We start from the raw sequence: 49,606 nt of genomic DNA on the forward strand, positions 1-49,606 counted from the left end.
ATGCGGGGTGAAGACCACGCGGTCCGGGATGCCGAGGATCTGCTCGATCTCGGGCGTGTGGCGGTGCCGGCAGACGCCGTAGGCCTCGACGTTTCCCGCCACGCCGCAGAAATGCGTGCGCGCGCTCGGCGTCTTGCCCGCCCCGGTCACGCCGGAGATGGCGTCGACGACGATGGGCCCGCGTTCCGCTGCCCAGCCGGCCCGGATCGCGGGCGCCGCGGCGAGCGACGTGGCGGTGGGGAAGCAGCCGGCGCAGGCGACAAGCGCCGGGCGTCCCGCCGCGCGCTCGGCGCGGGCGCGCAGGAGGTCCTCGGCGAAGAGCTCCGGCAGGCCGAAGGCGCGCGTGGCGAGGAGCTCCGGCGAGGTGTGGGGAACGTCGTACCACCGCTCGTAGGCGCGCGCGTCCGCGAGCCGGTAGTCGGCGGAGAGATCGATGACGGTGACGCCCTGCGCGAGCAGCGCGGGCGCGATCTCGAGCGCCTTGGTGTGCGGCACGGCGAGAAACACCGCGTCGCAGGCGGCGAGGGCCGGGTCGTCGTGGTCGGTGAAGGAGAGGCCGCACGCTCCGGCGAGCGCCGGGTACGCCTCGGCGACCGGTACGCCCGCATCGGTCGAGGAGGTCGCGACGGCGAGCGAGAAATCGGGATGGGCGATGAGCAGGCGCACGAGCTCGATGCCCGCGTACCCCGCAGCGCCCACGACCCCTACGCGGTAACCCATGCCGTCCTCCCTATCAACATGAATAAACAGAGCTTCGATATCAGTTGATATGGAAGAATAGCACGGAATATGAGCGATAACGTATTTGTAACAAACTACGCCGCGAACGCCCGGATCCGCTCGATGAGCCGCGCTGCCTCCTGGCGCCCCTGGATGTAGAGGTCGAGCAGCTTGGCGGGGTCGCGCTCCACGTGGCCCACCTCGACGGGGCGCGGCGGGGCGATGACGAGCGCGCGACCGGCGTCCTCATACGCCCAGATGCGCTCGCGCTGCTCGTTATAGCGCTCATGGCGCGTCTCGAGCGCCTCGAGCAGGTAGGGGAACTCCGCATAGCGCGCGCGTGCCGGCGCCATGAGGTCGTAGGGCGCCTTCACGTAGGAGCGGTGCTGCGTGAGCACGACGATGGCGCGGGAGTAGCCCTCGTCCTCGAGCACGTGCTCGACGGGCACGGAGTCGGCCACACCGCCGTCGAGGTAGAGGTGGCCGTCGAGCTCGACCGACTGCGTCATGAGGGGCAGCGAGGTGGTCGCCCGCACGATATCGATGTCCAGCACGGCGTTTCTCACCTCGAGGTAGGCGGCGGTGCCGAAGAGGATGTCGGTCGCCGTCGCGTAAAGGCGCATCGGGTTGGCGAGGAAGGTCTCGTTATCGAAGGGGTCGAGGCGGTCCTGCACGTCGTTCAGCATGAAGTCGTAGCCGATGAGGCTGCCCGTGGCGGTGAGCGACTTGGCGCCGATGTAGCGCCGGTCGTTGCAGAAGGCGAGGTTCACGCGGTTGGCGCGGCCGATCTGGCGGGACTTGTAGTTCAGGCCGATGAGGGCGCCGGCCGAGACACCGTAGCAGGCGGGCACCTCGATGCCGCGCTCGAGCATCACGTCGATGACGCCGGCGGTGAACTGGCTGCGGAAGCTCCCGCCTTCGAGGACGAGGGCGCACTTCCCGGTATGCTCGGCTTTGGTGTGCATGGGTGCCTCCTCATCGCATGCCGCGCGCGGCGCGATATCCGTTTCCATTCGCTTCTTCTACCACAAACGGCCCCCGTTCATACCGCGCGCTCGCCACCGGCGAGTGGCCTGCAGGCGGAGCGGGGGGAGCGCGGGCTCTCGGGCCTCCCGCGCGGTAAACGACAGACGCCCGGAAGCCGGGGTGACCGGCACCGGGCGCCTGCGTGCTCGCTCTGGTGGGCGATGAGGGATTCGAACCCCCAGCCTTGTGCGTGTAAAGCACCTGCGCTAACCGTTGCGCCAATCGCCCGTGCGTACAGAGTATAGCCTAAGTCGCCCTGCCGCGGGCTTGCGCGGGCGCTCCCTACGGAAATGCGGTGGCGCTTCGCGCGCGAGCGTGTCCGCAGGCGGCTTCGCTCGGTATGATAGGGGCGATGGGGCGGAAGCGGCCGCCCCGCGGGTTCCCAGCGGAGGATACATGCCTGAGAATATCGCCTTTCTGCCGGAGGTGGCGACCGGTGAGCTGCGCGAGCGCCTGGCGAACGTGCGCTACGTCTTCAGCGACCTGGACGGCACGATGTACGGCCCGGGCTCCTGCGTGCTGTCGAACGCGGCGGGCGAGCACAGCCTGTCCTTCGTCTCGGCGCTGCTCGACCTCAAGCGCCTCGGCATCGAGGTGATCCCCTGCTCGGGGCGCAACCGCTCGATGCTGCACGAGGACACGCGCCTTCTGGGCCTCAACTCCTATATCGGCGAGATGGGCGGCATCCTCATGCTCGACCGCTCCAAGAACGACTGGGAGTACTACACCGCCGATATGGCCTTTGACCCCGCCTCAGGGCTCACGCCCCACGAGGTGATCGAGCGCACCGGCGTGTGCGACGAGTTCTCGGGCCGCTGGCCGGGGCTTCTCGAGTACCACAACGACATGTCGACGGGCTACAAGTACCGCGAGGTGACCGTCGGCCTGCGCGGCGAGATCCCCGACGAGGAGGCGCGCGCCCTGCTCGACGCCTGCGGCGTGGCCCTCGACTGGGCGGACAACGGCTACCTGAACTACATCTCGGCGCCCACGACGCTGAGGCTTCCCGAGGGCGTGCCCGGCCGTGCCTTCAACATCATGCCCAAGGGCCTCAACAAGGGCCGCGCCATCAAGCGGTTCTGCGAGCTTCGGGGTATCGACCCGGCCGAGACCCTCGCGATCGGCGACGCGACCTCGGACTACCTCATGGCGGACTACACGGGCATGTTCCTGCTGGTAGAGAACGCGCTCGGCAACAGCGACGTCGAGGGGTTCCTGGCGAGCCATCCCGACGCGCGGGTCGTGCGCGGGCGCATCGTCGACGGCTGGGTGCGCGCGATGCGCACGCTGGTCGAGGCACAGGGCTAGGGTCGGCCGAGGAGCGCGAAGGAGGCTGACATGCCGCTTCATACGACTTCTCCCGCCGACGTGGCGGGGGAGCGGGTCACGGCGCCGGCGGGCGACACGCGCCCTATCGGCGTCTTCGATTCCGGTCTGGGCGGGCTCACCGTGGCGCGCTCGATCGCGATGGCGCTGCCGCATGAGTCAATCTACTACGCGGGCGACACCAAGCGCTGTCCGTACGGCCCGCGCGCCGAGCACGAGGTGCGCACCTTCGCCATGCAGGCGGCGCGCTGGCTCGAGCAGCACGACGTCAAGATCATCGTCATCGCGTGCAACACGGCCACGGCCGCGGCGCTGCGCATCGCGCAGCAGACGCTCGCGGTGCCGGTCATCGGCGTGATCGCGCCGGGAGCGCGCGCGGCCATCAACACCACGCGCACGCGCAAGGTCGGCGTGCTCGCCACTGAGCTCACCGTGAGGTCGGGCGCCTACACGCGCGCCATCCAGGATCTGGATGCCGGCGTCGACGTGTACGGCTGCCCCGCGCCGAGCTTCGTCGAGATCGTCGAGCGCGAGCTCGCGACCGGGGCGCACCTGCAGGAGCGCTGGCTCGAGAACGGCGACATCTTCGACACGCCCGAGATCCGCGCCGAGGTGGCTCGCACGCTCGAGCCCATCACCGAGAGCGAGGTCGACACGGTGGTCTTGGGCTGCACGCACTTCCCGCTGCTCGCCGGCCCCATCAGGGCGGCGCTCGGCGAGGGCGTGCGCGTGGTCTCGTCGGCCGAGGAGACCACGCGCGAGCTCACCGACATCCTGCGTCGCCGCGACCAGCTCGCCGGCGAGGGCAACCGGCCGCTGCACCGCTTCGCGACGACGTCCGACAACATCGCCGAGTTCGCCGCCGCGGGCAGCTTCATCTTCGGCCAGCCGCTCAAGAGCATCGAGCACGTGAGCAACGCCGAGCTCGAGCACGTGTACCGCTAGGCCGATCGGCGCGCCTCGAGGCACGCCGCCTGCGGCGGTCCCGTGCCGCCGCTGTCAACACCGTGAAAGGGGATTCCCATGGACTACATCGAGATCGACCGCGCCGGCGGCCGCGCCCTAGACGAGATGCGCCCCGTGGCGCTCACACGCGACGTGCTCAAGCACGCGCTGGGCTCCTGCCTGGTCGAGTTCGGCGACACGCGCGTGCTGTGCGCCGCGACCATCGAGGAGGGCGTCCCCGGGTGGCGCAAGGCGAGCCGCGCCGGTTGGGTGACGGCCGAGTACGCCATGCTCCCCGCCTCGACGGGCCGCCGCACCGCCCGCGAGCGCGGCAACCGCAAGGGCCGCTCGATGGAGATCGAGCGCCTCATCGGCCGGAGCCTCCGCACCGTGACCAACATGCGCATGCTCGGCGAGTACACGGTCACCGTCGACTGCGACGTGCTCCAGGCCGACGGCGGCACGCGCACGGCATCCGTGACGGGCGCCTGGGTTGCCCTCCACGACGCGCTCATGGCCTGGGTCGAAGCGGGCAAGATCGCGCGCCTGCCGCTCACCGGCCAGGTGGCGGCCGTGTCCATGGGCGTGGTCGACGGGTGCGAGCTGCTCGACCTCGACTATCGCGAGGACTCGCGCGCCGAGGTGGACATGAACCTCGTGGCGACCGACACCGCCGAGATCGTCGAGATCCAGGGCACCGGCGAGCGCATGCCGTTCGACCGCGCGCGGCTGGCCCGCCTGCTCGATTTGGGCGACAAGGGCATAGCCAAGCTGATCGAGCTCCAGAACGAGGTCACGGCGTTCCGTGACGACGACTAAAGGAGGCCCCCATGGCGCTCGATAGGATCGATTCGGCGGAACTCGACCCGGCGCGCACCGTCGTGGTCGCGACCGGCAACGCCCACAAGCTCGTGGAGATCGAGACGATGCTCTCGGCGGCGCTCCCGGGCATGAGGTTCGTCGCCCTGGGGCAGCTCGGGGACTTCGAGGACCCCGAGGAGACCGGGACGACGTTCGCCGAGAACGCCGTCATCAAGGCGCGGGCCGCCGTCGATGCGACCGGGCTCGCCGCGGTGGCGGACGACTCGGGCCTCATGGTCGACGCGCTCGACGGGGCGCCGGGCGTGTACTCGGCGCGCTACGCGGGCGTCCACGGCGACGACGAGGCGAACAACGCCAAGCTGCTCGCCGCCCTCGAGGGCGTCGCCGCCCCCGCCCGCACGGCGCGGTTCGTGAGCTCCATCGCCTTCATCGAGCCCGACGGAGCGGTGACGATGGGCGAGGGGACCTGCGAGGGGACGGTCGGCACGGTGGGCCGCGGCGAGCACGGGTTCGGCTACGACCCGTTGTTCCTGCCCGCCGACACGCCGGGCAGGACCATGGCCGAGCTCGAACCGGACGAGAAGAACGCCATCAGCCACCGGTTCCATGCGCTGCAGGACCTCTGCGCCAAGCTCGCCGAACGGGGCGAGCGCGCATGAGGGCGGTGGTCCAGCGCGTGACCCGCGCGAGCGTGACGATCGACGGCGCGGTGACGGGCAGCATCGGGCAAGGCTACCTCATCCTCTTGGGCGTTGGCGCCGCCGACACGGCCGCGGAGGCCGAGCGCCTCTGGAAGAAGGTCTTCGCGCTGCGCCTCATGGAGGACGAGGACGGTAAGACCAACCGCTCGCTCGCCGACGTGGACGGCGACGTGCTCGTGGTCTCGCAGTTCACGCTCTATGCCGACTGCCGGCGCGGCCGGCGTCCCTCGTTCACGGCGGCGGGCGACCCGGCCCACGCGAAGGAGCTCTACGAGCGCTTCGTGGAGCTGGCGCGGCAGGACGTGACGCACGTGGCGACGGGGACCTTCGCGGCCGACATGAAGGTCGAGCTCGTGAACGACGGCCCGTTCACCATCGTGCTCGACACCGACGAGCTGTAGGCTGTCGCCGGCCGCCTGCCTGCTGCCGCACGCTGGCCGGGGCTGGCGCCGCGGAGAGATTCCTGCTACAATTCATCTGTTTTGTCTACCGTGGGGGTACTATGCCCCTTGATCGCGTCACGCCTGCAGGAGGTCTTATAGATGGAAGAGCTCGCAGTCAACCACGTCGAGGAGATCCACGAGAAGCTGACCCAGATGGTCGGCGATCGGGTTAAGGTCAAGGCCAATATGGGCCGCACGCGCGTGGTTGAACGCATGGGTACCATCAAGACCGTCCATCCCGCCGTCTTCATCGTGGAGGTCACCGAGCGCCGCGGCCGCACCTCCCGCCAGAGCTACCAGTACGTCGACGTGCTCACCGGCACGGTCGAGCTGTTCGACCCCGAGACCGGCGAGCACATCTTCACGCCGCTCGGCAACCAGCTCGATGAGCACTAGGGGCATCGCGGTCTCGGCTCCCGCCAAGATCAACCTCTACCTGGGTGTCCACACCCTCAAGGACGAGCGCGGCTACCATCGCGTCGACTCGGTGATGGCGGCCCTCGATTTGGTGGACACCCTCACGTTCGATCCTGCCGACGGGCTCTCCGTCGAGCTCGTTCCCGCGATCGACCTGCCGCAGGAGAAGAACTCCGTGTACCGCGCCGCGCGTATGCTCGGCGACGCGTTCGGGCGCGAGCCGTCCTTCCGCATCACGGTCAAGAAGCGCATCCCGCTGCGCGCCGGTCTGGGCGGTCCTTCCGCGGACGCCGCGGCGGCGCTCGTGGGACTCTGCCGCCTGTGGGGCATCGAGCGGACCGACGCCCAGGTGCTCGAGATCGCCCGCTCGCTCGGCGCGGACGTCCCGTTCTTCCTGCACGGGCCCCTCGCGTACTGCGCGGGCGCCGGCGACGAGCTCGCCGAGCTCATGGAGCCGCTCGCGGGGCTGCCCGTCGTGCTCGTCCAGCCCGCGGGCGCGGGCGTCACGGCGGCCGAGGCCTATGCCCGCTTCGACGCGGATCCTGTTCCCGTCCCGCCGCTTGAGGAGCTGCTCGAGGTTCTGCGCGCGGGAGACGCCGACGCGGTCCCCGCGCTCATCGCGAACAACCTCGCCCCCGCCGCCTGCGCCGCCGAGCCGGCGATCGAGGACGTCGTCTCGTGGCTCCGCATGCAACCCGGCGTGCGCGCCGCCCAGGTGACCGGGTCCGGCTCGTGCTCGTTCGCGATCTGCGCCGCCGCCGCGGACGCGCGCTCCATCGCGGCCGCCGCCCGCACGCACGGCTGGTGGGCTTGCGCAGCAACGATGGAGAAGTCGGGACCGACCGTCACGGAGTGCTAGCATCTGCGTCCGTGTTCTGCTACTATAGCTTTCGCTTCGGGTTGTGGCTCAGTTTGGTAGAGCACCGCGTTCGGGACGCGGGGGTCGCTGGTTCAAATCCAGTCAACCCGACCATCGTATCTGAACAGGCCAGAGTGGGTGTCCGCTCTGGCCCGTTTGCGTTTCAGGTCCTTTCATATGGCGAGGTTGCCAAGAAAACTTTGCATGTCTATCATGAGTGGTGACAACAAAACTTGGCATAGGGAGGAGACGGCATGGATAGGGAAGAGATCCTCGCCCAAAGCCGTAGGGACAACCGCTTCCAAGACGAGCGCGACTGCCGTATCGCGGATCAAGCGAGCGTATGGGGCGCCATCGGCATGGCCTCCATCCTCATCGCGGTCTTCCTCATCCGCTTCTTCCTACGGGGCGAGGACCCCTATGACCTGCTCGCGATAGGGTTCGCCTACCTTGCCGCGGCAAACGCCTACAAGTGGGGCACCACCAGGGCCAAAGGGGCGCTCGCGGTGGCGGTCCTGTGCGCGGCTATCTCCCTTGGATGGCTGTGGTTCTACGCGATCGAGGGCTGACGTCCATGAGAGAGTCGCTCGTCCTCAAGAACCGCTTGCGGGAGGCGCGCTCCGCGCGGGGCCTCTCGCAGGCGCAGCTCGCCGCGCTGGTGGGCGTGTCCCGCAACACGATCAGCTCCATCGAGACGGGGCAGTTCAGCCCGACCGCCAAACTCGCGCTCGTTATCTGCATTGCCCTGGACAAGAAGTTCGAAGACCTGTTCTACTTCTGAGACCTATGCGACCTATGGACGCGGTGGTATCAATATGTCATCCCGAACATCCAAAGCGGAATGACGTTGCCGTAGCCGTATTCGATATCGTCTTTGACCACGTAGCCCTTTTCGGCGTCGCGAATTTGACGTTGGCCTTTGCTCCTTCCGCCGACTTCAAAAGTCATGCCGTCAATCAGGAAGTCTGCAAGGGACGAGGTGGTGACCAAGTTTTTGACGCGGGTCTGGTTGAAGAAAAACGTCTCGCGGACGTTTCCGATGTCCTCCGAACCGTCGCTCAGGCAATACAGGATATTGGTATTATCGAGGTAGACTTTGTCGGGCTTCCCGAGGGCGCCAAGACAGTGCGCGCCCGTTTTCGGCTGTGCGATCATTCCCGCTTTCTCAAGATACAACAGATAGTCTTCAACGTTGTTCCGACTGATGCCGAGTTTGCTACCCAGCTGCGCCATATTGGGTTTGAATGGGGCGAGAGTGCTTACTGTTGCCATCAGTCGCTTGAGCTTTCTACCTGTAGCGGTGGTCATGCCTGCATATTGGGGGATGTCCACCTCTAGCGTGCGCGTGATGACCTGGTTTAGCTCGATCGAGAAGTCCTCGTCTGCGCCGAAGGGATAATATCCACGGCGCAGATAGTCTCGGAACAGGGGGAGGGGATGTTCGATGCCCGAGACGCGTATCTGATGGGTAAGGATTTCCTCGAGCGTCTGAGGCTTTATTTCAATGCCGTGGCGGATAGCGAGGTACTCTCGAAACGAGAGACCCTGCATCACGTATTTCGGTGCTCGACGGCTGAGGTCTGCCTCGCCTTTCTCGATATCAAGCACCGATGATCCGGTGAAATAAACATGCAGGTTGGGCAGAGCGTCATACATCATCTTGAGCTCGCGCGACCAGTTGGGGTACTTATGTACCTCGTCGATGAATAGGAAGCTGCCGCCGTTTTTCACGAAAGCGTCGGCTGTATCAAAGAGCGTATGGTCGGAGAAATACATATGGTCTGCTGACACGTACAGGGTATCGTCGAGGGAATGGGATGAGCGAATGCGCTGGAGGAAGAGCGTTGTCTTGCCAACGCCACGAGGTCCCACAAGGCCGAGCATATGGTTGTCCCATGCGATTGTGTCGTAGATATAGCGGCGATATCCCAACTCAACGTTATCGAGCTGACGCTGCATGAATTCGAAGAGGCGCTCCATCTCTGTTCCAATCAATAATGCACTATTACAGTGCATTATACCGACTAAAATGCACTGTAATAGTGCAATTCAGCACAATCGTGAGAAGATGTACGGACTTGGGCATCTGGTTGACGATCTTGGAAGCCTTCGTGGGTGCAAGCAGGCGCTAACCGGGGCTATCGGCTCCGCGCCAGGCGCTCCACGAGATCGATGAGCTCCTGCTGGCTGTGCACGTCGAGCTTCTTGTAGATGTGGCGCGTGTGCGTCTTCACGGTGTTGTTCGAGATGACGAGCCGCTCCTCGATGGCGCGGCCGCTGTGCCCGCGTGCAAGCAGCCCCGCGATCTCGCGCTCGCGGGTGGTGAGACCGTGGCTCTCGGCGAGGCCGTCGAGGAGGGCGTCGAGGTCGACGGCCTCATCTGCGCGGCCATCATGGCGCGCGGGTGCCTCGGCGGGGACGATCTCGCTGAAGAACTTGACGAACCTGAAGTCCCCGAGGCCGATCCACACGAAGCTGACGAGCACGAGCACCGCGGCGGCGCTCATGATGAGCAGCGCGTCGGAGGCGCCGCCTTCCTGCAGGCCTATTCCCAGCTGGGCGATCTCGAACCCGACCACCGAGCAGCATGAGGACACCGCGAAGCCGAGGGGGATGGTGGCGAGCGCGCCCGCGGGGTTGCGGGCGGCGATGCTGGCGAGGATCGAGAACATGAGCGCGTAGAAGCACTGGGACCCGCACTCGATGACGGTCGACGTGACGTCCTGCGAGATCGAGGTCGCCGGCGTGAGGAGGAACCCCGTGACCACCACGAGCGTGCTCAGGCGAAACGCCGCATCCTCGTCGAGCACGTAGCGCCGCGCCCGGCTCCACAGGACGAGCAGCGTACCGAAGATGACGGCGACGAGTGCGTACTGCCAGCTCGCGATGGATCCGAAGCGCACCGATGTGGCGTAGCCGAACGTCGTCTCGAAGAGGGCGATGCAGACGAAGAGCTTGCTCGCGATAGGCACGAAGGAGTAGGGGTTGGTCGTGGCGAGCTCGCGTGGGCTCTCGGAGCTGCGGATGAGCGCGAAGAGGTCACGCTGCTCAAGGCTGCCCACACCGATGAGCAGGCTCATGAAGAGGATCCCGAAGACGACAGGCGCCGCTGCGGCCGCCGTCTCGAGAAGCGGCCACAGGGCATAGGAGACGGCGATGCCGGCAAGCGCGGCGATCATGGAGCGCGCGCTGGCGGGGATGCGCGAGAGCGCGAGCGCCGCGAGGAGCGTCCCCCAGGCGCGCCCGACGTTGAAGAGCGTGTCCGCGATAAGGAAGAGCGCGCCGTCGAAGGGGCGCGCGAGCACGATGTCCCAAAGAAGCGTGCCGAGCACGCCGCAGAAGAGCGCGGCGGCCGAGCAGGCGGCGAGCGAGAGCAGGCGCGGCCGCCGGTGGGCGATGATGGCGACGGGGACATAGATGAGCCCTGAGATGAAGACGCTTATGTTGACGTCCGAGGTGGGCGCGACGGGAAGCATCACGCTGTTGTGCATGAGCATGATGAGCGAGACGAGTGCGATCTGCATGACGGCAGAGGACCAAGGTACTATACGCTTTACCTGCTCGTTCTCCATCTAACCCCTCCTATCACCCCAACGGGGTGAGAACCGTTCGCAGGCTGTGCCCGACCGTTCGCCCTCGCATGCGGCGGGTGAAATCGAGGCACTTCTTCCGCGCCGCCCCCGCAGGCGGGCAATGCGCATACTATCGTTTCATGGTGAAACCCGCCACGTCAAGCAGGCGGATCGACGATAGGAGTCGGTATGAAGCAGGTAGTGGAAGAGGCGCGCTCGCTCCAGGAGCGGATCGTCGCCGACCGCAGGTGGCTGCACCAGCACCCGGAGCTCGGGTTCGACCTCATCGAGACGTGCGCCTACGTGCGCGGACGGCTCGAGGAGATGGGCTACGAGGTGACGGTGCCCTGCGAGGGCGCCCTGCTCACCCAGATCGGCGACCCGGCCGCCGGCCCCTGCGTGATGCTCCGTGCCGACATGGACGCCCTGCCGGTCGACGAAATCACCGGCCTGCCCTTCGCCTCCACCAACGGCAACATGCACGCGTGCGGCCACGATACGCACACCGCCATGCTCCTGGGTGCCGCCCAGGTGCTCAAGGCCCACGAGGCCGAGCTCAAGGGCTGCGTGAAGCTGCTCTTCCAACCCGACGAGGAGGGCTGCGCCCCGGTCGAGTACTGCGGCGGCGACGCCGTGCTCGAGGCCGGCGTGCTCGAGAACCCGCACGTCGACGCCGTGACCGCCCTGCACGTCCAGGCGCTCGAGTTCGACGCCGGCGCGATCTACACGCGCCCGGGCACCATCTTCTCGTCGATCGACGACATCGAGGTCAAGATCAAGGGCCGCGGCGCCCACGGCTCGACGCCCAACCAGGGCATCGACCCCATCAACATCGCCTGCCATATCTATCAGGGCTTCCAGAACCTGATCTCGCGCGAGGTCGACCCCACCCAGACCTGCGTGGCCACGTTCGGCAAGATCGAGAGCGGGCGCGCCGCCAACGTCATCCCCGAGGACGCGCACATGCTCGGCACCCTGCGCACGCAGGACGCCGCCGTGCGCGATGGCTTCAAGGAGCATGCCGACCGCATGGTGCGCGGTATCGCCGAGGCCTTCGGCGGCGAGGCGGAGGTCGCCTTCCTGCGCGGCGTCCCCAACACCTACAACGACCCCGAGCTCACCTCGGAGCTCGTGGGGTACGCCGACGAGCTCTTCGACGAGCCGGTGCGCGAGCTCGAGGCCCCGTTCTCCGGCACCGATGACCTCGCCATCCTCTCGCAGGTCGCGCCGACGACCTACTTCATCCTGGGTACGGGCACGCTGCCCGGCCACGAGGGCTGCGGCATGCACCATCCCAACGTGGACTTCGACGAGTCCGTGTTCTGGAAGGGCAGCGCGCTCCTCGCGAATAGCGCCCTCGAGTTCCTCGCGCGCCGCGCCGGCTAGCCCCGGATCCCCCAGCGGCACCATCCATTAGGGGCGGTCGCGGCGGAGGTGCCGCGCGTGGTGGCTGACGGCCTCCGCCCGCTCCCCGTCCCGTCATAGGAGGGCCCCATAGGGTCGCCTCCATCCTCAGGTCAAGGCGGTGCGCCCGCGCGCACCGTGTAGGTACATCTGTCTCTAAAGAGGAGGAATCTATGGCAGAGGCTACCAAGCAAAAGAAGAAGCGGGGCATGCCGACCTCGTTCACCATCCTTCTGGGGTGCCTGATCTTCGTGGCGGTCTGCACGTGGATCGTCTCGGCGTTCACCCCCGATGTGACCGGGGCCACCCTGGCCCAGGTCATGCAGGCACCGTTCGGCGGCTTCAAGAACGCCATCGACGTCTGCCTGTTCGTGATCGTGCTGGGCGGTTTTCTGGCGATGGTCAACAAGACCGGCGCGCTCGACACCGGCATCGCCACGCTCGTGCGCGCCCTCGGTGACCGCGACACGCTGCTCATCCCCGTCCTCATGATCGCCTTCGGCATCTGCGGGTCGACCTACGGCATGATGGAGGAGACCATTCCCTTCTACATCCTGCTCGCCTCGGTGACCTTCGCCATGGGCTTCGACTCCATGGTGGGCGCCCTCATCGTGCTGATGGGCGCCGGTCTGGGCACCCTCGGCTCCACGGTGAACCCCTTCTCGATCGCGATTGCCTCGTCGGCGCTCACCGATATGGGGATCTCCGTCAACCAGGGCACGCTCATCGGTGTCGGCTTCTTGCTGTTCATCATCTCCGAGGCCATGGGCATCGTCTTCGTGATGCGCTACGCCAAGCGCGTCAAGGCCGACCGCGCCGCCTCCGCCATGACGCCCGAGGAGCTCGCCCGCATGGACGCCGCGTACGCGGATGAGACCAAGATGCTCGAGGACGACCAGGCGGCGAACCTCAAGAACGCCGTCCTCACCGGCAAGCAGAAGCTCGTGCTCGTGCTCTTCGCCCTCTCCTTCCTCGTCATGATCGTGTCGTTCATCCCCTGGGAGAGCTTCGGCATCACCTTCTTCGCCATCGGCGGCACGGCAGAGGACCCCTCCACCGCCTGGAGCGCCATCCTGACCGGCCTGCCGCTCGGCCAGTGGTACTTCACCGAGTGCGGCATCTGGTTCTTCGTCATCTCGATCGTGATCGGTCTCGTGGGCGGCCTCTCCGAGAAGGAGATCGTGAACACCTTCATCGACGGCTGCTCCACCATGATCTCTACGGCGCTCGTCATCGCCGTCGCGCGCGCCATCTCGGTCCTCATGTCCGAGACCGGCCTCGACGTCTTCGTGCTGAACGCCGCCGCCGACGCGCTGCGCGGCGTCTCCGCGGTGGTCTTCGCCCCGGCGAGCTACGCGCTCTACTTCGTGCTGTCCTTCCTCATCCCGTCCAGCTCCGGTATGGCGACGGTCTCCATGCCCATCATGGGCCCGCTCGCCGACAACCTGGGCTTCTCGGCCGACATCATGATCATGATCTACGTCGCCGCGCACGGCGTGGTGGCCATGATCACGCCCACCAACGGCGTCATCGTGTCCGGTCTGGAGCTCGCGCACACGAGCTACACCTCGTTCCTCAAGCTCACGCTCAAGTTCTTCGTGGCGCTCACGCTGGTGACCGCCGCCGTGCTCACGGTGCTCATGCTCGTGATGTAGCGAAAGGCACCCGAGCGGCACCGTCCGGTACGGTGCCGCTCGGGCATCGATTCTGCCGCGACCCGCGCGCCCGGGCATGCCGCCCGGGTTCGGCGCGGGTTCCCCTAAGGAGGCGCACCGTCCGATGGACGTGCTCTACATCGCTTCGCAGATGGTGATGCTCTCGCTTCCCATCGCGCTCGGCTACGCGGTGCACAAGGCGGGCATCATGAACGACGAGGTCGACCACAACCTCTCGCGCATCGTCCTCGAGGTCGCGCTGCCCTGTCTTATCGTCGCGTCCATCGGCACGGTGGACGAGCTTCCCGGTGCGGGGACCATCGTGGTCGTGCTCGCCGCCTCGGCGTTTGCCAACGCGCTCGCGCTCGCCGTGGGCTTCGCGGCGACGGCGGCCATGCGGGCGCCCGCCGATGCGGCCGGCGCCTATCGCTATATGATCGCGTTCGGCAACTGCAGCTTCATGGGGTTTCCCGTGGTGTCGGCCGTGCTTGGCGGCAAGGCGGTCCTCCTGCTCGCGATCGTGAGCATCCCGGCGAACCTGCTCATGTTCTCGGTGGGGGTGTCGCTCTTCAGCGCGCGCGGGGGATGGAGGCGCTACCTCAGGTCGTGCGCGGGAAGCCTCAAGTCGCCGACGCTCGTCGCGAGCCTCCTCACGCTCGCGCTCGTGCTCGCCGGCGTGAACGATTTGGGCATCGTGGGCGGGGCGCTCGATATCGTGGGCCAGCTCACGACACCTGCCGCCCTGCTCATTATCGGCTCATCGCTTGCGCGCTACGACCTCGGCGCCATGTTCGGCAGCCCGCGCGCCTACATCGCCGCCGCCTGCCGCCTGCTCGTCGTCCCGCTGCTCGCGGCCGCGGCACTCGGTGCCGCCGGCGTCGACGCGACGGTCGCGGCGGTCGTGGTCATCGGCGTCGGCATGCCGGTGGCGACCAACGGGACGCTCTACTGCCTGCAGTACGGCGTCGACATGAAGCCCATGATCCAGGCGACGTTCCTCTCGGTGGTGGGGTCGATCGCGACGATCCCGCTCTTGGTCGCGGTGCTGTAGAAGCTACTTCGCAACGGGGCGCCCGTGCAGGGCGTCGGCGAGCAACGTGTCCGAGATGATGCGGATGATCTGGTCGACCAGAAGCTCGCGGTCGAGCGCCGGGTCGCCGCAACGGTCGAGCAGCAGCCCCACGATGCCATGGGAGTAGAGGATGAGCGCCGCGTCGAGGTCCGCGACCGAGAGGCTCAGCTGCGGGAAGCGCACGCGCAGGAGCTCGGTCAGGTAGGTGTGCACCCCGCGCACCATGGTCGCCTCGACCTCGTTGTGCCAGCGCGAGGCGAGGAGCCGCTCGATGAAGGGGTGGTGCTCGGCCACAACCGCGATGAAGTAGCGCAGCGCGTCGTGCACGCGGTCCATCGCGAGGCCGCGCATGAGCACGTCGTCGAAGATTTGGTCGAGCGTCCAGCTCACGAGGCCGGGGATGTTCTTGAAATGGTAATAGAACGTCTGTCGCGAGATACCGCAGCGGTCGATGAGCGCCTTGACGCTCACCCCCTCGACGCCTGCCGTCTCGCTGAGGTCGATGAAGGCGTCCGCTATCAGCCGTTTCCTATCCTGGGCCATCGCCGCACCCGCTCCTGTCCTGGCGTCCGCTCGCGTGCCCCCGGCCGCGGGGGATCCGCTCCGCCGCGCGAGGGACTTTACCGAATGATAACGAACCGGTAACGCCCCGCGTCGGCATCTTCTGTAGTTTATGCCGCATCATGTGCGGTTATGCCATCTTAGCGGGGCGATGTGTAAAATATACCGAGGTTTACCGGGCCTTGCGGGCGCGGTATACTCATTCGAGCTCGTTTTGGCATATATCTGGGAGGAACCGTATGATCCCCAAAGGTTTTGAATGGGTCGTTATCCTGATCGCCGTCCTGGTCATCTTCGGGCCCAAGCAGCTTCCCAAGCTCGGCAAGTCGCTCGGCGCCACGGTGAAGAACCTGCGCGAGGGCATGCAGGGCGACGACGCCCCGGCCGAGGAGGTCGTGGAGGAGAGCGAGGAGGATCGCGAGATCCGCGAGCTCGAGGAGAAGCTTGCCGAGGCCAAGAAGAAGAAAGAGGCCTCCGAGGACGAGGGTCCCATCTCCGAGTAGGAATCCCGGTCCCGCGCGAGCGCGGGCGACGGCCGGCTTCCCGATCGGATGCCGGTCGTTTCTGTTACGTACGTTGAAGCAGCTTATGGGCAAGGAGTCTTCTGCATGGATACGAGCGATATCGTATTGACCGCCAAGGGCCGCCAGGACCTCATCGAGGAGCTCGAGTGGCGTGAGGGCGAGCTTTCGAAGCAGATCGTCGAGCGCATCAAGACCGCGCGCGACTTCGGCGACCTCTCGGAGAACTCCGAGTACGACGACGCCAAGGAAGAGCAGGCCAAGAACGCCGCCCGCATCACCGAGATCCAGTCCATCCTCGCGAACGCGAAGGATGCCGAGTCCGTCGACCACGTGCGCACCGTCTCCATCGGCTGCATCGTGACGCTCGTCGACGCCGATGGCGTGGCCACCGAGGTGACGCTCGTCGGCACCACCGAGACCGACTCGCTCGCGCACAAGATCTCCAACGAGTCCCCCGTGGGCAAGGCCATCATCGGCCACAGCGAGGGCGAGACCGTGGAGGTCGTGACCCCGTCCGGCAAGTCGCGCGTCTACACCATCACCAAGATCACGCGCTAGGCCCCGGGTCGAGCGCTTCCAAGACCGTTCGCTCCCTGGGGCCGCATGGCCCGAGGGAGCGTTTTCGTTTCACTGGGGGATCCCAGAGCAAGGAGCACCAATGTCGCAGCAAGAGACCGAGACCGCAACCTCCGCGGGCGTCTCCGTCACGCCCGAGACCTTGAACGACGAGCGCGCCCACCGCCTGGCGAAGCGCGAGGCCATCATCGCCGCGGGCGGCGATCCGTACCCCGAGCATTCCGACGTGCGCGACCACGTCGCCGATATCGAGGGGCGCTACGCCGACCTCGAGGCGGGCGAGGACACCGAGGACACGGTGACCATCGGCGGCCGCATCATGGCGAAGCGCGGCCAGGGCAAGATCGCGTTCGTGGTCGTGCGCGACCCGACGGGCGAGATCCAGCTGTTCTGCCGCATCAACGACATGCGCGACGAGGACTGGGCCCTGCTCCAGGAGCTCGACCTCGGCGACATCGTCGAGGCCGAGGGCGTCGTCGTGCGCACCAAGCGCGGCCAGCTCTCCATCGCGCCTAAGCGCCTCGCCCTCCTCACGAAGAGCGTGCGCCCGCTGCCCGAGAAGTTCCACGGCCTCTCCGACAAGGAGACCCGCTACCGCCAGCGCTATGTCGACCTCATTATGAACGACGACGTACGCGCCACCTTCGCCAAGCGCTCTGCTATCATCTCGGCCTTCCGCCGCTACATGGAGGCCAACGCCTACATGGAGGTCGAGACCCCGATCCTGCAGACCATCCAGGGCGGCGCCACCGCGAAGCCCTTCATCACGCACTTCAACGCGCTCAACCAGGAGAACTACCTGCGCATCGCGACCGAGCTGCACCTGAAGCGCCTGCTCGTGGGCGGCTACGAGCGCGTCTTCGAGATCGGCCGCATCTTCCGCAACGAGGGCATGGACCAGACCCACAACCCCGAGTTCACCACCATGGAGGCGTACCGCGCCTACAGCGACCTCGAGGGCATGAAGGAGCTCGCCGAGGGCGTCATCAAGGCGGCCAACGCCGCCATCGGCAACGGCGAGCAGATCGAGTACCAGGGCCAGACGATCGACCTCTCCGGCACCTGGCCGTCCCGCCCGATGACCGAGATCGTCTCCGAGGTCATGGGCCGTGACCTCAACCTCGACACGCCGATCGAGGAGCTCCGCGCCGCGGCCGTCGAGTGCGGCATCGAGGTCAAGCCCGAGTGGGGCGCCGACAAGCTCATCGCCGAGATCTACGACGAGCGCGGCGAGGACTCCATCGTGAACCCCACGTTCGTTGTCGACTACCCCGTCGAGGTGTCGCCGCTCGCCAAGCGCTTCGAGGACGACCCGCGCCTCACGCACCGCTTCGAGCTCGTCATCGCCGGGCATGAGTACGCCAACGCCTTCTCCGAGCTCAACGACCCGGTCGATCAGGCCGAGCGCTTCCGCAAGCAGGTCGAGGAGAAGTTCGCCGGCGACGAGGAGGCCATGGAGTACGACGAGGACTACGTCCGCGCGCTCGAGTACGGCATGCCGCCGGCGGGCGGTATCGGCATCGGCATCGACCGCGTGGTCATGCTGCTCACCGACTCCGCGAGCATCCGCGACGTGCTGCTGTTCCCGCACATGCGCCCGGAGAAGGGCGCCGCCCGCGCCAAGCAGGAGGCTGCCGCCGAGGATGCTGATACCGTCGCTGTCGCGCCCAACAAGATCCCGACGATCGACTACGCGAAGGTGAAGATCGAGCCGCTCTTCGAGGCGGACGTCGACTTCGACACCTTCAGCCGCTCGGATTTCCGCGCCGTCAAGGTCAAGGACTGCTTCGCGGTCCCCAAGAGCAAGAAGCTCCTGCAGTTCACGCTCGACGACGGCTCGGGCACCGACCGCACCATCCTCTCCGGCATCAGCATGTACTACGACCCCGAGGACCTCATCGGCAAGACGTGCATCGCCATCACGAACCTCCCGCCCCGCAAGATGATGGGCGTGGACTCCTGCGGCATGCTCATCAGCGCCGTGCACGACGAGGACGGCGAGGAGCGCTTGAACCTGCTCATGGTCGACGACCGCATCCCCGCCGGCGCGAAGCTCTACTGAGGAAGCGTTCTCGAGAGCGCCTCTACATCGGCGTGATGAAGGCCCCGATACCCCCGAGGTATCGGGGCCATTTTGCGCGCGCCCATCGGTTCCGATGACCTTGAAGCGCGCCGTGCCCGTAGCGGGTTACGTCCGCTAGTCCGTGAACCCAGCACGGCGAAATAAGTGAAACAATCGAATATCTGTGAAACACAGAATAGATGTTGAAAACAAAGAACATTCGCGTATGATGAGGTCGGTGGTCCGGAAGAGGAGAACGACCGGAGGGATGGTTCCTCACATGAATATGGTCAAGCTCGGAGATACCGGTATCGAGATCTCGAAGATCGGGCTCGGTACGTGGGCTATCGGAGGCGGTCCCGCATGGAACGGGGATCTGGATACACAGGTCTGCATCGATACGATTCACAAGGCCCAAGAGGTCGGTATCAACCTGATTGATACGGCACCCGGATATAACTTCGGGAACAGCGAGGTCATCGTCGGCAAGGCGCTTAAGGGGCTTAATCGCGAGGAGGTCGTGCTCGAGACAAAGTGCGGCATCGTGTGGGATCGCAAGGGGAGTCTGTTCAACAAGGTTGGCGACCGTCAGCTCTATAAGAATCTTTCCCCCGAATCGGTGCGGGAAGAGATCGAGGCGAGCCTCGAGCGCCTAGGGACAGACTATGTCGATATTTTCATGACGCACTGGCAGGCAGTGGAGCCGTTCTTCACGCCAATCGAGGAGACGATGGAGGTGCTGCTCGACCTCAAGCGCCAGGGCAAGATCCGTGCGATCGGCGCCGCGAACGTCACGACGGATCATATCAAGGAGTACCTGCGCTGCGGCGAGCTCGATATCGTCCAAGCGAAGTACAGCCTGATGGACCGTGCCGTCGAGGACGAGCTGTTCGACCTCTGCCGCGAGAACGACATCGTGCTCCAGGCATATTCTCCGCTCGAGCAGGGGCTTCTGACCGGGACTATCGAGAAGGGCTATGTGCCCACCGGCGCCCGCGCGAACAAGAAGTGGTGGCAGCCCGGCAACCTCGAGCGCGTAATCGACATGCTCGACTCATGGAAGCCGCTATGCGAGAAGTACGACTGCGGTATCCCGACGCTCGCGCTTGCGTGGGTGCTCGCGCAGGGCGACTTCATCTCGATTCTCAGCGGTTCCACCACACCCGAGCAGGTGGTTGAGAACATCCGCGCGGTCGAGATCGGGCTCACAAAGGAAGACGCGGACTGGATGCGCGCTCAGGCCGAGAAGCTCGACGCCTAACCAGGCGGAGAGCCTTTGATGCGGGCCGTCATGCGCGGGGGAAGCGTGCATGACGGCCCTACTTGTTAAGCACGGCGTACGGGCAGCGGTGCCGCTCGGTTCGGAAGGAAGGGTTCGCGTGCAGGATAACGATCGAAGGCAAGAGACGGGGGAAGCGAACGAGCCGATGTGCGACGCCAGGCTCGACCGACTACCGGCAACGAGGTGGCGCTGGAAGATCTTCTTGATGTCCGGTCTGGCGGTTCTGTTTGCATGGAGCAACTACATCAGCGGCCTTGTGCTCGCGCAGCTCAGCGAGCTTGGGTGGGTCGACACCGACAGCAGCGCCGTGTTCACGTCTGCATATATGGCTGGGATGTTCTTAGGGTCACTTGTGGGCGGAATGATAGGGGACGCCATCGGCCGTAGGAAGAGCTACCTGCTCTTCGTCGGTTTGCATACGCTTACGATGTATCTCGCGGCAGTCTCCCCCAATATTGCGATATTGACCTTGGTTAGGGCGGTCATGGGGTTCGGGCTCGGAGCCCTTCTCGTGACGTTATTCGCGGGATTCTCCGAATATGTACCTGCATCGACGCGGGGGACGTGGATGGGTAGGAACTCGTTTTTGGGAAACTGCAGCAACCCCATCTCCTCGCTTCTCGCCACGATGATCACGCCGTTCGTTACCGCCGATATGAACTGGCGTCTTATGTTTGTCATTCCGGCGGTCCTCTCGACTGCGGTATGGATTTGGGCTTGGTCCCGCTATCCAGAGTCCCCGCGATGGCTGGAGTCGAAAGGCAAGTACAAGGATGCTGAAACCGTGATGCGACGCATCGAATCCGAAGTGGAGCGGGAATACGGCAGGCAGCTTCCCCCGGTCAAGGAGCATAGGGGCACCCATCAGCATGCCCAACATGCAGATGTGCCCTATAGCGAGTTGTTCCATGGCGTGCTATTTCGCCGCGTGATCTTGGGTGCATTCGTGCTGATCGCGATGAACGTGACCGCCTACACGCTTATGACCTGGCTGCCGACCATCCTGCTTCTCAAAGGTATCGATATCAATCAATCATTTGTTCTGTACACGGTCATGGCGGCGGGTGCTCCTACGGGTGCTTTTTTGGCGATGGAGTTGATGGATAGGTGCTCACGTAAGGCCATGGGTATCGGTTTGCTTCTGATCATGGCGATTGTCGGACCCGTGTTCGCATTCCAGGAGAGCTACCTGACCATCTGCGTCCTCGGCTTTCTGCTTCAGGTCATCGTTGAGATGTATGTGGTGTTCTCATCGGGGGTGTACGTTCCGGAGATCTGGCCGACCGAAGTGCGGATGCGTGGATCGGGGCTCGCCAATTCGGTTGGGCGCATTAGCGGTATTCTCACGCCGTTTGCGGTGTCCTATCTGCTTTCTTGCGCGGGGGCACCACCAGTGTTCGCGATGATGTCGATCGTCGCTATCGTCGCGGCGGCCATCATCGCGTTTCTCGGCATCGATACGCGGGGGATGACCGCCGAGGAGATCGAAGACTCGACAGTTTGAGTGAGCTGGGAGAAAAGATGCAGCTTATGGATATAATGGCAAAGGGGATTGTGCGACGGGGCTAACCTGCGCATCCGTTGCATCCCGGTAGTATAGGCAGAAGAGGTGTATGGAATATGGCCGCCCAGGACAGGCGTCGATACATTCAAGAGGAACTCTCCCAGATGGGAAAAGTCGTCGTTTCGGAATTGAGTTCCAAGCTCGGCGTCACCGAGGAAACTATTCGGCGGGATCTCGAGCGGCTGGAGGTCGATGGCGTCCTCAAGCGCACGTACGGCGGTGCTATACCGAATCCCGTGAAACGGCAGACTCCTGATGTCCAGTTTTACAAGCGTGCCGTTCAACGTGTCGCGGAAAAGCGTACGATTGCACGGAACGCGCTGCCACTGATCGAGGGGATGCGCACCATCGCTGCGGACTCGAGTACCACAACGGCGGAGGCCGTGAAGATGGTAAAAGATCGTTCTGACCTCACGCTTCTGACCAATTCTACTGTTGCGTTTCAGGAACTCGAGGACTCGAAAATATCTGTCGTGTCTACGGGCGGCGAGTTTCATCGTGGCACGCTTTCTCTGAGAGGGGAGGCGGCAAAATCCGCGATTAAGCGGTACCGTGTGGATGCCCTCCTGTTCAGCTGCATGGGAATCGACGAGAATGCCGTATTTGACAGCCGCCCCGAAGAGTCCGAGATTAAGCGTGCGCTTATCGAGCAGGCTGCCAAAGTCATCCTTCTCGCCGATCATACGAAGTTCAGCCAAGTTGCATTTGTAAGGGTGACCACACTCGACCGTATCGACTACTTGGTTACCGATGAGGAGCCTGATCAGCGCTGGAAAGATATCTGCGCCGATCATGGCGTCACGATCGTGTATTAAGGGAATCCTTAGCAACAAACCTGCTTGATGAAAAGATGGCCCGGCGGTAAGTCGGGCCAGCTCTATCTTTCAATATCTGTGAAACAAAGAATGAAACTACCGTTTAACGGACAAAAATGTCCGTTTACAGAACAAAATCTGCGAATACCAATAAAATAGGTCTGAAACACAGAATTGAATCTATACTTGCAACAAGTTGAGTACGCGGAACAAAGGACCACCACCGAGTGCTCGGCGTTGCAGTAATCCTAGAGAGAGGATAGGAGTTCGCATGCTGTATCAGGAAACCAGGGAAGAAGTTCTTAAGTATGCCGTGAAGTGCCTCGAGCACGGTCTCATCCATGGCACGGCGGGTAACGTCTCAATGCGCGTCCCCGGTGAGGAGGCTGTCGTTATCACGCCGAGTGGCATCCCGTACGACACGCTCGATCCCGAGGACCTGCCGGTCGTCTCCCTGTGGGGCGAAGTCATCGACGGCAACCTCAAACCCTCCTCGGAGACTCCGATGCATACCGCAATTTTCCGTGCCCGCGAGAACGTGAACGGTGTCGTGCATACGCACTCCATGTACGCGACGGTAATGTCGATCATGCAGAAGGAGATTCCTGCTATGGTTCCTCCTTCGAGCGCGTTCGCTCCCGTCCCGTGCGCCCCGTTCCAGCTTCCCGGCTCCAAGGAGCTTGCCGAGACCGTTGTCGCGACCCTTGGTGAGGATCACCTTGCCTGCACCATGCAGAACCATGGTCAGATCACTTGCGCTCCGACGCTCGCCATGGCATATAAGGGCGCCGAGACCGTCGAGGAGTGCGCGGAGATTGCTTACCTCACCTACCAGGCCGGTGCCATGATTGGCCTGCCTGAGGACGCTCGTCTCGAGCTCCGTCGTCGTGCCCTGAAGGGTCAGGCAGTTTAGACTTCGTTGTTGGCTATTGAGTAGGCACTCGTATCGGAAAGGATGTGCACTCATGAAGGAATTCCGAATCCTAGGTGTTTGTGGAGCGGGTCTCTCAACCTCGACGACGGTAGCGCGCACCCTGCAGGTGGGTATGCAGGAGCGCAACATGCCTGCGCAGATCCGCACCTGCAGTGTGCAGGAGGCAACGGGCACCATCGAGGGTTACCAGCCCGACGTGATTCTTGCTACGGTGGCGACCACTTCGTTCGAGAACCCCAGCGACTCGAAGGTTTTCTCCGGCGTACCGCTGTTGACGGGCATCGGATCCGATGAGCTCCTCGACGAGATCGTCGAGTACCTCAAGAGCAAATCCGCCTAACGCGTGCCGATTCTTGCATACCTGAAAAGGGGATTAGTACATGGATATCGTACTTAACTTCGTTGAGACGATCGTCGGCTTGGGCGCCTTTGTCATGATGCCGGTGATTCTCTTTATCATGGGTCTTTGCTTCGGTATGAAGGTCAAGGACGCCGCTCGCGCCGGCATCATCGTCGGCGTGGGCTTCAAGGGCATCTCGCTCACCACGGGCCTGATCACCGAAACCATGACTCCGCTCGTACAGAAGCTCCAGGAGCTTTGGGGCCTGGGCCTCGAGGCTGTTGATGTGGGCGTTCCCGTGGTCAGCGCCATGGCGTTCTCCGACGGCGTGTTCGTGCTCGCTATGATCGCTGCTCTGCTGATCGTGAACGTCATCCTCATCCTGCTTAAGGTCACCAAGACCCTGAACGTGGACCTCTGGAACTTCTGGCACTATCTGTTCATCGGTTCGATGGCGACCGTCATCACCGGCAACATGGCAATCGGCATCGCGATCGGCGTCGTGTACTCCGTCTGCAATCTCCTGCTTGCCGATCGCAACCAGGACATCATCTGCGAGGTTTGCGGCGAGCAGTATCGCGGCCTCTCCTTCTGCACGATGGCGTTCCCGGTTCTCGTCCCGATCGTTCAGGGTATCGACTGGGTCATCGACCACATTCCCGGCGTGCGTAACATCAACCTCAACCTGCGCAACCTTCCCAAGGGCCTGTCCTTTATGAGTGAGCCTTCGATTCTCGGCCTCCTCATCGGCATCATCCTCGCTCTGCTTGCGCAGTACTCTTGGGATCAGGCGCTTACCGCCGGCATGAGTCTCGCTGCAGCGATGGTCCTCCTGCCCCGCATGATCTCCATCCTGGTTGAGGGACTCTCCTCAATCGTCGCCGCTGTGCGCAAGTTCGTCACTAAGCGCATGCCCGGTCGCGAGCTCCGCATCGGTATGGACTTCGCCCTGCTTGTCGGCGATCCCGACATGATTTCCCTCGGCCTGGTTATGACCCCGATTTCCCTGCTGCTCGCGGTTGTGCTTCCCGGTAACGCGGTCCTCCCCGTCATCGGTCTCACTAACCTGAGCTACATGATGATGGCTCCTGTCGTCGGTACCAAGCGCAACATGTTCCGCGCATTCATTGCCGGTATCGTCTGCATCATCATCGTGTTCTACACCGCGACATGGCTCGCTCCGCTCATTACCCAGGTTGGCATCAACGTTGGCCTGCTCGAGGAAGGCGGCCTGTATTCGCTCTTCAACACGGGTGAGCACATCGGTACCGTGTTGCTCATGATCCTCGATTTCTTCTTCTAGTTTTCGAGTGTTCATGATGGGGTGGGAGCGAGGTAGCGTTCCCACCCCGTTCTTTTATCAATGGGCATCCGCATCGCGCGCCCGGTAGAACCGGACGGCTGCGTTCGGGGCGCTAACAATACTGGAGGTAACCATGAATATGCCGACGCGAGAGCAGATCGTCGAGATTTTTGCCAAGGCGATCGACGGCGGCTATGCCATTCCGCATATCAACCATTCTGACTATGGCGACCTGATCGCTATCGCCGAGGCCGGCCGCGAGGCCGGGACACCGATCATGGCGGCGGGCACTCCTATGACCACGAGCGTGATGGGCTTTACGAAGATCTCCGCCATCGCGCATCTCCTGGCGGAGGAGGGGGACACGCCGTTCATCATCCATTGCGACCATTGTCCTGATCCTGTGCTTTGCAAGCAGGCGATCGATGCAGGCTACAATTCGGTGATGATCGACGCCTCCGATAAGCCTCTCGACGAGAATATCGCGATCGTCAAGGACATCGTCGACTACGCACATGCTCGTGGCGTGTTCGTTGAGGCTGAGGTTGGCCATGTTGCCCACGGAGAGGGCTCGTCATGGGATGCGAGCGTCGATGAAGCGGTGAAGCTCGTTTCGGCGACTGGCGTCGACGCGCTGGCAATCGCCATGGGTAGCGAGCATGGTTTCTACAAGGAACTTCCGAAGCTCAACTTCGACCTCGCCGCTCAGGTTCACGAGGCGCTTCCGACCACGCCGTTGGTCCTGCATGGCGGGTCCGGTATCCCCGCCGATGACGTTCGCCATGCGATTGCTAGCGGCATCCGCAAGGTGAACGTTGGCACCGACGTGCGTTGCACGTATGTGGCGGGGCTCCGTGACGCCATCGCCGAGATGGGAATCGAGCGTCATACCCAGGACATCATCGCTTTTGCGCAGGCTCGCGCCAAGGAGAAGATCTTCGACGTGATTGATATGTGCGGATCGCGCGGCAAGGCCTAGACCGAAAGAAGGGGATGTAGATGATAGGTGCCGAAGATCTCGAGCTGCTCAAGCCCGAGCTCGTGTTCGTTGATATCGATGCAGAGGATACCGAGGACCTGTTCCGCCAGATGCAAGTCCGTCTTGATTCGATGGGTTATATCAAGGACAACTGGCTCGACGCCATGCTCGAGCGAGAGCGGAACTATGCCACCGGTTTGCAGACGCCGACGATCGGCGTGGCGATTCCCCATGCGGATAACTGTGTTAACAAGGCATACATCGCTGTGATCAAGCCAGTGAAACCCGTTACGTTCCAACCCATGGGCGGAATCGGAGATGAGGTAGAAGCCGAACTCGTGATTAACCTCGGTATCATGCGCGAAGGGGGGCAGGTCGAGATGCTGCAGGCCCTGATGCGCATCTTTATGGACGATGCTGCCGTTGTCGACATTATGGCGCAGAATACCCCCGAGGATCTTGTTGCAACGATTAAGGCTCACCTCGCGTAGACATGCATGTGAGAATCGGTGCCGGGGACTCGGCATCATCGTATTCATGCTGTTGCCGTCTAACGAGCTGGTAGGCTTTGCGGGTCGATATCCTCACATCAAAGACGACGCCCTGGCGCTCTTGCGAGTGCGTCGGGGCGTCTGCTGTGAAGGCGGCATCCATCGGGGATTTCCTGGAAAGACCTTCGTACGAATACTGCATTTGAGCCACTGGTATCGTACGAACGATGCATATGTACCAGTGGTATCGTATGGATTCTGCATTCTTAGGAGAGCTATCGTAAGAAATATGCAGAAATATATATAAAAATGAATATAACGTACGATAGTGAATCCGAAAATGGCCACAATTATGTATCTCGAAGAGCAGTGTGGCCGAAGGGCGGAATCCGCCGGTCGCCTAGCGGTTCTGGGAGAAGAGCGACATCGCGCCGAGCACGATGCAGGCGATGGCGACGATGATCGACAGCACGGCGCCGATCTCGAGGCCGACCTCGAAGTAGCCGTGCATGCTCGAGTTCGCCTCGTTCGAGATCAGGAAGATGAGCACGAGCTCAAGCGCGCCGGCGACCATGGTGAGGATGTCGCCCGCCTTGTTGACGAGCGCGAGCGCGCTTACCAGCACGAGAACGCCGGGGGCGAGCAGGAGGATGTTGAAGAACTCCCCGTCGACGTGGCTGCCGAAGACCTCGGTGCCGAAGGTCATCTGAAAGCCGCTCACGCTGAGGAACCCGGCGAGGTCGAACGCCGGCAGGAAGAAGCCGACGATAAGGACGGCGCCGCATGCGATGCGCACGAGGCGCAGCAGGTCGGCGTTGCCCCGCGCCATGGTGCCGAGGCCGCTTGCGGGGACCCCGGTCGCCGGAGGCACGGGCGCCGGGTTCTGCTTGGCCTCGATGGGCGAGCCGCATGACCCGCAGAACCGGGAACCGTCAGGGATCTGAGCTCCGCACTTGGGACAGAACATGGTCGCACCTTTCCAGATCGCACCTGCCCGGGTTCCGGCGAGGCTCCGATGATCCTCTGAACCCCGAGGGGTGACGTTCACGTTACCGTTGGGCTCCCCGGCGGGCGCGCCACCGGGTTTGCCCCATAATAGACCTAGATGGGACCCATCGAGAGCGGAGAAGACGATGTTTTGCACCAAATGCGGTAGCCAGATTCCGGACGACGTGCGCTTCTGCACCAAATGCGGTGCTCCGGTGACCACAGTCCCGTCGCCCCAGACGCAGGCGACTCAACCCGTCCAGACGCCCACGGTGCAGATGCCCGCTGCCCAGCCCCCTGTGGCCCAAACGGCGAAGATGCCCCCGGCCCAGCAGGCCCCCGCGCAGCAGGCGGGTGCGCCGGCCGGCCAGCGGGTGCACAAGGCATCCGGCAAGACGCGCGCCATCGTGATCGGCGCCTTCGTCGCGCTTGCCGTTCTCGCCGCCGCGGCTGCCGCCGCTTGGTTCTTCTTCATCCGGACCCCGGCGCCCACACCGGTCGTCTTCGCGATCGAGGCGGCGGGCCTCGACAGCGCGACGGGGACCAAGATCCCCGTGCACATCGAGGGGGAGGACATCCGGGGCCATGCCGTCTCGGAGGACCACTACCTCTCGAGCGACGGCACGGGCATGGAACTCGTCGACGGCACCTACGAGCTCACCGTCACCGCCTCGCCCATAGCGGCGGACGGCACCATCTACGACATCGAGGACGCGGGCAGCGCCACCCTCGAGCTCGAGGGCGATAGAGGGACGGTCGAGGGGTCGATCGTGCTCGAGCCCATCCCCGCGGCCGAGGTGACCGATGAGGAGATCGAGGCCGCCTACGAGGCGGCGCTCGCCGGCGGCGCGGAAGACGCCCAGGCGGCCGAGGCCCTCCGCGACGCGGCGACCGCCCGCCGTGACGAGGCCGTCGCGGCGGAGCAGGAGGCCGAGGCGGAGCGCCAGCGCCAAGAGGAGGAGGCACGCCGCCGCGAGGAGGCGGAGCGCGCTGCGCAGGGTACCTACCAGACCGACTCGTTCTCCTTCGACATCCCGTCGTATTGGGAGGGGCGCGTGACCGTGCAGATCGAGGGCGACAGCGTGACGATCTGGTCGTCCGCCTACCCCGAGCGCGAGGTCGCGACCTTGGACTACATCTCGGTCAACGCGGGCGTGGGAACCGATATCGGCGGGGCGAACGACGCGACCGGGGACCTCGGCAACGGCATGATGGTCTACCTCTACGCGCCGAACTACGCGTATCGGATCGCCTACGCCAACATCTCGGGGTCGACCGACCCGAATGACTACTACTCGCTCGAGGAGGCCCAAGAGCTCGTCGACCTCCAGTCGGCGGGCACCGTGGACTACGAGGACTACCTCCAGAACATGCGGGACAACGGCGGGAACAGCCCGACCCAGGACATGTTGACCGCCGCCGTGCAGCAGATCGACATCGACGACTTCAACGTGCGCCTGCGCTAGCGGGCGGGTACCGTACAATAGAGCGGTTGCGCGCCCTCGCGCACGAGGGTCCCGGTACAGAAAGGGCGGACATGGCGGAGCAGAAACGCGACATGTTCGATGACATCATCGATATCACGAAGAGCCTGAGCGGCATCACCGAGCCGTTCAACGACCTGAAGGACGCCTTCTTGGGGAACACCGACCCCGAGGCCGTCGAGTGGAACCCCGCCGACTACAAGGAGCGGCCGCACGCGAACACCCTCCGGTGCCTCGCCTGCAAGTCGCCCAAGAGCTCATGCAAGGCATGCGTCGACATCTGTCCGGTCTCGTCGGTCGCCATCGAGGACGGCGGCATCGACATCCTGGACACCTGCCGCAAGTGCGGGCTCTGCGCGCCGGTGTGCCCGACCGAGGCCATCACCACGACCGGGCACAAGCCCAAACGTATCTACGACCAGGTCGCTGCGGCCGCCGCGGCGTACGAGACCGCCTACGTGACCTGCGCCCGGGCGCTCCGCCGCGTCCCGCGCGAGAACGAGGTGGTGCTCGCCTGCATCGGCGAGGTGACGCCCGAGACCTGGCTCGCCATCATGGCCGACTACCCCAACGTGAGCGTGTACCTGCCGCTCGACAGCTGCGAGGGCTGCCGCAACGCCCAGGGCGAGGAGCTTCTGGGCGAGGCCATCGCCACGGCGGAGGAGTGGCTGGGCGCCGGCATGGGCCTCGAGGTCGAGGCGTCGGCCCTCACGTGCGTGAAGCGCCGCGAGTTCGAGCGCAAGGAGTACATGGACAAGATCATGCGCACGACGGGCCTCACGGTCTCGAAGCTCAACCCCGCGACCGCGGCGGTGACCACGGTCGCCCAGCGCCTGCGCGACCACACCAAGAAGCTCTCCTCCATCGAGCGCACGCTCTCCGCCGCGACCGGCACCACGACCCAGCGCCGCCGCCGCGTGCTCACCCAGAGCCGGCAGCTGTTGCTCTCGGTCCTGCAGAGCCGCCCCGAGCTCGCGGGGAACATCCGCGTGCAGGTGCCCGAGTGCGACTTCGCGAAGTGCACGATGTGCGGCGACTGCGTGGAGGCCTGCCCCCTGCGCGCGTGCGACCTGGTCGACGCGGGTCGCTTCGCGCTCGAGGCGACCTACTGCGTGGGCTGCGGCCTGTGCGCCGAGGTCTGCGAGCCGCGCGCCCTCACGATGGTGGAGCGCGACGCGCACGACCTCGTGCTGCCCGACCCCGAGGCGAAGCAGGGGACGCTCGAGGCGGTGGCGGGCTCGGTGGGCGGCATGGACGCCGGCAAGCTCGCCGCGGAGGCCAAGAAGGGCCTCTCCACGGTGCTCGACCAGGTCGAGAAGCTCGCGGATTAGCCCATGGACAAGTGGGGCCCCCAGGTCGGGCGGCGCACCCGGGTCGGCGAGATCCTGGGCATCGGGGCTTTCGTCGCCGTGGCGGCGCTCGTGCTCTACCTTATCGGCGTGGGGTGCCCGATCAAGTTCATGACCGGCATCTCGTGCCCCGGCTGCGGCATGACGCGCGCCTGGCTCGAGCTCGCGCAGGGGCATCTTGCGGCCGCCTTCGCCTACCATCCGCTGTTCTGGGCGGTCCCCCTCGTCGTGGTGCTCGCCTGCGCGCCCGCGAGTCGCGCCCAGCGCGCGGCGCTCGCCCTGTGCATCGCCGCCTTCGTGGCGCTGTGGGCATGGCGCATGGCCGTGCCGGCGGATACCGCCCTCATCATCGACGCAGGGACCGTCGAGGACGTGGTGAACGTCAGCCTCCCGGGGTGGGCGGGCCTCCTTTCGTAACGGGACCGCAACCGTTCGTGACATCCTGCTTGACGGTCGGCCGCAGGGGCGGATATGCTTGCCGCATGACGGACGACGTGAGGGGGTTCCCATGTTTTGCAGCTCTTGCGGAAAGCAGATTCCCGACGGCAGCACGTTCTGCCCCATCTGCGGTGCCAAACTCCAGGCGGCCGGGGGAGGCCAGCAGCAGTACGCGTCGGCGCCTCAGCAGCCGAGCTACGGCTCTCCGCTCACGGGCGGCGCGATCGTGAGCCCCAACCAGCCCACGGGTCCCGGCTACATCCAGACCGATCGCAGCATCCTCGTCTACATCATCCTGTCGTTCATCACCTGCGGCATCTACGGCTTCTGGTTCATCTACACCATCGCGCGCGACATGAACGTCATGTGCTCGGGCGACGGCGACCGCACGCCCGGCCTCGGCGCCTATATCGGCCTCTCGATCGTGACCTGCGGCATCTACAACCTCTGGTGGGTGTACAAGATCGGCAACCGCCTCGCGTACAACGCCCCGCGCTACGGCCTGCAGTTCCAGGAGAACGGCACCACGGTGCTCATGTGGTACATCGTCGGCATCATCCTGTGCGGCCTTGGTCCCTGGATCGGCATGTACATCATCATCAAGAACACCAACGCGATGGCGGCGGCGTACAACAACTACATGGCGCGCCAGTAAGGGCGGGTTTCGCCTACAATAGGTGGGCACACGCAACGACTTAGAGAGGAAGTAGCTCGTGGCTCTTTCGATCGGTATCGTGGGCCTGCCCAACGTGGGCAAGTCGACGCTGTTCACCGCCCTCACCAAGAAGGGCGGTCTCGCCGCAAACTATCCCTTCGCGACCATCGATCCCAACGTCGGTATCGTGAACGTGCCCGATGCGCGCCTGCAGAAGCTCGCCGACATCGTGCACCCGGGCCGCATCGTGCCCGCGACGGTCGAGTTCGTGGACATCGCCGGCCTGGTGAAGGGCGCGAACGAGGGCGAGGGCCTGGGCAACCAGTTTCTGGCGAACATCCGCGAGACCGACGCGATCTGCGAGGTGGTCCGCTACTTCAAGGACCCCAACGTCATGCGCGAGGTGGGCCGCGTCGGCGAGTTCGTCGACCCGGCGAGCGATGCCGAGACCATCATGACCGAGCTCATCCTGGCCGATATCCAGACGCTCGAGAAGCAGATCCCCAAGCTCGAGAAGGAGGCGCGCCGCGACAAGGAGCTCGCGCCCAAGCTCGAGATCGCCAAGCGCCTCCTCGCCTGGCTGAACGAGGGCAACCGCGCGGCGGCGCTCGACATGACGCCCGAGGAGCGCGCGGCGGCCAAGAGCCTGTTTTTGCTCACCATGAAGCCCATCCTCTACGTCGCCAACGTCGACGAGGATATGCTCCAAGACGAGCTCGCGCCCATCGACGGCGTGGCCCCGATCCCCATCTGCGCCAAGGTCGAGGCCGAGCTCTCCGAGCTCGATCCCGAGGACGCCGCCGAGTACCTCGAGTCGCTCGGGCTCGAGCGCCCCGGCCTGGAGGTCCTCGCGCAGGCCGCCTACCGGCTGCTCGGCCTGCAGTCGTTCTTCACGGCGGGCGAGATGGAGGTCAAGGCCTGGACGGTGCGCCAGGGCGCCACGGCCCCGCAGGCGGCCGGGGTCATCCACTCCGACTTCGAGCGCGGCTTCATCAAGGCCGAGGTGATCGGCTACGACGACTACGTCGAGCTCGGCGGCGAGCGCGGCGCCCGCGAGGCGGGCAAGCTCCGCATGGAGGGCAAGGACTACGTCATGGCCGACGGCGACGTGGTCCACTTCAGGTTCAACGTTTAGGCCCCGCCGCCCGGCGGGCCCCACGACACAAGGCGGTCTATCGATGTTCCGTTACGGCAAGAGAAACGGCTACCTCACGATTGCGCTGGCGGTCCTCGCCATCATCCCCGTCGCGATCGCGTTCTTCATCATCCCCGAGATGCCCGAGTCGGTGCCCATGGCGTTCGGCGCCGACGGCGACCCGACGCGCTTCGCGAGCCGCTACCAGCTGTTCCTGGTACCCGGCGTCGCGGTGGCGCTCGGGGTGGCGAGCTACCTCGTCGCGCGGCGGCAGGCGGAGCGCGAGAACGCCTCCGAGATCGCCTCGCAGATCGTCTACTTCCGCCACGTGCGCAGCGGCGTGCTCACCGAGCTCCTGCTGCTCGCGTGCTCTATCTACCTGTTCGTGACGGCCTACACCGGAACGGGGTTCACCCTGCCTTTCTAGGGCCGGCTCCCTCAACAATCGAGTAGTTCCAGCGCCGCGATGAGGCCGCCCTCCGCGCGGGAGGCGAGGCACAGGTCCGCCGCGGCGCGGCAGGCCGCCCCCGCGTCGGCGAGGGCGAACGCGCGCCCCGCCTCGAGGAGGAGCGGCAGGTCCTCGGGGCGCGTGGCGACCACCGCGGTCGATGCGAACGCGGCCCGCTCCCGGCGGCAGATGGTGGCGAGACGCGCCGGCGCCGTGCGCGCCCGGCTCCCCTCATCGGCATCGAGCCCTATGAGCGCGAAGGGCGGGACCGCCCCGCCCCCGGCAGCGGCCGCAAACGCCGCCTCGATCGCACCCCGGCCCGCCGAGGTTGCGATTGCGAGGGCGTAGCTTCCCGCATCGACGGCGGCGCGCAGCCGCGCGAGCTCCTCTGCGGTGAGGTGGGGCCCGCGCGCTCGCGGGTCGTCGAGGTCTATGACAAGCAGCCGCCGGGCCCGCGTGCCGGGGCGCGCCCCCGCGAGCGAGCCGGCGGGCCGCGAGGTGTGCCGCGCGCGTGCGCGCGCATCCGCCAGGCGATGGGTCCCGTCTGCCATGAGCGCCTCCGCCCTGTGCGTATCTCATCGACGTAAACTATAGTTTACGGCAGGTCAGGCGCCCTTTCGCATGCTTGTCCCATGAGCGAGCGGATTGAACAGACCATCGGTGAGAACGTGCGGCGCCTGCGCATCGAGCAGGGTCACTCAAAGACCGCGTTCTGTCTGATGGCGGGGATCAGCCGCCCGTATCTCGACAAGGTCGAGGCCGGCGAGGCCAACATCACGGTGCGCCAACTCGAGCGCCTGGCGGCGGGCCTCGGCGTGGACGCCATCGACCTCATCTCCTGATCATCGGTTTTGACGCCCCATCGGCTCGGCGCCCGCGCCATCGCGAGCGCGAGGCGCGGCTGCCGCGCGCCCTTGCGCCCCCGACGGGGCGGCGCGCGGGTACCGGACCGGTGCTACGGCCTAGAGCCCGGGCTGGCGGTCGTGGTTGACGGGCTGGTAGAAGAGCCGCTCGAGCTCCTCCATGTCGTGCGTCTGGCCGAGCGCCCACATCATCTTCGCGACGATCGCCTCGGTGGTCATGTCGCCGCCGCGCAGGATTCCGGGATGGTCGGCGTAGGCGCGGCCCACCTCGTAGACACCCAGGTCGAGCCCCTCCTCGGGCACCTGCGTGGTGAGCACGAGGGCGCGTCCCGAGTCCACCCAATCGAAGATGGCCTGCTTGAACGAGGGCTCGTCCGCGCCGTAGTCGGGGATGCCGCCCAAGCCGTAGATCTCGAGGATGAGGGCGTCGTAGCCCTCCTTCAGGGCATGGAAGAGCTGCGGGTTGAGACCCGGCGTGAGCTTGAGGACCGCCACGCGGTCGTCGATCTCAGAGAAGCTGCGGAGCTTGGTGGGGGTCGCCGCGCGCTGCAGCGACAGGGCGCCCGCGATGCCGGGGACCTGCTCGAAGACGTCGCTGCGCACGATGCGGTCTCCGCGGATGTAGGCGAGCGGCGGGTAGTTCACGCTCGAGAACGCGTTCGAGCTCATGGTGCGCTGCTTGCGCGCGCGGGTGCCGGCGATCGCGAGGCCGCCGAAGACGATGCAGACGTCGCGCGACAGGTCGTCGGCGGCGTAGAGCAGGCTCTGGTAGAGGTTGAGCTTCGCGTCGGTGAACGAGCTCGTCATGGGGCGCTGGGAGCCCGTGAGCACGATGGGCTTGGGGTTGCCCGGGATGAGGTAGGAGAGCGCCGCCGCGGTGTAGGCCATGGTGTCGGTGCCGTGCAGGATGAGGAAGGCGTCGAAGGACGCGTAGCGCTCGACGATGGCGTCGCGGATGCGCACCCAGTCGGCGGGGCGCATGTTGGTGCTGTCGATGTTCATGAGCTCGAGGACATCGAGCTCGCAGATCCCCTCGATCTCGGGGACGCAGGCGGCGAGCTCGGCGCCCGTGAGCACCGGCGAGAGGCCGTGGCCGTCCTCCGCGGAGGCGATGGTGCCGCCGGTGGCGATGAGCAGGATCTTCTTCATGGGCGCTCCCTGGTCGGGGACGATACGGCGCGGCGGTGGCGGACCGCCGGCCGCCGCATATCCCCCAATTGTGGCACAGGGGCCGTCTCGGCTGCCGGAACGCACGGAAAGTGTGCAACAATGCGGGGTGGCAACGACCGGCGCGCCTCCGCACGGCGCCCAGGGGAGGGGGATCTCATGGCTGAGGACAAGGAGCTCTACATCGGGCTCGACGTGGGCGGCACCTCCGTCAAGATGGGGCTCTTCGACGCCGCGGGCGAGCTTCTGGGCCAGGGCAGCGTGCCCACGCCCCCGCTCATCGACGCGGACGGCTACACCGCGGTCACGGACGGCATCACCAAGCTGCTCGACGTTTCGAGCGAGCCGATCGAGGGCGTGCGCGGCATCGGCCTGGCGATCCCGTGCCCGGTGCCCGATGACGGCGTGATCCGCATGCAGGCCAACATCCAGATCAACGCGCCCGGGCTCGAGGCCGCCCTCAAGCGCCATTGCCCGCGCGCCGCCGTGAGGTTCGAGAACGACGCCAACGCCGCCGCGATGGGCGAGCTCTGGGTGGGCGCCGCCCGCGGGCGCAGGAGCTTCGTCTTCGTGACCATCGGCACGGGCGTGGGCGGCGGCATCGTGGTCGACGGCAATGTCGTGGGCGGCACGCTCGGCGCCGGCGGCGAGATCGGCCATATGTGCATGAACCCCGACGAGGAGCGCACCTGCGGGTGCGGCGGCAAGGGCCACCTCGAGCAGTACGCCTCGGCCACGGGCATCGTCACGAGCTACCGCGCCGCGTGCGAGGAGCGTGGGCAGGAGCCGGTCGCGCTCGACGGGCCGAGCGACTCGCGTTCCGTCTTCGCCGCCGCCGAGGCGGGTGACGAGGCGGCATGGGCCGCGATCGACACGATGTGCGACTACCTGGGTCGCGCGCTCTCCCTCATCGCGAACGTGGTCGACCCCGAGGCGTTCATCCTGGGCGGCGGGACCTCGCATTCATCGGACCTGTTCCTGGACCGGCTCCATGCGGCCTACCGGCGCTATGCGATTCCGGTCACGCGCGATACGCCCATCGAGATCGCCTCGCTCGCAAACGAGGCGGGCATCTATGGTGCCGCCTACGTGGCGTTGAGAACCGCCGAGGAGTGCTAGGCGATAGGGGCGCCGCCCGCGCGGCGGGGCGTCGACGTGCTAGGATAGGGGGCGACCGGTTCCTATGGGGGCGGGTCGCCCCTTTTTCGGCCGAGGCCCTCGGCCGCTGATACATCTATGGAGGAAACCATGGCAAAAGTCCTCGTCTTCGGACACCAGAACCCCGACAACGACGCCATCATGTCCGCGGTGGTGCTCGCGCAGCTCCTGAACCAGGTCGAGTACCTGGGCAACGAGTACGAGGCGTGCGCGCTCGGCCCGCTGCCGGCGGAGTCCGCCAAGCTCCTCGCCGAGGCCGGGCTCCCCGAGCCCCGCCAGCTCGACGCCATCGAGCCCGCCGCCGAGGGCGAGGACGCCCAGCAGGTGGTCCTCACCGACCACAACGAGCCCGGCCAGTCCGTCGCCGGCCTCGAGAACGCCCAGGTGATCGGCGTCGTCGACCATCATCGCTTCGGCGACTTCACCACCACCGCCCCGCTCCACATCGTCGCGCTCCCCTGGGGCTCCAGCTGCTCGATCGTGGCGAAGCTCTTCGACATCCTCGGCCAGGAGCCGACCGACGTCCAGGCGCGCCTCTTGCTCTCGGCCATGATGACCGACACACTCATGCTCAAGAGCCCCACCGCGACCGCGATCGACGCCGTGATCGCCAAGAAGCTCGGCGAGCAGCTGGGCGTCGACCCGGTGAAGTTCGGCATGGAGGTCTTCCTCTCCCGTCCGTCCGGCTCCTTCACGCCCGCCCAGATGGTCGGCAACGACATCAAGCTCTTCGAGGTCGCCGGCACGCAGCTGCTCATCGGCCAGTACGAGACCGTCGACAAGTCGCGCGCCCTCGGCATGATCCCCGAGATCCGCGAGGCCATGCGCGCCTACCAGGCCGAGAAGGGCGCCGACGGCATCGTGCTGTGCGTGACCGACATCATGGAGGAGGGCTCGCAGGTGCTCCTCGAGGGCGAGACCGCTGCCGCGCAGAAGGGCCTCGGTATCGAGGACGTCCCCGAGGGCGTCTGGATGCCGGGCGTGCTCTCCCGCAAGAAGCAGGTCGCCGCTCCCATCCTCGCCGCGAACTAGACCGCTCTATCGCGCCTGAGACAGCGCTACGCGCAAGGCCGGTTCCCCATTGCGGGAGCCGGCCTTCCTTGTTCGCGGACATGTGAGCGTATGAGAGGCCGCTCGGGCTGTGGATTCCGTCTGGATGCGCATGGGCGGAGCTATTGCGCGCCACGACAACGGTGACAATTGATAGCTAAGGTGGGCGTCTGGGCAAGGCGCCCTTTTTCGTGACAGGGTACTGCGGAAAGGACTCGGGGCATCTATGGCTCAGGAGCGGAAGACAACCGGTTGGCAGGCGGCCTTGAAGGCGGTCGGGCGCAAGGCGCTTGCGCGCAAGCCCGGTTGCGCCGGCTCCGATTTCAAGGCGGGGGGCGTCCATCTCGTTACCGAGCAGCAGCGCAGGCGGCTCGAGCGCCGCAGCGCCATCGAGCGCATCACGTCGAACGGTACCGTCTCGGCCTTCGTCATGATCGCCGCCGCCGTCGCCGCGGTGATCTGCGCCAACACGGACGCGTACTTCCCGCTCCACGAGTGGTTCGAGCGGCCGGTCTCCATCGCGATCGGCGGCTGGGAGTTCTCACTCACGTTCGAGCTCTTCGTCAACGACTTTCTGATGGCGATCTTCTTCCTGCTGGTGGGCATCGAGCTCAAGTACGAGATGACCGTGGGCGAGCTCAGGCGCCCGCGCCAGGCGATGCTGCCCATGCTCGCCGCCGTGGGCGGCGTCGTGGTGCCCGCCACCATCTACGCGGTGGTCAACCGCGCCGGCGCCGTCTACGGGTGGGCCATCCCCATGGCGACCGACATCGCCTTCGCGCTCGGCGTCCTCTCGCTTCTGGGCAGCCGCGTGCCGCCGGCGCTCAAGGTGTTCTTCTCGACGCTCGCCATCGCCGACGACCTGCTCGCCATCGCCGCGATCGCGCTCTTCTACGGGCACGCGCCGCATCTGGGATGGCTCGCCGCGGCGGCGCTCGTGACCGCGGCGCTCGCCCTCGTCAACCGCCGTCGCTACTTCGGTGTGGCACCGTACCTCACCCTCGGCCTCGTGCTGTGGTTCTGCCTCTTCCAGTCGGGCATCCACGCGACGCTCGCCGGCGTGATCCTCGCGTTCACCATCCCGGCGCGCTCTGACGTGAACGCCGCCGCGCTCATCGGCTGGCTCGAGGGCAAGCTCCCCGAGCTCGACGACCGCTTCGACGACGACGCGCACATCCTGGGCCAGCACGACTTCACGCATGCCGTCTACGGGGTCGAGCGGGTCATGCACCGCGTGACGCCGCCGCTCCAGCGCCTGGAGCACCGCATCTCGACGCCGGTGAACTTCATCATCCTGCCCCTGTTCGCCTTCGTGAACGCGCAGGTGCGCCTCGTGGGCGTCGATTTGGGCGCACTCGTGGTCGATCCGGTGGCGCTCGGTACCTACCTGGGCATGCTCCTCGGCAAGCCGCTCGGGATCTTCGGGGTGACCTACCTGCTCGTCAAGGCGGGCCTAGCCGAGCTCCCCGAGGGCGTCAGGTGGCCGCATATCGCGGGCATGGGCATCCTGGGTGGCATCGGCTTCACGATGTCGATCCTCATCGCGGGGCTCGCGTTCACCCAGATCCCCGCCGAGCTTCTGGCCGCCAAGACGGCGATCCTCGCCGGGTCGGTCTCGGCGGCGGCGATCGGGCTCGCAATCATGCGCGTGGCGTGCGGGGGCGGCTCTTCTACTCGACGGTGCCGTACCGGCCGCCCCAGCCGTGAGCCGCGAGCGCGGAGTTGATCTGGTCGCAGAGGCGCTGCCGGTCGTAGGTGCCGGGTGGGAGCAGGTCCACGATCTCGTGCAGGTCGCGGTCGAGGTCCATGAGCTCGGCGAGGACCACCGCGTCGAGCCGGTCGATGGTCGCGCGGCCCATGAAGAGGGAGTCGACGAGTCGCTGCAGGTCGCCGAACGCCTCGGCGCGGAATTGTTCGAGATCCATGGTCCCTCCTTCGGGTCTGGGCGCCTTAGGGCCCGGTGCGTCGGCCCGCGCGCCGCTCATGCGGGCACGGCCATAAGCATAGCGCGCGGGTAAAAGATTTACCTACGAAATCGAACGGCGCGCCGGCGCGCGGGCGGCGCCGGTATACTTATCGGAACCGTGCCGCCGCGCGCAGTCCCTCGGGGTCCGTGCGCCCGTAGTGGAAAGGGATGCATATGGCGACGATATACCAGCAGATGAGCGCTGCCGAGCTCGACGATGCGATCGCGGGCCTCGAGGCGGAGGTTGAGCGGACGCGCTCGCTCGGGCTCGCGCTCGACATGGCGCGCGGCAAGCCCAGCCCCGCGCAGGTCGACATCTCCCGCCCCATGCTCGACCTCATCTCGAGCGACGCCGACCTCACGGACGAGGGCGTCGACTGCGGCAACTACGGGTGCTTCGAGGGCATCCCCTCCGCGCGCCGGCTCGCCTCGGCGTTTCTCGGCGTGCCGCCCGAGCAGACGCTCGTGCTCGGCTCGTCGAGCCTGAACATCATGCAGTCCGTCATCATGCACTACTGGGAGAAGGGCGCGCCCGGCCACGCTCCCTGGCGCACGCTCGAGCGCGTGAGGTTCCTGTGCCCCGCGCCCGGCTACGACCGCCATTTTGGCATCACGGAGGACCTAGGGATCGAGAACGTGCCGGTGCGCATGACCGAGACCGGCCCCGACATGGACGAGGTCGAGCGCCTCTGCGCCGCGGACGACTCCATCAAGGGCGTGTTCTGCGTCCCCAAGTACTCGAACCCCACCGGCATCACCTACTCCGACGAGACGGTCCGTCGCCTCGCCTCGATGAAGGCCGCGCCCGACTTCCGCATCGTGTGGGACAACGCCTACGCGGTGCACGACCTCACCGACGAGGGCGACGAGCTCGCGAACATCTTCGAGCTCGCGCGCGAGGCGGGCAACGCCGACCGCGTGCTCGGCGTCGCCTCGACCTCCAAGATCACGTTCCCGGGCGCCGGCATAGCGTTTCTCGGCTCGTCGGCCGCAAACGTCGACGCGATCTCGAAGACCCTGAAGGCCGGTCTCATCAGCGCGAACAAGCTCAACCAGCTCATGCACGTGCGCTTCCTGCCCGATATGGACGCCGTGCGCGCCCACATGCGGCGGCACGCCGAGTTCCTCCGTCCGCGCTTCGAGGCGGTCGAGCGCAAGCTCGAGGAGGGGCTCGCCGGCACTGGCTGCGCCACGTGGTCGCATCCGCGCGGCGGCTACTTCGTCTCGTTCGAGGGCCCCGAGGGCTCCGCTAAGCGCGTCGCCGCGCTCTGCGCCGAGCTCGGGGTGAAGCTCACCCCGGCGGGCGCCACCTGGCCCTACGGCGCCGACCCGCATGACTCGAACATCCGCATCGCGCCCAGCTACCCCACGGTCGCCGAGCTCGAGGCCGCGCTCGACGTGCTCGTGCTCGCTGTCAAGCTCGTCTCCGCCCAGCTGGCGCGCGAGGAACGCCGCTAGGGCGTCCACTGCGCCTGTCGCCGCAGGTGACGCAGGGTCCTGGTGCCCTGCCCGCCGGTGTCTGACCGCGCCCGCGTACATGCTGAAGATTTGCTGATGCGCCTCCGTGCACCGCGCGGGGGCGCATCACCGGTACAATGGACCGAATACGGCGCCGCGCACGCGGCCCGTCCTAGATGCTGACGAGCCGGCCGCAGGGCCGGCATGTGGGGAGTGCATATGGAACTGGTCATCACCACCCAGCCGACGCCTGAGCTCTACGTCATCGCCGTCGAGGGCGAGATCGACATCTCGAACGCCTCGAAGCTGCGCGATGCGATCGACCTGGCGCTCGAGCAGCCCACGGACACCGTGCAGCTCGACTTCGAGAAGGTCGCCTACATCGACTCCGCGGGCATCGGCGTGCTCGTGGGCGCCGTGCACCACGCCGAGGAGCACGGCAAGCGCTTCTCGGTCGTGAACGCCCAGCCGGGCGTCATGCGCGTGATTCAGCTGCTCGGGGTCGACTCCGAGATCGACGTCACCGCTCTGTAAAGCCCGCGCCGCCCCGTGGGTTCAGGGCTCCGGGGGCGGTATACTCATAGCGTTTGCGCGCCCGCGCCGCCGCGGGTGCCGTTTCGGGAGGATATTCACAGGAGGTTCTCGTGTTCGGAATCGGGCAGACCGAGCTTCTCGTCATTCTGGTCTTCGCCTTCCTGCTGTTCGGACCGGATAAGCTGCCGCAGATGGGCCGCACCATCGGCCGCGCGCTGCGCCAGTTCCGCGAGACGCAGCAGAAGGTGACCTCGGTCGTCCAGACCGAGATCGTCGATCCCATGGCCGCCGCGGCAACCGCCGAGGCCGCCAAGCCCAAGTCCGTCGCGAGCGCGGCTGACGACGCTGCCGAGGCCGCGGGCGAGGGTGCCGAGGGCGCGGACATCGCCACGCAGAAGGCCGCCGAGGCCCGCAAGGAGACGTTCGCCGAGCGCCGCGCCCGCCTCGCCGCCGAGAAGGCCGCGCGCGAGGCAGCGCCGCAGGATGCCGACGCCGCCGCGCCCGACGCTGCGGCCGCGGGCGAGGGCACCGACACCGCCGAGGCCGCCCAGCCCGCCGCCGACCAGCCGGCCGCGGAGAGCGAGCCCGTGCGCACCACGGCCGACCTCTACGCACGCCGCCCCCATCGCCGCCGCACCGCCGGCGAGGCGGCCGCGGACGCCACGGACGCTGCCGAGGCGCCCGCCACGGACACCGCCGCGCCCGCCGGCGACGCGGATGCCGCCGCACCCGGGGACGCGCCTGCGGAGGCCCAGGACCTGAACACCGCCAACCCGGAGGGGGGTGAGCGGTAGTGCCCATCGGACCGGCGCGCATGCCGCTTCTCGACCATCTCGGCGAGCTTCGCCGCCGCCTCACCATCGTCGTGGTGAGCGTGCTCGTGGCGACGGTCGTCTTCTACTTCGCGACGCCCACGATCATCGACATCCTGACCGACCCCATCCGCCCGCTCGTCGAGGAGGGCCGCTTCTACATCACGACGTCGCTCGGCGGCTTCTCGGTGCGCTTCTCCATCGCGCTCAAGACCGCCGCGGTCGTGTGCGTGCCCATGATCTTGTGGCAGATCCTCGGGTTCTTCCTCCCGGCGCTCAAGCCCAACGAGCGCAAGTGGGTGGTGCCCACGATCCTCATCGCCACGGCGCTCTTCTTCGTCGGCGCGGTGTTCTGCTACTTCATCATCGTGCCCGCCGGCTTCGAGTGGCTCATCGGCGAGACCAACGCCATCGCCACGGCCCTGCCCGACCTCGTGGACTACCTCAACATCGAGGTGCTCCTCATGATCGGCTTCGGCGTGGCGTTCGAGCTGCCGCTCATCGTCTTCTACCTCGCCGTGTTCCACATCGTGCCGTACGCGACCTTCCGCTCGGCGTGGCGTTATATCTACGTCATCATGCTCGTGGTCTCCGCGTCGGTCACGCCCGACGCGAGCCCGGTCACGCTCTTGTTCATGTACGCGGCCATGCTCTCACTCTACGAGATCTCGCTCTTCGTGACGCGCTTCGTGATCATCGCCCGCGAGGGCAGAAAGGGCCTCACCGGGAGCCGCCTCGCGCTCTTCATGGACGACGAGGAGGCGTAAGGCCCCTCCATGCACGAGCTCGGCCTGGTGTCCGGCATACTCGAGACCGTGACGGCGGCGGCGCGCGAGGCGGGGGCCCTGCGCGTGGTCTCCGTCACGTTGCGTATCGGGGACCTGCGCGAGGTCGTGCCCGAGTCGCTCGATTTCGCGTGGGAGGTGCTCGGCGACGAGGACCCGCTCACCGCGGGCAGCGCGCTCGTCGTCGAGGAGGTGCATCCGCGCAGCCGGTGCCTCGCGTGCGGCGCCGAGTTCGGCCACGACCGCTTCCACCTGAGGTGCCCGGAATGCGGCAGCGCCACCACGACGCTCCTCGCCGGCCGCGAGCTTCAGATCGTGTCCATGGAGGTCGACCTGCCGTAGGGGCCGCCGGCGAGCTCCGCCGTGCGTCGCCGGACGCGCCGGGACCGAAAGGGGATTTACATGTCAGAGCGCACCATCGATATCGAGCAGCCCATCCTCTCGCGCAACGAGCGCCTGGCCGCGGGGCTGCGCGAGCGCTTCGGCCGCACGGGGACCTTCGTCGTGAACGTGCTCTCGAGCCCCGGATCGGGCAAGAGCTCGACGATCCTCGCGACGAGCGCGCGCCTGCGCGACGCCTATGGCCTGCGCTCGGCGGTCATCGAGGGCGACATCGCGAGCGACGTGGACGCCCGGCGCATGAAGGAGGCCGGGATGCCGGCCATCCAGATCAACACCGGCGGCCTGTGCCACCTCGAGGGCAACATGATCGCGCAGGCGGTCGACGCGCTCGATGAGGCGGTCGGACTGGACGAGATCGACGTCATCTTCATCGAGAACGTGGGCAACCTCGTCTGCCCCGTCGACTTCGATCTGGGCGAGAACCTCTGCGTCATGATCCTCTCGGTGCCCGAGGGTGACGACAAGCCGCTCAAGTACCCGGGGATCTTCCAGCATGCGGGGGCGCTCCTGCTCAACAAGATCGACGTGGCGCCCGCCTTCGATTTCGATCTCGCACTCTATGGCCGCACCCTCGACGACCTCAATCCCCGGGCGCCGCGCTTCGAGGTGAGCGCGACCAAGGGCGACGGCATGGACGGGTGGGTTTCCTGGCTCGCCGCGCAGATCGAGGCGGCGCGGTAGCTCCTCAGCCGTCGACCGGCCGCCGGGAGCCTCTTGTCATCGCCCGGGCCTCGATGATGCCGCCCTCGTCGGCCCCGGCGGCCCCGGAGCTGCCGACGCGAACGGCGGTCGCCCGAAAGGCGGGCACCCATCGGTTGAACCCGTATGCATCGAGATACATGGATATAGACGTTTTCGACGCATTGAAGCGCTTTAAACGTCCATATCCCTGTATCTCGATGCGCGCGCCGCGACCCCGCCGGCCGGGCGCTCCAGTGGGTTTTTGGTAAACGGCAGGTAACTCGCGTATACTGTCCCGCGAGCAAAGAAGGCCCGCGGTACCGCGCGGGCGAACGGGACGCCCGCGCGCTTTGCATGCGGGCAAGCGCAACCAAGAGGTTCCATCTTGAAACTCGTCATCGCAGAGAAGAACATCGCTGCCCAGAAGATCGCCCAGCTCCTCGCTGACGGCAAACCCAAGACCGACAAGGTCTACAACACGCAGGTCTACCGCTTCACGGTGGACGGCGAGGATTGGGTGTCCATGGGCCTCGCGGGGCACATCCTCGCGCCCGACTTCCCCGACGAAATCCTCTTCGACAAGAAGCAGGGCTGGTACAGCGTGAGCGAGGAGGGGGAGGTGCTGCCGGCGGACGTCCCCGACGGCCTGGCGCGGCCCCCGTACCCCACCAAGCGCAAGCCCTACCTCGCGAACGGCATCAACATCAAGGGCTGGAAGGTCGACAGCCTGCCGTACCTCACGTGGGCGCCCATCGTGAAGAAGCCCGCGGAGAAGGAGATCATCCGCGTCCTCAAGAACCTCGCCAAGAAGGCGGACCACGTGATCATCGCGACGGACTTCGACCGCGAGGGCGAGCTCATCGGCTCGGACGCGCTCTCCTGCGTGCGCGAGGTGGCGCCGGACGTGCCCACGAGCCGCGCGCGCTACTCCGCCCTCATCAAGGGCGAGGTGACGGCGGCCTTCGAGAACCTGGTCGAGCTCGACCAGGACCTGGCCGACGCCGGCGAGAGCCGCCAGTACATCGACCTCATCTGGGGCGCGGTCCTTACCCGCTACCTCACGCTCGCGCGCTTCGGCGGCTTCGGCAACGTGCGCTCCGCGGGCCGCGTGCAGACGCCCACGCTGGCGCTCGTCGTGGAGCGCGAGCGCGAGCGGATGGCGTTCGTGCCCGAGGACTACTGGCAGATCCGCGGCATGGGCGCCGCCCAGGGCGACGCGGACTCCGCGTTCAAGATCGGCCACGCCACGGCCCGCTTCACCGACAGGGATGCGGCCGAGACGGCGTTCTCGCACGTCGAGGGCGCCACGACGGGCACCATCGCCGAGGTCGCCAAGCGCAGTCGCAAGCAGCAGCCCCCGGCGCCCTTCAACACCACGTCGCTCCAGGCGGCCGCCGCGGCCGAGGGCATCAGCCCGGCGCGCACCATGCGGCTCGCCGAGAGCCTCTACATGGCGGGCTACATCTCCTACCCGCGCGTGGACAACACCGTCTACCCGCGCACGCTCGACCTCGCGGGCATCGTGGGCGGCCTCGCCGCGAACGTCCCGGCGCTGCGCCCGGTGACGGCGAAGGTGCTCGCCGGGCCCATGAAGCCCACCCGCGGCAAGACCGAGACAACGGACCACCCGCCCATCCACCCCACCGGCCAGGGCAACCCCGAGAGCCTCGACGGCGCCCAGAAGAAGCTCTACATGCTCATCGCGCGGCGCTTCCTCGCGACGCTCATGGGGCCCGCGACCATAGAGAACACCAAGCTTTCCATCGACGTGGCGGGCGAGCCGTTCACCGCGTCGGGCGACGTGCTGGTGGACGCCGGCTTCCGCGAGGCGTACCCCTACGGCCTCAAGCGCGACGAGCAGCTCCCGCCGCTTTCCGAGGGCGACGTGATCGACGTCTTCGACCTCAAGCTCGAGGCGAAGCAGACCGAGCCGCCCGCGCGCTACAGCCAGGGTCGCCTCGTGCAGGAGATGGAGAAGCGCGGCCTGGGCACCAAGTCGACCCGCGCCTCGATCATCGAGCGTCTCTACCAGGTGCGCTACCTCAAGAACGACCCCATCGAGCCGAGCCAGCTCGGCATGGCGATCGTCGACGCGCTCCACGAGTTCGCACCGCGCATCACCACGCCCGAGATGACGGCCGAGCTCGACTGCGACATGACCCGCGTTGCCGAGGGCGCTGACACCCAGGAGCACGTGGTCGAGCACTCGCGGGCGCTGCTCGCCGGCATGCTCGACGCCCTCATCGAGCACAAGGACGACCTGGGCGAGGCCATCGCCGACGCCGTCACCGCCGACGCCCGCGTGGGCGCCTGCCCCAAGTGCGGCAAGGACCTCGTGATGAAGACCTCGGCCAAGACGCGCGGCAGCTTCATCGGCTGCATGGGCTGGCCCGAGTGCGACGTCACCTACCCGGTTCCCTCCGGTGTGAAGGTGAGCCCGCTCGAGGGCGACGCCGCCGTGTGCCCCGAGTGCGGGGCGCCGCGCATCAAGTGCCAGCCGTTCAGGCAGAAGGCCTACGAGGTCTGCGTGAACCCCCAGTGCCCCACCAACTACGAGCCCGACCTCAAGGTGGGCGAGTGCGCCGCCTGCGCCGCGGCGGGCCGCCACGGCGACCTGATCGCGCACAAGAGCGAGCGGAGCGGCAAGCGCTTCATCCGCTGCACCAACTACGACGAGTGCGGCGTGAGCTATCCCTTGCCCGCCCGCGGCAAGCTCGAGGCCACCGGCGAGGTCTGCGAGCACTGCGGCGCGCCGATCGTGGTGGTCGAGACCGCCCGCGGCCCGTGGCGCATCTGCGTGAACATGGAGTGCCCCGGCAAGGAGCAGAAGCCCGCGCGCAGCCGGCGCGGCAAGGCGGCGGCTAAGACGGGCGCCAAAAAGGGTGCGGCCAAGAAGACCGCGGCCAAGAAGGCCGCGCCGCGCAAGACGACCAAGAAGGCCTGAAGCAGAAGGCTCCATCCCTAAGATGCGGGGCCCCGGCGCGATCGTGCCGGGGCCCATCTCATCTGCGGGCAGGATATAGCAGGAAAGGCTCCCACAGAGGGGGCCGTTCTGCTATTTTTTGCCCGCAGATGCGCGGGCCGCTCGTCGTATCATGGATGCGTTGGAAGATTCGAGCCGGCGGCGCGCGCCGCGGGGTCCGAAGGGCGGGGGATACGCGATGTTCTGCACGAGCTGCGGCAAGGAGCTTGCCGAGGGCACGAAGTTCTGCACCCGGTGCGGTAAGCCTGTGGTTCAGGTAACCCCGCGGGAAGAGCCCGGTCAGCGCCCCGAGGGCGAGGGCGCCCCGGCAAACGGGCCGGCGCCTGCCGAGGTGGCCGTACCGGTCGAGGGGGTCGCGTCCGCCGAGGAGGTCGCGCCCGCAGCCGAGGCGATGCCGGTCGGAGCGCCGGCGCCCGAGGCGGAATCCGCCCAGGCGGCGGCATCCGTTCCGATAGAGGAGGTCGCGCCCGCCGACGAGCCTGCGCCCGCGCAGGGCCCGGCGCCGAAGACCGCGCCGCTCGTCGACGATGCCGTTGGGGGCGCTGCGGCCGATGACCAGGCGGCAGCGGACGCCGCGGACGCCAAGGCGGCCGAGGACGCCCTCTGGCCGGCGGACGCCGAGGGCGCGTCGGGCGCGGAGCCCACGCGCGTGATCCCGCAACCGCCGGTTGATGCCGCCCCGCAGGGGGCGCCGGCCCAGCAGGGTGCCGCGCCGCAGCCGGGGTTCGCCCCGGATGGCGCCATCCCTCCCGGCCAGACCGCCTGGCAGCCCCCGGTGGCTCCGCAGGACCCGGGCGCGCAGAACGGGCAGGTGCCGCCCGAGCAGCCCCGCAAGAAGAAACCCGTCGCCCTCATCGCGGGCATCGCCTGCGTGGTCCTCGCCGCGATCATCGCCGTGTGCATCTTCGTCGTGCCGCGCCTCATGGGCGAGGACGTCGTGTACTTCGGGCAGCGCGACGCGCTCGCCTGCTCGGTGGTGACGCGCATCCGCCCGCGCGATGCCGAGGGCAACGATCTCACCTCGTATGCCGTGCGCCTGGTCGAGCGCACCGCCGACAACCTCGACGCCGACGGCGCGCCCACGCTCGAGCAGGTCGTGGCCGAGATCCGCGTGACCGGCACGAGCGGCTTCACGTTCGAGGACTTCGGCGACATCCCCGATGGCGACTACGTCCTGGTCATCGTCGATGAGGACACGGGCGAGGAGTACCGCAACGACATCGAGTACGTCCACGACCAGACTACGGTCAACGAGACCTACGTCATCCAGCCCGAACCCGAGCCCGACACCAGCGCCGAGGACGCGCCCGAGCAGGAGGAGCCCGAGGTCGAGGAGCCCTCTGAGGACGAGCTCGCCTACGCCGCCTACTACCGCACCTGCCAGGAGCTCATCGGCGAGCACGGCGAGCCGGGCACCGTCGAGCTCTACGACGGCCAGGAGACCATGGTCACGGGTCTCGCCCTGGCCGAGCTCATCGATTTCGACGGCGACGGCACGGATGAGCTCCTCACGATCGTCTGCAACCTCGAGGCGCAGGACGGCAGCATCGTCGAGTACAGCAACGAGGGCTATGTGGCGCAGGTCTGGGACTACCGGGACGGCGAGGTCGTGCAGCTCTACGACCGCGCGAGCGAGTTCTCCAACGGCGGCTCCTTCTACCAGTACCTCTACGAGCGCGACGGCCTGCCCGTGCTGGGGACCTCGTGGTACGCCGACACGACGGGGACCTCGATCGAGGAGTACCACAGCGGGTACTTCATGCTCGGTGCCGACGGGTTCGAGACGATCGCCCAACTCAACTCCTTCTTCGACTACGACACCGGTGACCTCACGGAGAGCTTCGCGATCGACGGCGTCGAGGCGACCGATGAGCAATGGGCGACCTTCGTGGACGAGACGCCCGCGACGCAGTGCTACACGCTGCTGCAGTTCAGCAGCGTCTCGGGTACCGAGCGCGCCGACTCGACCATGGAGGAGGTCGACCCCGAAGCCTGCGTCTCCACGACCGACGAGACTCTCGCGGAGCTCGAGGAGGGCGCCGGCGAGGCGCTCGAGGAGACGGGCGAGACCGAAGCCGAGGCCGACGGTGCCGCGGACTCCGAGCAGGCTGTGCGCGACGCCGTGGCGGAACGCCTCGATGCGTTCAAGAACGGCGATGCCGCTGCCATCGACGAGGTCGCGGGCATCATCGATGGCGGATGGGCCCAGCTCATGGACGGTCCCACGTTCACGGCGTGCGGAGGTGACCCCGACGAGTACGCCCGGATGATGCTCGACGGCTTCGATTACACGATCGGCGGCATCGCCATCGACCCGGCGTCCGGCACGGCCACGGTCGAGGTGTTCGCCAACGTGCGCGACGTCTTCCAGGTCATCGACGGCTTCGAGGCCATGGTCGATGAGTACCGGGCCTCGGACGAGTACGCGACCTCGACGCTCGAGGAGGACAACCAGCGCTACGCCGAGATGCTCATCGAGGCGGCGGGCAACGCGGGGTACTCAAGCAGATACGCCTTCACGCTCACGCTCACCGAGGCGGATGGCGCCTGGACGCTCGATGAGGACACCTGGGGCACCGAGATCGACTGGCTTTTCAACATCGTGGAGTAGCACTCGTAGCCCGCGCGGCAATCGCAAGCAGTTTTTCGACGGAGAGGGCCTCGCACGGGGCCCTCTCAATCGATTTTCTGCTTGCGATCGCCTGTCCGGGTGCGAACGGTCGCTCCCCGTGGTTGATTTCCGATCCCAACCGAACACATTGAGCTGACGGCACGCTCCCGCAGTTAACCGAACGCCCCCGAGGTCCTATCCGGGCCCCGGGGGCGGCATTTTCCCAGTTGAAGGAATGGTGGAGATG

Annotated in this window: 50 protein-coding genes and 2 tRNA genes (1 of these 52 running past the window's edge); 42 read left to right on the top strand and 10 right to left on the bottom strand. The window is 66.3% G+C overall.

What is annotated here, in order from left to right:
- The 3 genes from argC to FS885_RS06135 form a co-directional block, all read right to left on the bottom strand.
- A protein-coding gene (argC, locus tag FS885_RS06125) for an N-acetyl-gamma-glutamyl-phosphate reductase (RefSeq protein WP_144744191.1) crosses the window boundary here: on the bottom strand, positions 1-720 show its 5' portion. Its footprint begins 348 nt before the window's first position; the window shows 720 of its 1,068 coding nt (coding positions 1-720); its start codon is at positions 718-720; the stop codon falls past the left edge of the window.
- A gap of 95 nt (positions 721-815) precedes the next feature.
- Positions 816-1,685 carry a patatin-like phospholipase family protein gene (locus FS885_RS06130; RefSeq protein WP_144744192.1) on the bottom strand — a complete coding sequence of 290 codons (870 nt, stop codon included), beginning with the start codon at positions 1,683-1,685 and terminating at the stop codon, positions 816-818.
- Positions 1,686-1,898: 213 nt separating this feature from the next.
- Positions 1,899-1,974 (bottom strand) — tRNA-Val (locus FS885_RS06135).
- A gap of 168 nt (positions 1,975-2,142) precedes the next feature.
- On the opposite strand from FS885_RS06135, the gene FS885_RS06140 reads away from it, so the two are divergent.
- The 10 genes from FS885_RS06140 to FS885_RS06185 all read left to right on the top strand — a co-directional run bounded on the left by FS885_RS06140 (position 2,143) and on the right by FS885_RS06185 (position 8,040).
- Positions 2,143-3,054 carry an HAD hydrolase family protein gene (locus tag FS885_RS06140; protein ID WP_144744193.1) on the top strand — a complete coding sequence of 304 codons (912 nt, stop codon included), beginning with the start codon at positions 2,143-2,145 and terminating at the stop codon, positions 3,052-3,054.
- Positions 3,055-3,084: 30 nt separating this feature from the next.
- Positions 3,085-4,017, top strand: a complete 933-nt coding sequence (gene murI, locus FS885_RS06145; RefSeq protein WP_144744194.1) for a glutamate racemase — start codon at positions 3,085-3,087, stop codon at positions 4,015-4,017.
- 78 nt (positions 4,018-4,095) lie between these two features.
- Positions 4,096-4,836, top strand: coding sequence for a ribonuclease PH (gene rph, locus FS885_RS06150; protein WP_144744195.1), 741 nt, complete (start codon positions 4,096-4,098; stop codon positions 4,834-4,836).
- 11 nt (positions 4,837-4,847) lie between these two features.
- Positions 4,848-5,498, top strand: a complete 651-nt coding sequence (gene rdgB, locus FS885_RS06155; RefSeq protein WP_144744196.1) for an RdgB/HAM1 family non-canonical purine NTP pyrophosphatase — start codon at positions 4,848-4,850, stop codon at positions 5,496-5,498.
- The gene (dtd, locus tag FS885_RS06160) at positions 5,495-5,941 is read left to right on the top strand and encodes a D-aminoacyl-tRNA deacylase (protein ID WP_144744197.1); all 447 of its coding nucleotides are present in this window, start codon (positions 5,495-5,497) and stop codon (positions 5,939-5,941) included. Before rdgB ends, dtd begins: the two co-directional genes overlap by 4 nt.
- A gap of 141 nt (positions 5,942-6,082) precedes the next feature.
- Positions 6,083-6,379, top strand: a complete 297-nt coding sequence (locus FS885_RS06165) for a Veg family protein (protein ID WP_144744198.1) — start codon at positions 6,083-6,085, stop codon at positions 6,377-6,379.
- On the top strand, positions 6,369-7,259 hold the full coding sequence (gene ispE, locus FS885_RS06170; protein WP_144744199.1) for a 4-(cytidine 5'-diphospho)-2-C-methyl-D-erythritol kinase: 891 nt from the start codon (positions 6,369-6,371) through the stop codon (positions 7,257-7,259). The genes FS885_RS06165 and ispE overlap by 11 nt, the downstream gene beginning before the upstream one ends.
- Positions 7,260-7,296: 37 nt before the next feature.
- A tRNA-Pro gene (locus FS885_RS06175) sits at positions 7,297-7,373 on the top strand.
- Between the two features lie 140 nt (positions 7,374-7,513).
- Entirely contained in the window at positions 7,514-7,828 is a 315-nt protein-coding gene (locus FS885_RS06180; protein ID WP_144744200.1) for a DUF6442 family protein, read from the top strand.
- Positions 7,829-7,833: 5 nt separating this feature from the next.
- Positions 7,834-8,040 (top strand): helix-turn-helix transcriptional regulator, encoded by a 207-nt coding sequence (locus tag FS885_RS06185; RefSeq protein WP_144744201.1) that lies wholly within the window; start codon positions 7,834-7,836, stop codon positions 8,038-8,040.
- A gap of 29 nt (positions 8,041-8,069) precedes the next feature.
- Here FS885_RS06185 and FS885_RS06190 read toward each other — a convergent pair whose 3' ends face one another.
- Together FS885_RS06190 and FS885_RS06195 are read right to left on the bottom strand one after the other, a co-directional pair.
- Entirely contained in the window at positions 8,070-9,239 is a 1,170-nt protein-coding gene (locus FS885_RS06190; RefSeq protein ID WP_144744202.1) for an ATP-binding protein, read from the bottom strand.
- Positions 9,240-9,397: 158 nt separating this feature from the next.
- On the bottom strand, positions 9,398-10,831 hold the full coding sequence (locus FS885_RS06195; protein ID WP_144744203.1) for a helix-turn-helix transcriptional regulator: 1,434 nt from the start codon (positions 10,829-10,831) through the stop codon (positions 9,398-9,400).
- Between the two features lie 189 nt (positions 10,832-11,020).
- Here FS885_RS06195 and FS885_RS06200 point away from each other — a divergent pair, with 189 nt between their 5' ends.
- The 3 genes from FS885_RS06200 to FS885_RS06210 all read left to right on the top strand — a co-directional run bounded on the left by FS885_RS06200 (position 11,021) and on the right by FS885_RS06210 (position 14,941).
- On the top strand, positions 11,021-12,217 hold the full coding sequence (locus FS885_RS06200; RefSeq protein ID WP_144744204.1) for a M20 metallopeptidase family protein: 1,197 nt from the start codon (positions 11,021-11,023) through the stop codon (positions 12,215-12,217).
- A gap of 191 nt (positions 12,218-12,408) precedes the next feature.
- The gene (locus tag FS885_RS06205) at positions 12,409-13,890 is read left to right on the top strand and encodes a YfcC family protein (protein WP_144744205.1); all 1,482 of its coding nucleotides are present in this window, start codon (positions 12,409-12,411) and stop codon (positions 13,888-13,890) included.
- A gap of 124 nt (positions 13,891-14,014) precedes the next feature.
- The gene (locus FS885_RS06210; protein WP_144744206.1) at positions 14,015-14,941 is read left to right on the top strand and encodes an AEC family transporter; all 927 of its coding nucleotides are present in this window, start codon (positions 14,015-14,017) and stop codon (positions 14,939-14,941) included.
- Between the two features lie 3 nt (positions 14,942-14,944).
- Here the strand turns inward: FS885_RS06210 and FS885_RS06215 are convergent, their stop codons facing one another.
- Complete coding sequence (locus FS885_RS06215; protein ID WP_144744207.1) at positions 14,945-15,505, bottom strand: TetR family transcriptional regulator; 561 nt, start codon at positions 15,503-15,505, stop codon at positions 14,945-14,947.
- Between the two features lie 257 nt (positions 15,506-15,762).
- Between FS885_RS06215 and tatA the strand changes: the two genes are divergently transcribed.
- The 11 genes from tatA (at position 15,763) to FS885_RS06270 (ending at position 26,393) form a co-directional block, all read left to right on the top strand.
- Positions 15,763-16,026, top strand: coding sequence for a twin-arginine translocase TatA/TatE family subunit (gene tatA, locus FS885_RS06220; RefSeq protein ID WP_186365800.1), 264 nt, complete (start codon positions 15,763-15,765; stop codon positions 16,024-16,026).
- Between the two features lie 105 nt (positions 16,027-16,131).
- Positions 16,132-16,605: a GreA/GreB family elongation factor gene (locus FS885_RS06225; protein WP_144744208.1), complete on the top strand. Its 474-nt coding sequence runs from the start codon at positions 16,132-16,134 to the stop codon at positions 16,603-16,605.
- 100 nt (positions 16,606-16,705) lie between these two features.
- On the top strand, positions 16,706-18,685 hold the full coding sequence (gene lysS / locus FS885_RS06230) for a lysine--tRNA ligase (RefSeq protein WP_144744209.1): 1,980 nt from the start codon (positions 16,706-16,708) through the stop codon (positions 18,683-18,685).
- 280 nt (positions 18,686-18,965) lie between these two features.
- A complete protein-coding gene (gene ydjG / locus FS885_RS06235; protein WP_144744210.1) occupies positions 18,966-19,946 on the top strand; it encodes an NADH-dependent methylglyoxal reductase in 981 nt (326 codons plus the stop codon).
- Between the two features lie 118 nt (positions 19,947-20,064).
- Complete coding sequence (locus FS885_RS06240) at positions 20,065-21,471, top strand: MFS transporter (protein ID WP_246060826.1); 1,407 nt, start codon at positions 20,065-20,067, stop codon at positions 21,469-21,471.
- 116 nt (positions 21,472-21,587) lie between these two features.
- On the top strand, positions 21,588-22,346 hold the full coding sequence (locus FS885_RS06245) for a DeoR/GlpR family DNA-binding transcription regulator (RefSeq protein WP_144744211.1): 759 nt from the start codon (positions 21,588-21,590) through the stop codon (positions 22,344-22,346).
- 271 nt (positions 22,347-22,617) lie between these two features.
- Positions 22,618-23,259, top strand: a complete 642-nt coding sequence (locus FS885_RS06250; RefSeq protein WP_144744212.1) for a class II aldolase/adducin family protein — start codon at positions 22,618-22,620, stop codon at positions 23,257-23,259.
- Positions 23,260-23,311: 52 nt separating this feature from the next.
- Positions 23,312-23,620, top strand: coding sequence for a PTS sugar transporter subunit IIB (locus tag FS885_RS06255; RefSeq protein WP_144744213.1), 309 nt, complete (start codon positions 23,312-23,314; stop codon positions 23,618-23,620).
- A gap of 40 nt (positions 23,621-23,660) precedes the next feature.
- Complete coding sequence (locus tag FS885_RS06260) at positions 23,661-24,923, top strand: PTS transporter subunit IIC (protein WP_144744214.1); 1,263 nt, start codon at positions 23,661-23,663, stop codon at positions 24,921-24,923.
- Positions 24,924-25,056: 133 nt separating this feature from the next.
- The gene (locus FS885_RS06265; RefSeq protein ID WP_144744215.1) at positions 25,057-25,902 is read left to right on the top strand and encodes a class II fructose-bisphosphate aldolase; all 846 of its coding nucleotides are present in this window, start codon (positions 25,057-25,059) and stop codon (positions 25,900-25,902) included.
- Between the two features lie 20 nt (positions 25,903-25,922).
- Positions 25,923-26,393 carry a PTS sugar transporter subunit IIA gene (locus FS885_RS06270; protein WP_144744216.1) on the top strand — a complete coding sequence of 157 codons (471 nt, stop codon included), beginning with the start codon at positions 25,923-25,925 and terminating at the stop codon, positions 26,391-26,393.
- Positions 26,394-26,793: 400 nt separating this feature from the next.
- Here the strand turns inward: FS885_RS06270 and FS885_RS06275 are convergent, their stop codons facing one another.
- Entirely contained in the window at positions 26,794-27,360 is a 567-nt protein-coding gene (locus FS885_RS06275) for a zinc-ribbon domain-containing protein (protein ID WP_144744217.1), read from the bottom strand.
- 166 nt (positions 27,361-27,526) lie between these two features.
- Here FS885_RS06275 and FS885_RS09925 point away from each other — a divergent pair, with 166 nt between their 5' ends.
- The 6 genes from FS885_RS09925 (at position 27,527) to FS885_RS06310 (ending at position 32,868) form a co-directional block, all read left to right on the top strand.
- Entirely contained in the window at positions 27,527-28,846 is a 1,320-nt protein-coding gene (locus tag FS885_RS09925; protein ID WP_186365801.1) for a zinc ribbon domain-containing protein, read from the top strand.
- A 71-nt stretch (positions 28,847-28,917) separates the two neighbouring features.
- On the top strand, positions 28,918-30,195 hold the full coding sequence (locus tag FS885_RS06290; protein ID WP_144744218.1) for a 4Fe-4S binding protein: 1,278 nt from the start codon (positions 28,918-28,920) through the stop codon (positions 30,193-30,195).
- Between the two features lie 3 nt (positions 30,196-30,198).
- The gene (locus FS885_RS06295; protein ID WP_144744219.1) at positions 30,199-30,630 is read left to right on the top strand and encodes a DUF2752 domain-containing protein; all 432 of its coding nucleotides are present in this window, start codon (positions 30,199-30,201) and stop codon (positions 30,628-30,630) included.
- Positions 30,631-30,721: 91 nt separating this feature from the next.
- The gene (locus tag FS885_RS06300) at positions 30,722-31,306 is read left to right on the top strand and encodes a DUF4234 domain-containing protein (RefSeq protein WP_144744220.1); all 585 of its coding nucleotides are present in this window, start codon (positions 30,722-30,724) and stop codon (positions 31,304-31,306) included.
- A gap of 58 nt (positions 31,307-31,364) precedes the next feature.
- Entirely contained in the window at positions 31,365-32,441 is a 1,077-nt protein-coding gene (ychF, locus tag FS885_RS06305; protein ID WP_144744221.1) for a redox-regulated ATPase YchF, read from the top strand.
- 43 nt (positions 32,442-32,484) lie between these two features.
- Positions 32,485-32,868 (top strand): DUF1648 domain-containing protein, encoded by a 384-nt coding sequence (locus tag FS885_RS06310; protein ID WP_144744222.1) that lies wholly within the window; start codon positions 32,485-32,487, stop codon positions 32,866-32,868.
- 11 nt (positions 32,869-32,879) lie between these two features.
- Here FS885_RS06310 and FS885_RS06315 read toward each other — a convergent pair whose 3' ends face one another.
- Positions 32,880-33,440, bottom strand: a complete 561-nt coding sequence (locus tag FS885_RS06315; protein ID WP_144744223.1) for a hypothetical protein — start codon at positions 33,438-33,440, stop codon at positions 32,880-32,882.
- An 81-nt stretch (positions 33,441-33,521) separates the two neighbouring features.
- Here FS885_RS06315 and FS885_RS06320 point away from each other — a divergent pair, with 81 nt between their 5' ends.
- Positions 33,522-33,731, top strand: a complete 210-nt coding sequence (locus tag FS885_RS06320; RefSeq protein ID WP_144744224.1) for a helix-turn-helix domain-containing protein — start codon at positions 33,522-33,524, stop codon at positions 33,729-33,731.
- 120 nt (positions 33,732-33,851) lie between these two features.
- Here the strand turns inward: FS885_RS06320 and FS885_RS06325 are convergent, their stop codons facing one another.
- Entirely contained in the window at positions 33,852-34,901 is a 1,050-nt protein-coding gene (locus FS885_RS06325) for an asparaginase (RefSeq protein ID WP_144744225.1), read from the bottom strand.
- A 177-nt stretch (positions 34,902-35,078) separates the two neighbouring features.
- Here FS885_RS06325 and FS885_RS06330 point away from each other — a divergent pair, with 177 nt between their 5' ends.
- The 3 genes from FS885_RS06330 to nhaA all read left to right on the top strand — a co-directional run bounded on the left by FS885_RS06330 (position 35,079) and on the right by nhaA (position 38,853).
- Positions 35,079-36,038: an ROK family protein gene (locus tag FS885_RS06330; protein WP_144744226.1), complete on the top strand. Its 960-nt coding sequence runs from the start codon at positions 35,079-35,081 to the stop codon at positions 36,036-36,038.
- A 129-nt stretch (positions 36,039-36,167) separates the two neighbouring features.
- Positions 36,168-37,109 carry a DHH family phosphoesterase gene (locus tag FS885_RS06335; protein WP_144744227.1) on the top strand — a complete coding sequence of 314 codons (942 nt, stop codon included), beginning with the start codon at positions 36,168-36,170 and terminating at the stop codon, positions 37,107-37,109.
- 244 nt (positions 37,110-37,353) lie between these two features.
- The gene (gene nhaA, locus FS885_RS06340; protein ID WP_144744228.1) at positions 37,354-38,853 is read left to right on the top strand and encodes a Na+/H+ antiporter NhaA; all 1,500 of its coding nucleotides are present in this window, start codon (positions 37,354-37,356) and stop codon (positions 38,851-38,853) included.
- Here the strand turns inward: nhaA and FS885_RS06345 are convergent.
- Entirely contained in the window at positions 38,798-39,052 is a 255-nt protein-coding gene (locus tag FS885_RS06345; RefSeq protein WP_144744229.1) for a hypothetical protein, read from the bottom strand. The genes nhaA and FS885_RS06345 overlap by 56 nt on opposite strands.
- Positions 39,053-39,267: 215 nt before the next feature.
- On the opposite strand from FS885_RS06345, the gene FS885_RS06350 reads away from it, so the two are divergent.
- The 8 genes from FS885_RS06350 to FS885_RS06385 all read left to right on the top strand — a co-directional run bounded on the left by FS885_RS06350 (position 39,268) and on the right by FS885_RS06385 (position 49,359).
- Entirely contained in the window at positions 39,268-40,551 is a 1,284-nt protein-coding gene (locus tag FS885_RS06350) for an aspartate aminotransferase type Ic (RefSeq protein ID WP_144744230.1), read from the top strand.
- Between the two features lie 219 nt (positions 40,552-40,770).
- Entirely contained in the window at positions 40,771-41,085 is a 315-nt protein-coding gene (locus FS885_RS06355) for an STAS domain-containing protein (RefSeq protein WP_144744231.1), read from the top strand.
- A 110-nt stretch (positions 41,086-41,195) separates the two neighbouring features.
- Complete coding sequence (locus FS885_RS06360) at positions 41,196-41,879, top strand: Sec-independent protein translocase subunit TatA/TatB (RefSeq protein WP_144744232.1); 684 nt, start codon at positions 41,196-41,198, stop codon at positions 41,877-41,879.
- Positions 41,879-42,664: a twin-arginine translocase subunit TatC gene (gene tatC / locus FS885_RS06365; RefSeq protein ID WP_246060830.1), complete on the top strand. Its 786-nt coding sequence runs from the start codon at positions 41,879-41,881 to the stop codon at positions 42,662-42,664. The genes FS885_RS06360 and tatC overlap by 1 nt, the downstream gene beginning before the upstream one ends.
- Positions 42,665-42,673: 9 nt before the next feature.
- Complete coding sequence (locus FS885_RS06370) at positions 42,674-43,024, top strand: hydrogenase maturation nickel metallochaperone HypA/HybF (RefSeq protein WP_144744233.1); 351 nt, start codon at positions 42,674-42,676, stop codon at positions 43,022-43,024.
- A gap of 60 nt (positions 43,025-43,084) precedes the next feature.
- Positions 43,085-43,765: a hydrogenase nickel incorporation protein HypB gene (gene hypB / locus FS885_RS06375; protein WP_144744234.1), complete on the top strand. Its 681-nt coding sequence runs from the start codon at positions 43,085-43,087 to the stop codon at positions 43,763-43,765.
- 385 nt (positions 43,766-44,150) lie between these two features.
- Complete coding sequence (locus FS885_RS06380) at positions 44,151-46,709, top strand: DNA topoisomerase I (protein ID WP_144744235.1); 2,559 nt, start codon at positions 44,151-44,153, stop codon at positions 46,707-46,709.
- A gap of 217 nt (positions 46,710-46,926) precedes the next feature.
- A complete protein-coding gene (locus FS885_RS06385) occupies positions 46,927-49,359 on the top strand; it encodes a zinc-ribbon domain-containing protein (protein WP_186365802.1) in 2,433 nt (810 codons plus the stop codon).
- Positions 49,360-49,606 lie beyond the last annotated feature (247 nt).

This window comes from Enorma burkinafasonensis, from assembly GCF_902150035.1.
Lineage (GTDB): Bacteria > Actinomycetota > Coriobacteriia > Coriobacteriales > Coriobacteriaceae > Enorma > Enorma burkinafasonensis.

Bases quoted from the DNA above. Each gene is read 5' to 3' on its own strand.
- FS885_RS06130 (WP_144744192.1), bottom strand. From the start codon at position 1,685: ATGCACACCAAAGCCGAGCATACCGGGAAGTGCGCCCTCGTCCTCGAA.
- FS885_RS06140 (WP_144744193.1), top strand. From the start codon at position 2,143: ATGCCTGAGAATATCGCCTTTCTGCCGGAGGTGGCGACCGGTGAGCTG.
- murI (WP_144744194.1), top strand. From the start codon at position 3,085: ATGCCGCTTCATACGACTTCTCCCGCCGACGTGGCGGGGGAGCGGGTC.
- rph (WP_144744195.1), top strand. From the start codon at position 4,096: ATGGACTACATCGAGATCGACCGCGCCGGCGGCCGCGCCCTAGACGAG.
- rdgB (WP_144744196.1), top strand. From the start codon at position 4,848: ATGGCGCTCGATAGGATCGATTCGGCGGAACTCGACCCGGCGCGCACC.
- dtd (WP_144744197.1), top strand. From the start codon at position 5,495: ATGAGGGCGGTGGTCCAGCGCGTGACCCGCGCGAGCGTGACGATCGAC.
- FS885_RS06165 (WP_144744198.1), top strand. From the start codon at position 6,083: ATGGAAGAGCTCGCAGTCAACCACGTCGAGGAGATCCACGAGAAGCTG.
- ispE (WP_144744199.1), top strand. From the start codon at position 6,369: ATGAGCACTAGGGGCATCGCGGTCTCGGCTCCCGCCAAGATCAACCTC.
- FS885_RS06180 (WP_144744200.1), top strand. From the start codon at position 7,514: ATGGATAGGGAAGAGATCCTCGCCCAAAGCCGTAGGGACAACCGCTTC.
- FS885_RS06185 (WP_144744201.1), top strand. From the start codon at position 7,834: ATGAGAGAGTCGCTCGTCCTCAAGAACCGCTTGCGGGAGGCGCGCTCC.
- FS885_RS06190 (WP_144744202.1), bottom strand. From the start codon at position 9,239: ATGGAGCGCCTCTTCGAATTCATGCAGCGTCAGCTCGATAACGTTGAG.
- FS885_RS06195 (WP_144744203.1), bottom strand. From the start codon at position 10,831: ATGGAGAACGAGCAGGTAAAGCGTATAGTACCTTGGTCCTCTGCCGTC.
- FS885_RS06200 (WP_144744204.1), top strand. From the start codon at position 11,021: ATGAAGCAGGTAGTGGAAGAGGCGCGCTCGCTCCAGGAGCGGATCGTC.
- FS885_RS06205 (WP_144744205.1), top strand. From the start codon at position 12,409: ATGGCAGAGGCTACCAAGCAAAAGAAGAAGCGGGGCATGCCGACCTCG.
- FS885_RS06210 (WP_144744206.1), top strand. From the start codon at position 14,015: ATGGACGTGCTCTACATCGCTTCGCAGATGGTGATGCTCTCGCTTCCC.
- FS885_RS06215 (WP_144744207.1), bottom strand. From the start codon at position 15,505: ATGGCCCAGGATAGGAAACGGCTGATAGCGGACGCCTTCATCGACCTC.
- tatA (WP_186365800.1), top strand. From the start codon at position 15,763: ATGATCCCCAAAGGTTTTGAATGGGTCGTTATCCTGATCGCCGTCCTG.
- FS885_RS06225 (WP_144744208.1), top strand. From the start codon at position 16,132: ATGGATACGAGCGATATCGTATTGACCGCCAAGGGCCGCCAGGACCTC.
- lysS (WP_144744209.1), top strand. From the start codon at position 16,706: ATGTCGCAGCAAGAGACCGAGACCGCAACCTCCGCGGGCGTCTCCGTC.
- ydjG (WP_144744210.1), top strand. From the start codon at position 18,966: ATGAATATGGTCAAGCTCGGAGATACCGGTATCGAGATCTCGAAGATC.
- FS885_RS06245 (WP_144744211.1), top strand. From the start codon at position 21,588: ATGGCCGCCCAGGACAGGCGTCGATACATTCAAGAGGAACTCTCCCAG.
- FS885_RS06250 (WP_144744212.1), top strand. From the start codon at position 22,618: ATGCTGTATCAGGAAACCAGGGAAGAAGTTCTTAAGTATGCCGTGAAG.
- FS885_RS06255 (WP_144744213.1), top strand. From the start codon at position 23,312: ATGAAGGAATTCCGAATCCTAGGTGTTTGTGGAGCGGGTCTCTCAACC.
- FS885_RS06260 (WP_144744214.1), top strand. From the start codon at position 23,661: ATGGATATCGTACTTAACTTCGTTGAGACGATCGTCGGCTTGGGCGCC.
- FS885_RS06265 (WP_144744215.1), top strand. From the start codon at position 25,057: ATGAATATGCCGACGCGAGAGCAGATCGTCGAGATTTTTGCCAAGGCG.
- FS885_RS06270 (WP_144744216.1), top strand. From the start codon at position 25,923: ATGATAGGTGCCGAAGATCTCGAGCTGCTCAAGCCCGAGCTCGTGTTC.
- FS885_RS06275 (WP_144744217.1), bottom strand. From the start codon at position 27,360: ATGTTCTGTCCCAAGTGCGGAGCTCAGATCCCTGACGGTTCCCGGTTC.
- FS885_RS09925 (WP_186365801.1), top strand. From the start codon at position 27,527: ATGTTTTGCACCAAATGCGGTAGCCAGATTCCGGACGACGTGCGCTTC.
- FS885_RS06290 (WP_144744218.1), top strand. From the start codon at position 28,918: ATGGCGGAGCAGAAACGCGACATGTTCGATGACATCATCGATATCACG.
- FS885_RS06295 (WP_144744219.1), top strand. From the start codon at position 30,199: ATGGACAAGTGGGGCCCCCAGGTCGGGCGGCGCACCCGGGTCGGCGAG.
- FS885_RS06300 (WP_144744220.1), top strand. From the start codon at position 30,722: ATGTTTTGCAGCTCTTGCGGAAAGCAGATTCCCGACGGCAGCACGTTC.
- FS885_RS06310 (WP_144744222.1), top strand. From the start codon at position 32,485: ATGTTCCGTTACGGCAAGAGAAACGGCTACCTCACGATTGCGCTGGCG.
- FS885_RS06315 (WP_144744223.1), bottom strand. From the start codon at position 33,440: ATGGCAGACGGGACCCATCGCCTGGCGGATGCGCGCGCACGCGCGCGG.
- FS885_RS06320 (WP_144744224.1), top strand. From the start codon at position 33,522: ATGAGCGAGCGGATTGAACAGACCATCGGTGAGAACGTGCGGCGCCTG.
- FS885_RS06325 (WP_144744225.1), bottom strand. From the start codon at position 34,901: ATGAAGAAGATCCTGCTCATCGCCACCGGCGGCACCATCGCCTCCGCG.
- FS885_RS06330 (WP_144744226.1), top strand. From the start codon at position 35,079: ATGGCTGAGGACAAGGAGCTCTACATCGGGCTCGACGTGGGCGGCACC.
- FS885_RS06335 (WP_144744227.1), top strand. From the start codon at position 36,168: ATGGCAAAAGTCCTCGTCTTCGGACACCAGAACCCCGACAACGACGCC.
- nhaA (WP_144744228.1), top strand. From the start codon at position 37,354: ATGGCTCAGGAGCGGAAGACAACCGGTTGGCAGGCGGCCTTGAAGGCG.
- FS885_RS06345 (WP_144744229.1), bottom strand. From the start codon at position 39,052: ATGGATCTCGAACAATTCCGCGCCGAGGCGTTCGGCGACCTGCAGCGA.
- FS885_RS06350 (WP_144744230.1), top strand. From the start codon at position 39,268: ATGGCGACGATATACCAGCAGATGAGCGCTGCCGAGCTCGACGATGCG.
- FS885_RS06355 (WP_144744231.1), top strand. From the start codon at position 40,771: ATGGAACTGGTCATCACCACCCAGCCGACGCCTGAGCTCTACGTCATC.
- FS885_RS06370 (WP_144744233.1), top strand. From the start codon at position 42,674: ATGCACGAGCTCGGCCTGGTGTCCGGCATACTCGAGACCGTGACGGCG.
- hypB (WP_144744234.1), top strand. From the start codon at position 43,085: ATGTCAGAGCGCACCATCGATATCGAGCAGCCCATCCTCTCGCGCAAC.
- FS885_RS06385 (WP_186365802.1), top strand. From the start codon at position 46,927: ATGTTCTGCACGAGCTGCGGCAAGGAGCTTGCCGAGGGCACGAAGTTC.